The organism is Hydrogenophaga sp. FW305-3-2-15-A-LB1 (assembly GCF_058787875.1).
In genome coordinates, this window is the sequence record NZ_JBYTAE010000021.1 from 19,150 (window position 1) to 66,910 (window position 47,761).

Below are 47,761 nucleotides of genomic sequence, written 5' to 3' on the forward strand. Positions count from 1 at the left end.
CCCCCGCCCCACGCCGCCTGGATGGCGGCGTTGAGGGCCAGCACGTTCGTCTGTTCGGTAATGTCCGAGATCAGTTCGGTGATTTCACCGATCTCCTGCGACGACTCACCGAGCCGCTTGATGCGCTTGGAGGTTTCCTGGATCTGGTCGCGGATGGCGTTCATACCGCCAATGGCGTCCTGCACGGCCTGCAGGCCCGACTCGGCGGCTTGCAGCGACGCGCGGGCCACCGTGGCCGACTCCTGCGCCTGGCCCGACACCTGGTTGATGCGCTGCGCCATATCCAGCACCGACTGGCCGGTTTCGCGGATCTCGCGCAGCTGTTCGGTGGACGCGGCCAGCAGCTCGGTCGAGGTGCTTTCCACCGCCGACGTCGTCTGCGCCACGCGCGTGGCCGTGGCCTGCACGTTGCCCACCAGCGAGCGCAGTTCTTCCACCGTGTAGTTCACCGAGTCGGCGATGGCGCCGGTGATGTCTTCCGTGACGGTGGCTTCCTGCGTCAGATCGCCTTCGGCCACCGTCTGCAGTTCGTTCATCAGGCGAAGAATGGCCGCCTGGTTGGCGTCGTTGACGCGCTTGGCGTCCTGCTCCAGCGATTCGGCAGCAAGCCGCTGCGATTCCGCGACCGACTGGCGCTGGCGGCTGTCGAGCAGCTGCACATAGGCCAGGCCGCCCGCGCACAGCAGGGCAAACAGGGCCGAGAGGGCCAGGGCCGCCAACTGGCCGCCACCGAGGCCCGAGCGCGACGACAGGTCGCCCTGCAGCTTCTCCAGGCTCAGGCGCAAGGGCTCGCTGTCGGCAATGATGCCGGCCTGCGCTTCACGCGCCGAGACCAGGCCCTGCAGGTTGCCCAGAATCGCGCCGGCTTCGACGCGCGTGGCTTCGTACAGCTTGAGCAGGGCGTCCAGGCGCTCGCGAACCTGCGGGTCGCGCGCGGCGGCCAGGCGCAGTTCGTCGCTGCCGTTGAGCAGGCCTTCGGCGATTTCCTTGAAGGTGTTCAAGTCCTTGCCGAGCAGGAACACCGCTTCCGGGCTCACGCCCTCCATCGTCAGGAACTCGTTGGCCGACTTGCCGATGCGCTGGGTCAGCATCACCAGCTGGCCCGAGGCCGAAATCTCGGCGGCCGGCGCGTTCTGCTGCAGCTTCAGCGAGGACACGGTCTCGGCGATCTCCAGCAGGTCCGACGACTGCCGGTTGATGGTGCGCAAGGCGTTGCCCACCTGCGTCAGGATGTTCTGCTGCGCCAGCACCGCCGCCGCATTGCGCTCGGCCTGGTCCACCTTGGGCAGGATCTTGCCGAGGTCTTCCGAATATTCGGCGCCCAGCGCGTCGAGCGACATCTCGCTGTCGCCGCCTTGCAGGCCGCGCAGCGTGCGGGCCATCACGGTCGAGCTGTCGCGCACCTCGGGGAAGGCGGCAGGGCTGCCGATCAGGGCCTGCGACACGCTCTTGGCCAGGCGCTGCGACTGCATCAGAGCCTGGCCGCTGGCGGCCACCTGCTGACCCACCTTTTCGGTCTGGGTCAGGGCATACAGCGTCACGCCACCGAGAACGACCAGGCCGAGCGCCAGCAGGATGGCCAGCGTGCGCTGGTGCTGCTCGGCCGGTTTGCTGCCCAGCAGCGGCAGGGTCACCTGGCCGCTGGCGTCGGGGCTGTCCTCGTCCACCATCGGATTGCCGACGAGGCCTTCCGATGCAAGCGTCGGCGCCAGGCGGGCCGCCGCGAGTTCGGCGACCTCCTGGTCGGTGGCATTGGAAAGGTCGGGTTCGTCGCCGGCTTTTTTCTTGAAGAGACCCTGGAATCGATCAAGCATAGCCATGTAAAAACCTTCCAACTGAAAACAGAATGACGAATGGACCCCATGCGGTCCGCGGGTTCAACCTTCAGGCGGCGATCGCCAGAAACTCGGGCTCGGCCACCAGCATCTGCAGATCCAGCTCCTGCCAGGACTGACCCTGGGCATCGACCAGCGAGCGGGTGAAATACGAAGGCGCGCCCTCGGGATTGGCCCCGAGCGCGGTGAACATGGAGGGGTTGCGCAGACCGAGCAGGCGGTCGATCCAGATCACGGCATTGAAGCCGAGCGCGGTGTGCAGGCTGACCAGGCGCGACTCGGAGGTCACGCGTTCGCTGGTCGGGGAAGGCAGCGCCGAGGCCGCCGAGCCGACCAGGCGGGCCAGGTCGATCACGCCGTGCAGGCCGCCGCGCAGACTGGCGACCCCGGCGTACCAGGGCTTGGTGTAGGGCACGCGCTGCAGCGCGGACCAGGGGAAGATTTCACCGGACTGCACCAGAGGGAGCAGGTAACGCCGGTCGCCGGCTTCGACCGCCAACCAGGTGGCGGTGACGGCTTCGGTCTTGGCGGCCGTCAAACGCTGGGCCAATCGTTCCTGGAGTTCCTTGAGTGATTGACGTTTGGCCATGCTCGGTGCGGTTCAGGTCGGTGGTGCGGTCAACCCAGCGCGCGAATCTTCGACAGCAACTCTTCCGCGTCGACCGGTTTGGTCACGTAGTCGCGTGCGCCCTGGCGCATGCCCCAGACGCGGTCGGTCTCCAGATTTTTGCTCGTACACATGACGATGGGAATGCTCGAATACTGAGGGTCCCGCGTGATGGCACGCGTGAGTTGAAACCCATTCTGACCGGGCATCACCACGTCCATCAGGATCAGATCGGGCTTTTCCTCGCCAAGCCGACGGAAGGCCTCGTCCGCGTTCTCAGCGGTGCTCACGGTGTAGCCGTTTTTTCCCAGCAGATCGGACAGGACCATCAGCTCGGTTTTCGAGTCGTCCACCACGAGGATTTTCCGAATGGGCATCACACTGCTCCTGTCAGGTTGGCGCCGAACTGCTGCACGGCTTGCAGCAGCTGGTCTTTGGTAAAGGGTTTGGTGAGGTAGTCCTGCGAGCCGACCATGCGCCCACGCGCCTTGTCGAACACGCCGTCCTTGGACGACAGCATCACCACGGGGATGCCGGCGAAGCGGGCGTTGCGCTTGATGATGGCGCAGGTCTGGTAACCGTCGAGGCGCGGCATGAGGATGTCGCAGAACACCAGATCGGGCTGGTAGTCGTTGATCTTGGCCAGGGCGTCGAAGCCGTCGTCGGCCAGCAGGACTTCATGCCCGCCCTGCTTGAGGAAAATCTCGGCGCTGCGGCGGATGGTGTTGCTGTCGTCAACCACCAGGACTTTGAGGGCAGGCGTTGTGCTCACGTTTCACTAGCTCCAGAGGGTGGGACAGAACGAGGAAAGCGAGACCGGAGAAATACCCTACCGGGTTCGCCAGGAAACCATCAAGCGCGCAGACCCCGACCTCAGATCTGCACCATTTCAAAATCTTCTTTGCGGGCGCCGCACTCGGGACAGGTCCAGTTCATCGGCACCTCAGCCCAGGGAGTGCCGGCGGCCACGCCATGCTCGGGTGCACCTGCGGCTTCGTCGTAAATCCAGCCGCAGATCAGGCACATCCAAGTCTTGGTTTCGGTCATGGTTATAGGGGGCATTGTCTTAGAATGCAAGCATTGTATCGAGCGACATAAGCCGCTCCGCAAGCCAGTTGGACCGGCTGTCGATCACGTTTGGCGCCCTGCGCAACGCACCCACCCGGGTGACCGCGCCACAACCCTTCCCCCCCTCCGTACCCATGCCCGATACACCCGCAACTTCCGCGCCCGAAACGGTCGAGAAGCCCGGCGAGATTTCCCTGCCGTGCGTGCTGACCTTCAACGCCAGCGATCCCAGCGGCGCGGGCGGCCTGAGCGCGGACATCACCGCCATGTCGAGCGCGTCGACGCACGTGCTGCCCATCGTCACGGGCGCCTACATCCGCGACACCTCCGACATCCACGACCACTACGCCTTCGATGAAGAAGCGGTGGCCGACCAGGCGCGCTGCGCGCTGGAGGACATGCCGGTGCAGGCCTTCAAGGTCGGTTTCGTGGGCAGCCCGGAAAACCTGAGCGTGATCGCGGAGATCACGACCGACTACAGCGAGGTCCCGGTCATCACCTACATGCCCGACCTCTCCTGGTGGGACGAGATGGCGATCGACACCTACCTGGACGCCTGCGCCGAACTGCTGCTGCCGCAGACCACGGTGCTGGTGGGCAACCACAGCACCTTGTGCCGCTGGCTGCTGCCCGAATGGGAAGGCGATCGCCCGCCCACCGCCCGCGAGGTGGCCCGCGCGGCCGCCGTGCACGGCGTGCCCTACACCCTGGTGACCGGGTTCAACGCGGCCGACCAGTACCTGGAAAGCCACCTCGCCACGCCCGAGACGGTGCTGGCCACGGCGCGCTACGAGCGCTTCGAAGCCACCTTCACCGGTGCGGGCGACACCCTGTCGGCCGCGCTGTGCGCGCTCATCGCGGGCGGCAGCGACCTGCAGGCGGCCTGCGCCGAAGCCCTCACCTACCTCGACCAGTGCCTGGACGCGGGCTTCCAGCCCGGCATGGGCCACGCCGTGCCCGACCGCCTGTTCTGGGCCCACGACGACGAGGGCGAGGAAGAAGAAGCCCCCGCCGAAGGCACGCCCGACAGCACACTCGACGCCAACGATTTCCCGCTCGACACCACGAGACATTGACCTTCGCTCCATGACCACCGATCGCAACCAGCAACTGTTCGACCGCGCCAAGGCGCTGATCCCCGGCGGCGTGAACTCGCCCGTGCGCGCCTTCCGCGCGGTGGGCGGCACGCCCCGTTTCGTGCAACGCGCCCAGGGCGCCCACTTCTGGGACGCCAACGGCCAGCGCTACATCGACTACATCGGCTCCTGGGGTCCGATGATCCTGGGCCATGGCCACCCGGCGGTGGTCGAGGCGGTGCAAAAGGCCGTGCTGGAGGGTTTCTCGTTCGGCGCGCCGACCGAGCGCGAGGTCGAGCTGGCCGAAGCCATCGTCGAACTGGTGCCCAGCATCGACATGGTGCGGCTGGTGAGCTCGGGCACCGAGGCCGGCATGAGCACCATCCGCCTGGCGCGCGGCGCGACCGGCCGCAAGAAGATCATCAAGTTCGAGGGCTGCTACCACGGCCATGCCGACGCCCTGCTGGTCAAGGCCGGCTCGGGCCTGGCCACCTTCGGCAACCCCACCAGCTCCGGCGTGCCGCCCGAGGTGGTGCAGCACACCCTCGTGCTCGAATACAACAACCTCGAACAACTCGAGGCCGCGTTCGCCGAGCACGGCCCTGAACTGGCCTGCCTCATCATCGAGCCGATCGCGGGCAACATGAACTTCGTGCGCGCCAGCGTGCCGTTCATGAAGCGCTGCCGCGAGCTGTGCACGCAGCACGGTGCCCTGCTCGCCTTCGACGAGGTCATGACCGGCTTCCGCGTGGCGCTGGGCGGCGCGCAAAGCGTGTACGCCCAACTCATCCCCGGCTTCGAGCCCGACATGACCGTGATGGGCAAGGTGATCGGCGGCGGCATGCCGCTGGCCGCCTTCGGCGCCAAGCGCGCGGTGATGGAACAGCTCGCCCCGCTGGGCGGCGTGTACCAGGCCGGCACGCTCTCGGGCAACCCGGTGGCCACGGCCTGCGGTCTGGCCACGCTCAAGGAAATTCGCCAGCCCGGTTTCTACGACAAACTCGCGGCCACCACGCGTTCGCTGGTTGATGGCCTCAAGGGCGCCGCCGCCGCCGAGGGCGTGGCACTGAGCGGCGACAGCGAGGGTGGCATGTTCGGCTTCTTCCTGTTCGACGAACTGCCGCAGAACTACGCCAAGGTGATGACGACCGACGGCCCGCGCTTCAACACCCTGTTCCACGGCCTGCTCGACCGCGGCGTCTACATCGCGCCGGCCCTGTACGAAGCCGGCTTCGTGAGCGCGGCGCACACGGCCCAGGACATCGAAGACACGGTGGCCGCGGCGCGCGAGGTGTTCAAGCAGCTGGCGCGCTGAGCGCGGGCTTCGGTCAGTACGCCCGAAAAAAACGGGCGTGCTCCCGGTGCATGTGCGAACGCAGCGTCAGCCAGTCCCGCAGCGCGGCCTGCGTCAGCGGCGACGGGTCCTGCGCGCACAGCTCGAAGGCGTCCCCGAGGCGCCTGAACTCGGCATCAAGATCGCGCTGCGGCGCCAGCGCATCCGGCATCGGGCCCATGGCGATGTCGGCATGGCCCCAGACCATGATCTCCGCAACAACGCGCCTTCGCTCCAGCATGAGGCGGCGGTGCATGGCCGAACGCCGGCGCGCACCGAAGCGGCGGAGCACGGGATTCGAGTCACCGGCTTGCACCATCGCCAGGATCACATCGAGCTGCTCGATCAGGTGAATCCAGGGCTCGGGCTGAAAACGCACGGTGGATGCTTCAGGCATCTTCTGCAGAGTGAGCATGCGGGTCTCCTGTTGTTGTTCTGGGTCGGCCGTCTGGATCGCGCCGGCCCAGAGAATAGAGAGCCGCCTTGAAAACAGCCATTTGATTGGCCGCATCCGAAGAATAGAAGTTAACTATTCAAGGTCGGGGACCCCGCAAGAAAAAGGGCCGCGGCAGGTTTCTGCGGCGGCCCGGAGGGCATTCAGGCGCGTGGCGCCGTTCGCTCAATGGCGGAAGTGGCGCACGCCGCTGTAGACCATGACGACACCGCGCTCGTCCGCCGCGTCGATCACTTCCTGATCGCGCATCGAACCACCCGGCTGGATCACGCAGCTCGCGCCCGCGTCCACCACCACGTCCAGGCCGTCGCGGAACGGGAAGAAGGCGTCGCTGGCCACCGCCGTGCCCTGCAGCGAGAGCTTGGCGTGGCCGGCCTTGATGCTGGCGATGCGCGCCGAGTCCAGGCGGCTCATCTGGCCCGCGCCCACGCCCATGGTCATGCCGTCCTTGCAGAACACGATGGCGTTGGACTTCACGAACTTCGCCACCTTCCAGGCGAACAGCAGGTCTTCGATCTGCTGTTCGGTCGGCTGCAGCTGGGTGACCACCTTGAGGTTGCTGCGTTGCAGCACGTGGTTGTCGGCGCTCTGGATCAGCAGGCCCGAGCCCACGCGCTTCACATCGCTGAGGTTCAGGCCCTTGTCCCACGCCGTGGCGCCGCCCGGGGGCAGCGCGATTTCGAGCACGCGCACATTGGCCTTGGCCTTGAAGACCTCCAGCGCCTCGGGCGTGTAGCCGGGCGCCATCAGCACCTCGACGAACTGCTTGCTGATTGCCTGCGCGCCCGCGCCATCGAGCACGCGGTTGAGCGCGATGATGCCGCCGAAGGCGCTGGTGGGGTCGGTCTGGAAAGCCTTGCCGTAGGCCTCCAGCGCGTCCTTGCCCACGGCCACGCCGCAGGGGTTGGCGTGCTTGACGATCACGCAGGCCGGCACCTCGAAGCTCTTGACACATTCCCAGGCCGCGTCGGCGTCGGCGATGTTGTTGTAGCTGAGTTCCTTGCCCTGCAGCTGCTTGGCCGTGACCAGCGAGCCCGGCGCGGGGTGCAGGTCGCGGTAGAAGGCGGCGCTCTGGTGCGGGTTCTCGCCGTAGCGCAGGTCCTGCAGCTTGACGAAGCGGCCGTTGCTCTGGGCCGGGTACTCGCTGCGGCGGGGCACGCTGGCGCCTTCCTCGAACTCGATGGACGAGAGGTAGTCGCTGATGGCCGCGTCGTAGTTGCTGATGCGGTTGAACGCGGCGACCGAGAGCGCGAAGCGAGTCCTGTCGCTGAGCTTGCCGCTGGCCTTGAGTTCGTCGATCACGGCCGGGTACTGGGCCGCGTCGGTCAGCACCGCCACGTCCTTCCAGTTCTTCGCGGCGCTGCGCACCATGGCCGGGCCGCCGATGTCGATGTTCTCGATCGCGTCTTCCAGCGTGCAACCGGCCTTGGCCACGGTGGACTCGAAGGGATAGAGGTTGACGATCAGCAGGTCGATGGTCTCGATGCCATGGGTCTTGAGCGCGGCCATGTGCTCGGGCAGGTCGCGGCGCGCCAGCAGGCCGCCGTGCACCTTGGGGTGCAGCGTCTTCACGCGGCCGTCGAGCATCTCGGGAAAGCCCGTCACCTCGGCCACCTCGGTCACCGGCAGGCCTTTCTCGGCCAGCAGCTTGGCGGTGCCGCCGGTGGAGATCAGGGCCACGCCGAGGCCGTGCAGGGCCTGGGCGAGTTCGACGATGCCGGTCTTGTCGGAGACGGAAATGAGTGCGCGCATGGAAGAGAGGGCTTGGGAGGTTGGGAAATCGGTGGGCTCAGTCGATGAGCTTGTGTTCGAGCAGCTTCTTGCGCAGCGTGTTGCGGTTCAGCCCCAACCATTGCGCGGCGCGCGACTGGTTGTTCTGCGCCTGCTCCATCACCACTTCGAGCAAGGGTTTTTCCACCGCCTTGACCAGCATGTCGTGCAGGTTGGCGGGGTCGGTGCCGTTGAGGTCGCGGAAGAAGTCTTCCATGCTGGCACGCACACAGTCGTGCAATTTGTTCTGTTTCATGCGGCCAGTTTCCAGTTGTCGCTCGGGGTTGTTGTTGTGGTTTCGCCGGACGACCACTCGTCCAGGCTCTCGCTCACGCAGCGCAGCTGCGCCTCCACCGTGGTGACGGCGTTGACGCGCGAACGGAACAGGGCGGCCGCGCCGGGGGGCAGCGGCAGCGATTGCGCGTACCAGCCCAGGTGCTTGCGCGCGCTGCGCACACCGGTGGATTCGCCGTACAGGTCGTAGTGGTCGTGCAGGTGGTCGAGCAGCCAGACCCGCACGTCGGCCAGGTCGGGCGGCGGCAGGTGTTCGCCGGTGGCGAGGAAGTGGGCGATTTCACGGAAGATCCAGGGCCGGCCCTGGGCGGCGCGGCCGACCATGATGGCGTCGGCCCCGGTGCGGCGCAGCACCTCGCGCGCCTGCTCGGGGCTGTCGATGTCGCCGTTGGCCACCACCGGAATGCGCACGCGGCTCTTGATGTGGGCCACGGTGTCGTGCTCGGCCTGGCCCTTGTAGCCCTGCTCGCGCGTGCGGCCGTGCACGGTGAGCATCTGCACACCCGCGGCTTCGGCGGCCAGCGCGAGCGTGGGGGCGTTGCGCACGCTGGCGCACCAGCCGGTGCGCATCTTGAGGGTGACGGGCACGCCGTGCGGCTCGCAGGCGGCCACCACGGCCTGCACGATCTCGATGGCCAGCGCCTCGTCCTGCATCAGCGCCGAGCCGGCCCACTTGTTGCAGACCTTCTTGGCCGGGCAGCCCATGTTGATGTCGATGATCTGCGCGCCCCGGTCGATGTTGTAGCGCGCGGCGTCGGCCATCATCTGCGCGTCGGTGCCGGCGATCTGCACCGAGATCGGCGCGGCCTCGCCTTCGTGGTTGGCGCGGCGCGAGGTCTTGAGGCTGTCCTGCAGATCGGGGCGCGAGGTCACCATCTCGCTCACCGCATAGCCCGCGCCCAGGCGCTTGCACAGCTTGCGGAATGGCCGGTCCGTCACCCCCGCCATGGGCGCGACGAACAGGGCATTGGGCAGGGTGAAAGCCCCGAGTTGCATGGCGGTGGGAGAATCGGTGTCGAGCGGTGGAACTGCCGCGATCCCTGCTAACGCGGGGGGCGAAGGAACGCGATTGTATCTGCCTGTTTTTTCAGCAGGCGATATGTCGGCACCCTTTTTGCCCTCTCCCTCCGACTTCCCGATCGCCGGTCTCTCCCACCCCCGGATTTCGCCGCCCATGCCCGACTGGATCACCTACCTGATAGAGCTGCTGGCCCTGCCCGAATTCGGCCTGAGCACGGTCTTCGTGGTGTCCTTCATATCGGCCACCTTGCTGCCCCTGGGGTCGGAGCCGGCGGTGTTCGGCCTGATCAAGATCAACCCGCATCTCTTCTGGCCCGCCATCCTGGTGGCCACCGCCGGCAACACGGCCGGCGGCGCCGTGAGCTGGCTCATGGGCCTGGGCACGCACAAGGTGGTGGACCGAGCGCGCGGCAACCACGTCGATCTGCGCGCGCTGCAATGGCTGGAGCGCTTCGGCCCCAAGGCCTGCCTCATGTCCTGGCTGCCGGTGGTGGGTGACCCGCTGTGCGCCGTGGCAGGCTGGCTCAAATTTCCGTTCTGGCCCTGCCTGGCCTACATGGCCATCGGCAAGTTCGCCCGCTACCTCACCATGACGGCCGCGCTGTTGTGGTTCTTCCCTGGAACCCTGCATCCATGACCGTTGCCAGCAACCGCCTGCCACGCGCCCTCTGGGCCCTGATGGTGGGCAACTTCGTGATCGGCACCGGTGTGATGGTGGTGCCCGGCACGCTCAACGACATCAGCCACTCGCTGGGCGTGTCGATCCCGCAGGCCGGCCAGCTGATCACGGCCGCGGCCATCCTGATGGGCCTGGGCGCGCCGCTGTTCGCCAGCCTGGTCGCGGGCTGGGACCGGCGCCGCCTGCTCACGATCTCGCTGATCTGGTACGGCGTGCTGCTGCTGGCCTGCGCGCTGGCACCCAACTACGCCAGCCTGATGCCGCTGCGCGTGCTGGCCGTCATCGCGCCGGCCATCTTCACGCCGCAGGCGGCGGCCAGCGTGGGCCTGCTGGTCGGCCCGGCGATGCGCGGGCGCGCCATCACCTTCATCTTCCTGGGCTGGTCGCTGGCCTCGGTGCTGGGCATGCCGCTGTCGGCCTGGATCAGCAGCGAACTCAACTGGCGCTGGGCCTTCGGGCTGGTGGCGCTGACCTCGTTCCTCAGCGGCGCCTGGGTGTGGCGCGAGATGCCCGACGGCATCAAACCGGCCGCGCTGTCGCGCGAGGCCTGGGGCCGCACCCTGGGCTCGGCCCCGCTGATGACCGCCGTGGCCGTGACGCTGCTCTTCTCCTTCGGGCAGTTCACGCTGTTCTCCTACTTCGCCCCCTACTTCGCGCAGACCCTGGGCGCGGGCGGCGGACTGCTGTCGCTGATCTTCCTGTGGTTCGGCGTCTTCGGCCTGGCAGGCAATGTCGCGGTCACGCGCTCCATCGACCGCATCGGCGCGCCCCGGGCCGTGCTGATCACGCTGTGCGCCATCGTGCTGAGCCTGCTGCTCTGGCCGCTGGGCCGCTACGGCGTCTGGGCCCAGGCCTTCGTGCTCATCCCCTGGGCGCTGGGCTGCTTCTCGTGCAACTCGGCGCAGCAGGCGCGGCTGGTGCAGATCTCACCCGAGCTGGCCCCGGCCACCGTGGCGCTCAACACCTCGGCCCTGTATGGCGGGCAGGCCCTGGGCGCGGCGCTGGGCGGCGTGATGATCGCCCAGGGCCGCATGATGAACCTGCACCAGGTCGGCCTGGCCGTGATGCTGGTCGCGATGGCCGTGAGCCTGTGGGCCGCGTGGCTTCAGAAACGCTCGTGCGCGGCGAGGTAGCGCCACTGGCCTGAAGGCAGGCCGTCCAGGCCGATGCGGCCCAGGCGCTGGCGCCGCACCGAGGCCAGGCGCAGGCCGGCACGCTCGGCCAGGTGCGCCACCTGCCCCGGCAGCGTGCCCTTGATCGCCAGCCGCAGTCGCCGCTCGCTCTGCCAGCTCGCGCGCGCCGTGGGCACGGCCCAGCCGTCGAAGAACAGCGCCTTGCCCAGCGACTGCAGCACCGCTTCGCGCCGCGCGTCGTCGTCGAGTTCGGCATCGTCCTGCACCTCCACGAGCCACTCGTGTTCCAGCGGCGAGGAGGCATCGGTGATCTTGCGCGCCACGCCCGGGTTCTGCGTGAACACCATCAGGCCGCTGGCAAGCACCTCCAGCGGCGAGACCGGCAGCAACTTGTGGCCATGCGCCTTGAGCGGGCGCACGCCCGAGCGGTCGCCCTTGAAGCGCGCACCCGGGGCGAACCAGCGCGCGGCCAGCTCGTCGGGCAAGGGCGATTCGTCGGGCAGTGCCTGGCCCGAGGGCTTGTGCCAGACCAGCGTGACCGGCACCAGCGGTTCCAGCCGTGCCTTCGGATCGAGCTCCACGGCCTGCTCGTCGCGCACGCGCGCCATGGGCTCCTCGACCACGGTGCCGTCAACCCGCACCCAACCGCCAGCAATGTAGTGTTCGGCGTCGCGGCGTGAGCACGGCAGTTGGGCCGCGAGCCGTTTGGCCAGGCGCTGGGGTTCGGGACGGATCGGTGCTTCGTTCATGCCGCCGACTCTACCCCCTGTTCGGGCCTGTCCAGGCAGAAGAACGCATCGCAGGCCGCCGCGTGGCACAGGCGGGGCCGACATTGTTCCTGTCGATGTGCAACACCAGCGGGATCAATGGGCCTGCGGGGGGTCGATCCGTATGATCGTCCGAAGGACAAGCCGACAAAAAAACCGCGAGGAGACACCCGCATGCACCGCCCCGATTTTTCTTTCGATCAACCCGCCGGGCCTCGCTGATGTGGTTGCGCATGGAGGATGTGCGAAACGGCGCGCGCCAGCGCCTGCCTCGCTTCGTGTTCGACTATGTGGATGGCGGCGCGGAGGATGAGGCCTGCCTTCATGGCAATGGCAGCGACCTCGCCGCGCTGCGCCTGCTGCCGAACTGCCTGAAGGACACCACCACGATCGACACCCGGGTCGAGGTGTTTGGCCAGACCTGGTCGCGCCCGCTGGGCGTGGCCCCGGTCGGTTTCAACGGGCTGGTGCGCCCTGGTGGCGATGTGCTGCTGGCGCGCGCGGCGGCCTCGCAGGGCATTCCCTTCGTGTTGTCCACCGCCTCGAACGAGCGGCTGGAAGCGGTGCGCGCCGCGGCGCCCGATGCCGTGCAGTGGATGCAGCTGTATGTGATGTCGGACCGCGCCATCGCGGAGCAGATCGTGCGGCGCGCGGCGGCCGCGGGCTATGGCGCGCTGGTGCTCACCGTCGATGTGCCGGTCAGCGGCATGCGCGAGCGCGACCTGCGCAACGGGTTCAAGCTGCCGTTTCGCCCCGGGCTGCGCACGCTGTGGGACCTGGCGAGCCACCCCGCGTGGTCGCTGGGCATGGCGCGCGCCGGCTCGCCCGGCTTTGTGAACCTGTCCGAAAGCACCGACGGCGCCGCGTCGGCCCAGCTGCAGGCCGCGCTGCTGGCGCGCGCCATGGACCGCAGCCTGGTCTGGGACAGCCTGGCCTGGCTGCGCCGGCTGTGGGCGGGCCCGCTGCTGCTCAAGGGCGTGCTGCGCGCGGACGATGCCGCGCGGGCCCTGCGGGCCGGTGTGGACGGTCTCATCGTGTCCAACCACGGCGGGCGCCAGCTGGACGCGGCACCGTCGACGATCTCGGTCTTGCAGGGCATCGTGCAATCCGTTGAAGACCGCGTCCCGGTGTTCATCGACAGCGGGTTCCGGCGCGGCAGCGATGTGGTCAAGGCCTTGTCGCTGGGCGCGCGCGGCGTGTTCGTCGGCCGCCCGGCGGTGTGGGGCCTGGCCGCCAACGGTGAAGCCGGCGCGCGCGAGGCACTGGGCCTGATCGGCACCGAGATCGAACGAACACTCACGCTGATGGGGGCGGCTTGCGTGCGCGACCTCGGCCCGGACCACGTCACCCGTTCATGGACCTTCCAACCACAGGCAAGCACACGATGAATGAGATTCCGACCATCACCGGCGTCAGGGCGCGCGCGGTCAACGTGCCGCTGGAGTACCCGGTGCGCACCAGTGTGGGCGTGGTGGCCACCTCGCCGCTGGTGCTGATCGACATCGAGACCAGCACCCAGGTGGTCGGCCACGCCTACGTGTTCACCTACACGCCCATCGCGCTGGAGGCCACGCGCGTGCTGGTCGAGTCGATCGGCCGGGCATTGGTGGGCGAACGCGTCGTGCCGTTCGAACTGGACCGCTGGTTCTCGCAGCGCTTTCGCCTGCTGGGCCGCACCGGCATCACCACCATGGCGTGCGCGGGCATCGACATGGCGCTGTGGGACATCCTGGCGAAGGCGCAGGGCCTGCCGCTGGTGACGCTGCTGGGCGGCAAACCCAAGCCGGTGCCGGCCTACGACAGCCACAGCATGGATGGCATCGAACTGGGCACCTCGCGCGCCGCGCGCGCCGCCGCGCAAGGGCACCGCGCCATCAAGACCAAGATCGGCTACCCCACGCTGGCCGAAGACCTGCAGGTGGTGCGCGCGCTGCGCCGCGCGGTCGGGCCCGAGGTGGAGATCCTGGTGGACTACAACCAGGGCCTCACCGTGCCCGAGGCGATCCGCCGCATCGGCGCGCTGGAAGGCGAAGGCATCGCCTGGGTGGAGGAGCCCACGCTGCAGGAGGACCTGCGCGGCCACGCCGAGATCCGCCGCCACACGCGCATTCCGGTGCAGATGGGCGAAAACTGGTGCGAGCCGACGGACATGCAGCTCGCGCTGGACGCGGGTGCCTGCGACCTCGCCATGCCCGACGCCATGAAGATCGGCGGCGTGACGGGCTGGCTCAAGGCCTCGGCCCTGGCCCAGGCCCGGGGCATCCCCATGTCCAGCCACATCTTCCAGGAGATCAGCGTGCACCTGCTGGCGGTGACCCCCACGGCGCACTGGCTGGAGCGCATGGACCTGGCCGGGGCCATCCTGCAAAACCCCCTGGTGTTCGTCGACGGCCAGGCTCAGTGCCCGCAGGAACCCGGCGTGGGCCTCTCGTGGAACGAAGCGGCCGTGGCGCGCTTCGCGGTGTGAGCGCTCAGGAACTGCGCCAGCAGCAGATCGAACAGCTCGGCGCGCTCCAGGTGGGCCGCATGCGCCGCGTGGGGCAGGACCGCGAGGCCGGCGCCGGGAATGCGCCGCGCGAGGTCCACGGCGGCCTCCAGGCGCACCGTCTGGTCGCGCTCGCCCACGACGACCAGCACGGGTGAGCGCACACCGCCGAGTTGCGACGCCACGTCGAAACCCCGGCAGGCCACCATGGCGGCCACGGCGGCGTCCAGCGCCATCTGCGAACCCTGCCGCACCGCATCGGCAAAGTCCGGATCGCGCGGGCCGGCCAGGAACCAGGTGGCGACAATGCGCTCCACCGTGCGTTCGATGCCTTCGCGCTGCAGCCGGGCGGCGGTTTCGTCCACCGACTCGAAGCGGCCACCCTCGGCCAGGGAAGAGAAGGTGCCGTACAGGACCGCGCGGCCCACGCGCTGCGGGTGGTGGATCAGCAGGTGCTGCACGACGAAGCCGCTCATGGAATGCCCCACGACGTGGAAGCGGCGCAGGCGGTAGCGGTCGGCCAGGCTCAGCACGTGCCGGGCCATGGCGTCGATGGAGCGCAGCGGCGGCTCGGCGCGCCGTGCGCCGAACCCGGGCCAGTCGGGCGTGAGGACCGTGAAGGCCTCTTGCAGCGAAGCGGCCACGCGGTCCCAGGTGCGTGCGTTGCTGCAGAAGCCGTGCAGCAGGATGACCGCCTCGTGGACAGGCTCGCCGGGTGGCGCGGCGGTGTCGTCGACGCGCATGCTCAGACCGGGCGGATGTTCAGGCGCCGGATCAGGTCGCCCGACAGGTCGTACTCCGCCTTAGCCAGCTGGCGCACCGCGTCCGGCCCGCCCTTGAGGCGGTCGCAGCCCATCTCGATCAGCTGGGCCTGGATGTGGGGTGGCGCCAGGGCCTTGTCCACGGCGCTGGCGACCTGGCGGCAGATCGCGTCGGGCGTGCCGGCCGGTGCCATGAGCGCGAACCAGCCGCCGATGGTCACGCCGGGCACGACCTCGGCCACGGCCGGCACGTTGGGCAAGGCCGCCAGGCGGCTGGTGCCGCAGACCGCGAGCGGCTTCAACTGGCCTGCCTTGATCAGGCCCGAGGCGGGCGTGTAGGCCACGATGCCGATGGCGACCTGGCCCGAGGTCAGGTCCGTCACCATGGCCGAGCCGCCCTTGTAGGGGATGTGGCTCAGGTCGCCCTTGCTGCGTTCGCGCAGCATCTCGCCGATCAGGTGCATGGGCGTGCCCGCGCCGGGCGTGCCGTAGGTCACCCGCCCGCGCCGGCTGGCCTCGAGCACGCCTTCGAGCGTCTGGGCCGGCGCGGCCGGGCCGGCGACGACCACCAGGCCGATGTTGGTGACGGGCGCGATCGGCACGAAGGAATCGAGCTGCACGCCGCTGTTCGGAAAGAGGTGCGGGTTGGTGCCCAGCATCGAGTTGGTGGCCGACAGCAGCGTGTAGCCGTCCGGGCGGGCCTTGGCGACCATGGCCGCGGCGATGTTGCCGGCGGCGCCCTGGATGTTATCGATCACGATGGCCTGGCCCAGCGCCTGGTGGAGCTGTGGCGCCATCAGGCGCGTGACTACGTCGCTGCTGCTGCCCGGCCCGAAGCCGCCGTAGATCTTGATCGACTGGGTCGGGAAGGTTTCGCCCGACGCGCCCAGGGGCAGGCCGGTGGCGGCGGTGGCGGCCAGGCCGGCCATGAAGGTTCTTCTTTGCATGATGTCTCCTCGTTCAGGTGGAAAAGACGCCCGCCGCCGAAGGCACGGGCGCCACGGTGGGGTCAGACCATTCGGTACTTTTCGTGCATCGGCGTGGGGCCCGCGTTGCCGCGGGTCAGGGCCTTGTCGCGCCCGCCGAAGCGGGCGATCAGGTTGTCCTGGTCGCGCTTGGCCTGGCGGTCCACCGCGTCGGGATCGAGCATGGCGCGCAGCGCGGCTTGCAGCGATTCGAGTTCGCCCGCATACCGGGGATCGCCGGCCAGGTTGATGCACTCCTCGGGGTCCGTCTCGAGGTGGAACAGCTCCGACGCGTGGCCGACGTAGTGGTGGTACTTGAAGCCGTTGCGCGCGACCATGTAGGCGGCCGATGCCGAGCCCACGGCGTGGTACTCGCTGAAACCCAGGCGAACGGGATCGTCGGGCTGCGCGGCCAGGGCCACGAGCGACTGGCCGGCCAGGTCCCGCTCTTCTTCCAGCACCGGCACCTGGCAGGCTGCCAGCGCCGTGGGGTAGACATCGACCAGGTTGACGTTGGTCTGCCGCACGCTGGCCTGCGGGATGCCGGGCCCCGCCAGGATCATCGGCACCGAGGTCGACTCGCGGTACAGCGTGGACTTGTTCCAGAGCCCGCGCGCGCCCAGGTTGTCGCCATGGTCGGCGCTGTAGATCACGGTGGTGTTGTCCTCGAAGCCCTGCTCCTTCAAGGCCGACAGCAGCCGGCCGACCTGCGCGTCCATGAACGAGATCAGGCCGAAGTAACACGCGCGGGCGAGCCGCCGGCGGTCGTCGGTGCCCAGGGCGGCGTCGTGGTCCCAGTGCCGCTTGAGCCGCTCCACCCAAGGGTGCCGGACATCGTCCGGACCGCTGAGCTTGGATGCGGGAATGCCATCGAGCGGGTACTTGCTCAGCCACTCGTCCGGCACCACCAGCGGCATGTGGGGGGCGACGAAGCCCACGAACAGGGCCCAGGGGGCATCGCCGCCTTCACGGCCGCTTTCGTGGCCGCGTTCGCGGATCCATTCGCAGGCCAGGTCGGCCACGCGCTGGTCGTAGCGGTTGTAGCTGGACTCGCCGGCCCCGAGCTCATCGAAGATGGGTGAGTGCCCGCGCGTGGCCGGCAGCGGCGAGCGCACGGAGCCCCAGACAAGGCCGATGCCGTCGAGGATGTGCAGGGGCTCGTGCTGCGCGCCGAAGCCGGTGGGGTCGCTGGCCTGCCGGTAGTGCAGCTTGCCGATCGACTCGGTGCGCACGCCGGCCTGCGCGAGGCGATGGTGCCAGCTGGTCCAGCGCCCTTCGTAGGCGATGGCGTTGTCCCAGTAGCCGGTGTGGTGCGTCCAGCGCCCGGTGGCGAGGCCGGCGCGGGCAGGCACGCAGATGGGGCTGGGCGTGTAGGCGTTGGTGAAGCGGGTGCCACGCCGCGCGAGCCGGTCGAGGTTCGGCGTGTACATCCAGTCGGCGCCCGAGCAGCCCATGTAGCGGGGGTCGTGCTCGTCCGAGAGGATGAAGAGCAGGTTGCGCGAGGCGGGTGTTTTTTGTTGTGAAGACAACTTCAGAGCCCTTTCATGCGGGGAAGTGGGTTCATCGAGCCGCGCTCGAGCAGTTCGAGCGTGCCGGCCTGCGGGTCCAGCCGGACGCGGTCGCCGCTGAGCAGCACCGCAGTGGGGTCTTCGTTCAGCCGGTCGATCATGGGCATGCCGGCCAACACCGCGCCCTGCCACACGACGGGGTTGGCGCGCCGGCACACCAGCGCCAGTGGAGCCAGGCCCCGCTCGCGCAGGTCCAGCAGGGCCCAGGAGGTGGCGATGCCGCCTTTGGGGGTGGTGAACACGTAGATGCGCCCGGCGGGGCTTTCGCCGAAGAGATCGTGGCCCGGCCGCGAGAACGTGCCGCGCTCGCGGTCGAGGTCGTAGCGGGCATTGAAGCCGTGGTGGGAGACGATGGCGATGCCCTCCACCGCCGTTCCACAGCCGGCGGGGCCGTGCCATGCCGTAATGGGTGGGCGGCTCATGCGAGGCGCCCCCGGATGGCGGCCTCGACGCACTCGGCGACGCCCGCCAGCGCAATGCCGTAACCGGCGCCGCGCAGGATGTTGGCCAGCTTCGCCGATGGCGTGGCGAGGGTGCGTGCACCCATGGCCTGGCGGACCAGCGCCGGGGCCATGACATAGAAGCAGGTGCCCGTGATGACCTCGCCGCCGGCCGCCGTCAGCCTGTCCAGGAAACCCAGGCGCGAGAGCTCGGCCTCCACCTGGGCGTTGACGGTCATGATCAACCGGGTGCCCTGGGCCACATGCCTTCCGTCCAGCAGCTGCACCACCTGCACCGCTTCCTGGATCGAGAGTTGCGGCGCGCTGAAGACCACCAGGTCCAGCCGCTCCTGCCGGTCGAAGTCCGCCCGGAAGATGCCCTGCAGGTCCGCGCGGTGGACCTGTCGCCGGACCTGCGGCACCGCGCCGCCGCAGGCCTCTTCCAGCGTGGGCGCCTCCGGGGTCGCACCCACCACATGAAACATGGCGACCGAACCGAAGCTGGCGACCGCCGCCGCGAAGTGCTTGAGTTCGTCGATGCCGGGGTCGCTGCCGGGCGCGATCACGGCGGGCACCGTCCAGTAGTCCGCCACCTCGGCGCCCACCAGCGCGCCCAGCGCCGACCAGTCGGCCGTGCCCTGCAGCGGGAAGGTCAGCTCGAACACCCGGGTCGCGAACCGGTTCTGGGGCAGGTGAAAGCCGTATGCCGGCACCAACCCCGTCAGCGCAGCGGCCACCGAGGCCGGTCCGGCCTCGTAGTTGGAGCGCGCGCCCACGACCCCGTTGGCGAAGGCCACGGCGCCGGTGTCACCCCAGGCGAGGTGCTGCCGGAAACGCGGCGGTGTCACGGTCTGGTAGTTGATGCAGGTGGAACTGTCCAGGCAACCCATGCCGCGCAGGGCGGCGTGCAAGCGGGACTCGGCGTCCAGCTGGCTTTGCGGCACCCCATAGGCGCAGGACCGCCCGAAATCGACACTGCAGGCCGCGGTGACGCTGGGCACGCTCACCCGGGCGCCGTCGCGCGCGAGCGACTCCACCAGCCGGATGCCGGCTTCGCCCATGGTGCCGGCCTCGGCGCCGACCTGGGCCGAGGCCACGGGCACGAAACGCTGCGCGCCCAGGATCTTGCCGACCTGCACCTGCTGCCCGATGGCCCAGCGCAGGGGCTCCCCCAGCGCGCCCCGGGCCATGGCCTGTTGGCGTTCGTCCAGTTTCATGCGGCGCTCATTCCAGGCGTTCCGCCGCTTGTTGCAGCCGGTCCAGCAACGACTCCAGTTGGCGGAGGTCCGACCGGCTGAAGGCGGACTCCAGGTGCCGCTGCCGCTGCTGGGACACTCGCGAGCCCTTGAGATGCAAGGTCTGGCCGCGCTGGCTCAGGCTCAACTGGAACTGGCGCCTGTCGGCGGGATCGGCGGTCTTGACGACCATGCCGTCCTTCTCCAGCTGGGCCAGGGTGCGGCTGATCCAGCCCTTGTCGATGTCCAGCGTCTGCACCAGGGCGTTGAACGAGATGCCCGGGCGGCTGCCGATGACCGAGAGCACGCGCCACTCGGCCACCGAGATGCCGACCTCCCTCGGCAAGGCGCGGGCGGCGGACCGGCTCAGGGTGCTGGCCAGCACGACGACGCGGTAGGTCAGGTTCTGCGTGACGTCCACGCCTTGGCTGGTCTGTTCACAGTCCATGGGGTCTCCAGGTGTCAGGAAAGAAGGGGCGAAGCGGGCCCCGCGAGCCGGATCACATCGGACCGGGACGAATGGCCGGCCAGGTCGAAGGCGCGGCGCGCCGCGTGCACGGCCGAGGGAAAGAGGTCCGCCAGCAGAAGCCCTTCGGCCTCGGGCGCCAAGGGTTCGCACAGGGCGTCGCCATTCGGCGCGTAGATCTGCGCGTGGCCGCCGCCCAACCGCAGCTGGTCGGCCTTGGCCGGGGTGTCGCACACCAGCGCGCGCATCTCGTCGTTGACCAGCGCGCAGGGCGCGAGCACGTAACACCCACCCTCGACCGCGTAGGTCCGGCTGATGGCCAGAAAGGTCTGCGGGCTGGACATGTTGGGGATGCCCACCAGCGGAAAACCGGGCCACGAGGCCACATGGAGAAATTCGTGCTGCAGATGCATCGCGTGTTTGAGCAAGGGGTGCCGGTGCTCGGCGCAGGCCAGCGCCCCGATTCGGCCGGCGCTGCTGTCCACCACGGGCAGGTCGTGCGCGCCGCCTTCCGAGAAGATCTGCATTTCCAGCGGCCCCGGCTTGAGCTTGCGCCGCCGGAACAGCGTGCGCCCGGTCTCGTCCACCAGCCACTGCGTGATGAACAGGCGCTCGCCCTCCTGCTCCGCCACCCCCATCAGCACCACGATCCGGTGCTCGGCGGCGGCCTGCGCGATCGCGCCGCACGCCGCGCCGTCGAAGCGCAACGCCTGCGCCCGGTAGCGGGCCGAGAGGCCCGAGCGCTGGGCCCAGGCCGCGCCGTCGAGCCAGATCCACCACGGGTAGCCGGGCAGCCAGACCTCGGGGAAGGCCACCACCCGGGCACCCTGGCGCGCGGCCTGCGCGATCAGGTCCACCGCCTTGTGGACCGAAGCCTCCAGGTTCAGGTAGACCGGCGCGGCCTGCACCACGGCCACACGGACGGGATCGTTGGGCGACATGGAATGCCGGGTCCTATTCTGTTGTCAAGACAACGAAATGATAAGAAACCACGGCGGCAAGTCAACTGCTGCGCCATCGACCTTGGCGCTGTTGCAGATCGATGGCGTGAATGCCGGGGTCAGAGGCCGCTGAGGGCGCGCACCACTTCTTCACGCAGCCAGCGGTGCGCGGGTGCGCCGTCCTGCCGCGTGTGCCAGTGCAGGCGCACCTCGAACGGCGGGATCGGCACCGGCAGATCGACCACCCGCACGCGGTGCTGGCTCGCAAAAAGCCGCGCGACCCGGCTCGGCAGCACGACGACGAGGTCGCTGTCTTCCACCAGGCTGGGCAGCACGGAGAACTGCGGCACCAGGGCCACCACGTTGCGCTGGATGCCCCGCTCGGCCAGCGCGCCGTCGATCAGCGCATGGCCCGAGGACGGGGAGGTCACCATCACGTGACGGGCCCGGCTGAAGGTGTCGAGGTCGATGGCGCCCACTGCGGCAGGGTGCTGGTCGGCCAGCATGCACACGTAGTGCTCGCGGAACAGCAGCTCGTTGCGCGTGTGCGTGTGCAGGTTGGGGAGGTTGCCCAGCGCGAGGTCGAGCGTGCCGCGCGCGAGGTCGTCCAGGATCGTGTCGGAGAGCTGGACGAACTCCACCTGGATCCGGGGCGCCACCACCTGGAACAGCCTGAGCAGGGGCGGTGTGAAGAACAGCGAACCGATGTCGGACAGCGCGATGCGGAACCGCCGGGTGGAGCTGAGCGGCGCGAAGCCGGAACGCGCGTCCACCGTTCCCTCGATCGCGGTGAGCGCCACACGCAGGTGCTCGTACACGCGCTCGGCGATCGCGGTGGGCACCAGCCCCGCGCTGCCCCGGGAAAACAAGCGGTCGTCGTACAGCTCGCGCAGCTTGGACAGCGCATGGCTCATCGTGGGCTGGGTGAGGTTCAGGCGCTCGGCGGCCTGCGTGACGCTCTTGGTCTCGTAGATCGCAACGAAGGCGCGAACCAGGTTCAGGTCAAACCGCGCGGGTGATTCGTTCATGCTGCCCCCTCGATATGCGGCCGGGATTATATCGACCGCATCTATCGAACAGGCCCGCCCCCAGCACGAGGCCTGAGCCGCCTCGGCGCCGCGCCGCATGTTCGCTGGCGAACAGTCGCGAGGCGCCGTTCGGTCTTACCCTGGCGACCTCCTTGTTCGACAGAGGTTTTCGCCATGTCCACTGAGTTCTCTTCCTGGTTCACGATCGAGACCAACGGCAACCCCGCCCGGGAGGGCGTTTACGAGACCACCGCGCTGGGCATTCCTGGCGAGAGCCACAGCGTGCTCCAGCACGGCTTCCGGCACTGGGATGACGGCAGTGGCTGGGGCGACCTGGGCGCCACGCCGGACGCCGCCCTGGCGATGAAGGACCACCGCCCGGTGTTCCCGTTCAACGTTCGCCACTGGCGCGGCCGGGCGCTGCCGCCGGACTGAGGCTCGGCCGCTCAGGACGCGGGCAAGCGCACCCAGGCTGTGACCAGAGCGCCCAGGGCCACCACGATCAGCGTGTCGAGCACGAGCAGGGCCTGTCGATCCGACCGGGCGCGAACGAAGGCACGGGCACCCACGCGCATGCCCAGCACCATCGTGGGCCAGAGCAGCAGGGCCCAGCCCACGGCCTGCGCGCCCAGCAGCGACGGCCCGCCCGCCCAGGCGGCAAGGCCGCTCCACAACAGCGCGTAGGCGCTGATCCAGAGCAGCGCGCTGATCATGGTGGCGCGCAGCAACCGGGGATGCAGGCCGCTGGCGGTCATGAGCAGCGCGGCCACGATGCCGCCCGAGGCGGCGAAGCCGTTGAGCAGACCGGAACCCACCCCGGCGAGGTGGCGCCATCCGGCCGTGGGGGCCAACCGGTGCCCCAGGGTGAACCGCACGCCGGTCGCGCCCGCGAGCACCAGGGCGCTGATCAGCACGCGGACCACGGCCGGGTCCAGCCAGGCCAGCCCAGCCAGCCCCACGGGCACGAACAGCAGGTTGCCGGCCAGCAGCGAGCGGTGCCAGCCGCGGTGCACATCGGGCATCACCTGGCGCACGCTGCCCGCGGAGGCCGCCACCTCCAGCATCAGCACCGCGACCACCAGCGGACCAGGCAGCACGAAGGGCGAGAGGCCGGCCACCACGAGCGCCGAGTAGCCGAAGCCCGAGAAGCCCCGCACCACGCCCGCACCGAACGAGATGGCGATGCCCAGGCACAGCACCCAGGCGGGGCCAGGCCAGAGGGTGGCCGCGAGGGCGGCTGGGGTGTCCACGCGCTCAGCGCTGCAGCACCAGATCCGCGCCCTTTTCCCCGATCATGATCGAGGGCGCATTGGTGTTGGAAGCCGGCATGGTGGGCATGATCGACGAGTCGATCACGCGCAGCGCCTGCAGGCCCCGCACGCGCAGCTGGGGATCGACCACGGCCAGGTCGTCGACGCCCATGCGGCAAGTGCCCACTGGGTGGAACGAGGTGGCCGCGGACTGCTTGACATAGTCGAGCAGTTCGTCGTCGGTGTGCGCCAGAGCGCTGGGCCGGGTCTCGCGCACGATGAAGCTCGCCAGCGCGCCCTGGGCCGCGACTTCGCGCGCCAGCCGCACCGAGGCCACCACGTCTTCCTGGTCCTCCCGTTCCGCGAGGTAACGCGGGTCGATGGCGGGATCGGCCAGGGGGTCGGGGCTGGCGAGGTGCACCTGGCCGCGCGACTGCGGGCGCAGCTGGAAGCAGCCGATCGAGAAACCCGGGTAGGGGTCGAGCATGGCGCCGGGCGTGCCGCCGGTGGTCATCTCGAAGCGCGTGTTGCCGCTGAGCTGGGCGAGCTGGATTTTCACGCTCGGTCGCTGGCGGCCCAGGCGGCGGTCGCGCTCGGTGCGCGCCAGCGCGTGGATGGTGAAGGCGGGCGTGGCCATGAGCCCTTTGCGGGTGGTGAGGTAGCGCAGCCCGAGCAGGGTCTGCCGCCACGGGTGGCCCACCACCTGGTTCAGGCCGAGCGGCCGATTGGCTTCGAAGGTGACGCGGGTCTGGACGTGGTCGATCAGGTTTTCGCCGACGCCGGGCAGGTCTTTCACCACCGGGATGCCCAGGGCCTGCAGGCGCTCGCCCTGGCCGATGCCCGAGAGCTCGAGCAGCTGCGGCGACTTGATCGGACCGGCCGAGAGGATCACCTCGCGCGCGGCCTTGGCGATGCCGCGAACGCCTTCGCGGATGTATTCGATGCCGACCGCACGCGTGCCCTCGAACAGCACGCGCGTGACCTGGATCTCGGTCGCCACGCGCAGGTTGCTGGCGGGGCGACCGCGCAGGTAGGCGGTGGCGGTGTCGCAGCGCTGCCCGTGGCGGGTGTTGAGCTGCAGGTAGCCCACGCCTTCGTACTGGCGGCCGTTGTAGTCCTCGTTGGCGGGAATGCCGGCCGAGACGCAGGCGGCGTGGAAGGCGTCGGACAACGCGTCGGGCATGGCGCCGAGCGAGCTGATCGTCACCGGCCCTTCGCGCCCCCGGCAGACGGCGTCACCCAGGGTGGTGTTTTCGAGGCGCTTGAAGTAGGGCAGCAGTTCGCGGTAACCCCAGCCTGCACAGCCCAGGCCGCGCCAGTGGTCGTATTCCTCGGCTTCGCCGCGCACGTAGATGGTGCCATTCACACCGCTGCTGCCGCCCAGCATGCGGCCACGCGGCCAATAGACCGACTGGCCGACCAGGGCCTGCTGCTCCTGCGTGCGGAACTGCCAGACGTAGCGAGGGTCGCCGACCACCTTGGCGATGCCGATGGGCGCGCGCACCCAGAAATCGCGCTCGCGCGACGCGCCCGCTTCGACAAGCAGCACGCGTCCAGCCTGCCGCTCGGCCAGGCGCGTGGCGAGCGCGGGGCCGGCCGAGCCGGCGCCGACGACGATGTAGTCATAGTGCTCTTCTTGGTTCATGGACATGGCCCCTGCCAGGTTCAGTCGAAGGCGATGACGGCGCCGGGCGCGGGCGTGAAGCCCAGGTCGCCGCGCGCGATGACGGCATCGCGCCCGCCGTTCTGCGCCAGCAGCTCGGCCTGGCGCTGTTTCGCGCGCTGGTCCACCTCGTCGGGGTCGCAGATGCGCTGCAGCCGCTCGCGGCACTCGTCGAGCACGCGGGCGTACTTGGCGTTGGCCGCGAGGTCGGTCAACTCCTCAGGGTCGGTCTCCAGGTCGAACAGCTGCGCGGGGTAGCCGATGTAGTGCACGTACTTGTAGCGGCCGTGGCGGATCATGAAGGCGCCGGTGGTCGAGCCCATGCCGTGGTACTCCACGAGCACGTTGCGGTCGGGCACCTCGCCGGCCGCGAGTTCGAACAGCGTGGTGCCGGGGAAGCCCTCGCGCAGGGCGGTTTCCTGGTTGCCCACGGCGTCGAGGATGAAGGGGTACACGTCCACGTGGCTGACCGGCGTGTCCACCGAACGGCCCTTTGGAATGCCGTCGCCCGCGATGATGAGCGGCACGCCAGCGGTTTCCTCGAACATGGTGGACTTGCCCCACAGGCCGCGCGAGCCCATGTTGTCGCCATGGTCGGAGGTGTACATCACGCGCGTGTCGTCGGCCAGGCCCGCGTCTTCCAGCGTGCGCAGGATCTTGCCGATGTTCTCGTCGAGGAAGCTGCACAGGCCGTAGTAGCCGGCGATGGCGCGCTTGACGGCGTCGCGGCTGAAGTAGTCGTCGTAGTTGAAGCTGCGCGCGTAGTCCACCAGGTAGGGATGCGTGGGCCGCTCGTGCTGCTCGTACAGCTTGGGCATGGGCAGGTTCTGGTTGTAGTAGCGGTAGTAGTGCTCGGGCGGCGCGGTGAGCGGAAAGTGCGGCGCGACCAGCGAGACGAACAGCACCCAGGGCTTGTCGGTCTCGCGCTGGGCGGCCTCGCGCAGCCAGACCTGGGCGCGCGAGGTGATCTCGCGGTCGTAGAAGGTGTACTGGCTCTCGCCGGGGCCGGCGTAGTGCGCCATCTTGTAGGCGCCCTTGCGCACCGGCAGCTCGCTGCGCACCAGGCCCATGAGGTCGCCCTTGCCTTCGATGATGTGCATGGGGATCACCTCGGAGCTGAAGCCGTGGTCTTCGTCGGGCGCGCGGAAATGCAGCTTGCCGATGGAGACCACGTCGTGCCCGCGGTCACGCAGCTTGTGGTGCCAGCTCGGGATCGCGCCGTCGTAGGCATCGGCGTTGTCCCAGTAGCCCATCTGGTGGATGTACTTGCCGACGGCGAACGAGGCGCGTGCCGGGATGCACACCGGGCTGGCACAGTAGGCCGATGAGAAGCGCGTGCCGCGCGCGGCCAGTTGGTCGAGGTTCGGGGTCTGGACGATCTCGCTGCCGTAGCAGCCCAGGGCCTTGGGCGAGTGCTCGTCGGACATGATGACAAGAAGGTTCTTGGCGGGGGTTTTCATGGGATTTCCGTTGGGTGATCGAGGGAGGGAGACGGCGTGCGCGCTCAGACGGCGGACACCGTGGTTTCGGGGAACTTGAGCGAATGCGCGTTGGGTGCCACGGAGAATTCCTGGTAGTACACGCAGCGCTCCTTGCCGGCACAGGCCACGGCGTACATGAACATGCCGCTGGTCCCGGTGGCCAGGCCCATGCGGGTGCAGGCCTCATCGTCGAAGGGCTGCATGCGCACGAAGTGCGTGACCTCGGTGATGGGTAGGCGGCACTGGCGCACGATGACTTTCTTGAAGTTGGCGCCGTTCAGTTCGTCCATGGGCATTTCCCACAGGCGCTTGAGCACCTTGCGGTCGCCGTAGAAGCGGCTGAAGATGCGGAACTCATCGTTGACGATGATCACGCGGTCGAGCCGGATCACGTCGGCCTGCGGGCCGAGGTAGGCGGTCCAGGGGCCGCGCTCGAACACGCTCACGCGGGCGATGGCCTGGGAGTAGATCGGCAACACCACGCCCTCGTCGTTGACGAAGCGGCAGTGCCAGGGGTCCTGCAGCTCGCGCGGCGGATCGGCGACGAAGCTGCCCAGGCCGTGCTGGCGCACCACCAGGCCCTGCTCCGACAGGTCGCGCAGGGCGCGCTGCACCGTGCCCAGGCTGAAGGGCGTGAGCTGCGTGAGTTCCTCTTCGGGCGGCAGCCGGTCGCCCGGGCGCCAGACGCCCTGACGGATGGCTTCCACCAGCGCGTCGGCCAGGCGCTGGTATTTCGGGCGGCCGCTGCGATCGGGCATCTGCAGCACCTGGAACACGTTCTCGGCGGCGTTCACGGCGGCGTTGTTCATGGAGGGGTCCTCACCTGGCGGGTTGTTGTCATGGGCCTGGGGCCTTCAGAGATCGAGCGAGAGCGGCGTGCGGGCGTGCGCGCAGCACAGCAGCACGCTGCGGGCGCGCTCGTCTTCGTTCAGGATCAGGTCGTTGTGGTCGGGCTCGCCGTCGCGGTAGTCCACCTTGCAGGTGCCGCACACGCCGGCCTCGCAGGAGCTTTCGCAGTCCACGCCGGCCTCTCGCAGCGCCTGCAGCAGGGTCTGCACGGGAGAGACCTGCACGGTGCGGTCCGAGCGCAGCAGGCGCACCGGCACGGTGTTGGTCGAGGCGGCGGCCTCGGGACGCGCGGCCTGAGGCTCAGCGCCGAAGTATTCGCAGTGCACGGTGCCGGCAGGCCAGTGGGCCGAGGCGGCCTTCACGGCCTTCATGAAACCGGCCGGACCGCAGTAATACAGGTGCGTGCCCGGCTCGGGATCGCGCAGCAGCTGCGCGATGTCCAGGCCGTTGCGCGGGTCGCCCCGGTCGTGGTGCAGCGTGACCAGGCCTTGCTCGGCCAGCGGCCGCAAGCGGGCGGCGAAGGCGGTGCGTTCGGGCGAAGTGGTGCAGTAGTGCAGCGCGAACGGGCGCCCGTCGGCCCGCAGCCGTTCGAGCATGGCGAGCAGCGGCGTGATGCCGATGCCACCGGCCAAGAGCAGCGAGCGGCCGGCACCCTGGTCCAGCGGGAAGAAGTTGTGCGGCTCGGAAACCTCGATCAGATCGCCGGCGTGCACCCGCTCGTGCATGGCGCGCGAGCCGCCCCGGCTTTCGGGCACGCGCAGCACCGCGATGCGGTAGTGCGTGGTGTCGCCCGGCGCGTTGCACAGTGAGTAGCGGCGCGACAGCCCGCCGGGGATGTGCACATCGAGGTGCGCCCCGGCGTCGAAGGCCGGCAGCGGCTGGCCTTCGGGATGCACGAGTTCGAACGAGAGAACGCCCTCGGCTTCCCAGGTCACGGAGCGAACGCGCAGTTTCATCTTGGTGTCCCGTGGGCGCGCGCTCAGGCCGGCTCGGCGGTCTTCTCCACCGCGACGGTCCGGCCGTCGAGGCGGTCGAGTTCGCGGCGGATGTGGGCGTCGCGCGCGGCGGCATCAAACAGGTCATCGGCCGCGCGGCTGATTTCCATGATCTTCTTGCCCAGGGCGAGGAGTTGCTTGCGGTCCTCGGCGGGCGGCAGCTCGGGAATGTCGAGCACGCTGTCCTGCGAGTACAGCGGCAGCGTGCGGCCCTTGGCCACGAGTTCCTCGTACAGCGGATCGGGCTGGGTCTTGCCACGCAGGATGTCGCGCAGCAGGCGGCGGCAGAGGTAGACGCCCACGTCCGACGAGCCGGGGTGCTCGGAGGCGTGGATCGCCACCTTGCGCTGGCTGACGATGGCTTCCCAGTCGCCCGGCGCGCGCTGGCCTTCCTCGTAACTGCGGTTGCCGGTCTGGCCTTCCAGGAAGTCGATCTTGTCGACACCGCAGTCGGCCTCGCTGCCCAGGCCGTCGGGGTCCACCATGCTGTTGAAGTGGCGGTAGCCGAGGATCATCATGTGGTGGTCGTCGATGGGCACGTTCCAGCGCGTGCAGCCGGAGTTGCCATGGCGCTCGCGCGCGGCCGTGGGCAGCAGCGAGCCGATCTGCAGGTAGTTGGGGAACACCATTTCGGTGATGCGCAACCACACCTTGCTGCCAGGCAGGCGCCGGGCAGCGACGAAGACACAGCCGTTGCCATTGCGCGTGGCCTCCCACTGCATCACCGGCATGTCGCCAAAGCCTTCGAGCGAGAGCCCGGCGGCGGTGCTGTCATCCACGCCTTCGGCGACCATCTTGTTGTGCAGCACGGCCGTGTGCATGTGGTCCATGATGTTCTCGTACACCTGCAACCAGTTGCAGGGGTAGATGTTCGAGAACGGCACCAGCTTGTTGTCGCTCGGGAAGGTGTAGCTGTCGAACTCGGGGAACGGCGGCTGCTGGTCGGGCGGGCCCATGTAGGCGAACACCAGGCCGTTGCGCTCGAATGCCGGGTAGGCGCCCTGGCAGACGGTCTGCTTCAGGCGTGTGTCGTCGTGCTCGCAAGGCGCTTCGATGAGGGTGCCGTCGATGCGGTACGACCAACCGTGGTAGCAGCAGCGGATGCCGTCGTGGGTGATGATGCCGTATTCCAGCGAGGCGCCGCGGTGCGCGCAGTTGCGGTGCATCACGCCGATCTCGCCGCGCTTGGAACGGAAGGCCACGAGGTCTTCGCCCATGATGCGAATCGCCTTGGGCAGGTCCTTGAGTTCTTCGGACAGGCACACCGGTTGCCAGAAGCGGCGCATGTATTCGCCCATGGGCGTGCCGGGATTGGTGCTGGTGAGTTCGCTGTCCGGCCCGGGGATGTCGCGGTTCTTGTAGCCCGAGAATCGGAGCGGGTGCACGTTGTCGGTGGTCATGGGATGGGTCTCCTGGATGCGGATCGTGTGAAAAGGGGGGCCTCAGGTCGCGAGGCTGGACTGGCTGACGAAGCGGCTGTGCAGGTAGGCGTCGAGCCCTTCGGGGCCGCCCTCCATGCCGAGGCCGCTGTCTTTCATGCCGGCGATGGGCGCGTCCGCCAGCGCGGGGGTGAAGTTGTTGATGCCGATCCAGCCGGCCTCGACGCGCTCGGAAAACTCCGCCGCGCGGTCCAGCCGGTTGGTGAAGGCGTAGGCCGCCAGGCCCATGTCGGTGTCGTTGGCCAGGGCAATGGCGTCGTCGAGCGAGGCGAAGGCCATCACGGGCGCGACCGGGCAGAAGGGCTCTTCCTTCAGCAACCGGGCCGAGGTGGGGAGCTGCGTGAGCACCGTGGGCTGGAAAAAGAAGCCCTGGCTGCCGATGCGCGAGCCGCCCGTCAGGATGCGCGCGCCACCGGCACGGGCGTCATCGACGAGGGTTTGCGCGGCCTGCAGGCGGCGCAGGTTGTTCAGCGGTCCCATCTGCACGCCCGGCGCGAGGCCGTCGCCGACCTGAAGAGCCCCTGCCCGCTCGGCAAGCCGAGCGGCGAACTGTTCGGCAATGCTTTCGTGGACGTAGAAACGGCTGGGCGAGAGACAGACCTGACCCGCGTTGCGGAACTTGAACGCGGCGCAGGCGGCGGCCACCTTGTCCACGTCCACGTCGTCGAACACCACGACGGGCGCGTGCCCGCCCAGCTCCATGGTGGCCGGCTTGAGCTGCTGGGCCGCCTGGGTGGCGAGCAGCCGCCCGACCGAGACCGAGCCGGTGAACGAGATCTTGCGGATGATGGGCGATGCAATCAGGCGCTGCGAGATCTGCGCCGGCACGCCGAACAGCAGATTCAACACGCCGCTGGGCAGCCCCGCGTCGACGAAGGCGCGCACGAGTTCGATGCAGCTGGCCGGTGTTTCCTCTGCCGGCTTGAGCACCACCGTGCAGCCGGCGGCGAGCGCCGCCGCCACCTTGCGCGCGGCCAGCACGATGGGGAAGTTCCAGGGCACGAAGGCAGCCACCGGCCCGATAGCGCGTTTGAGCGTGGTCTGCGTCAGGCGGTGCGAACGCGGTGGCATCACGCGGCCGTAGGCCCGTTTGCCTTCTTCCGCGCACCAGGCGATGGTCTCGATCACGCGGTCGATCTCGCCTTGTGAATCCACCAGCGGCTTGCCGTTCTCCAAGGTCAGGTGGTGCGCGATGGCATCGCGCCTTTCATCGACCAAGGCGGCGGCGCGCTTCAGAAGGCGGTCCCGCTCCCACGCGCTGGTCTGCGACCAGCCTGGGAACGCGGCCTGCGCGGCGGCCAGTGCGTCGTCGATGTCGCGCTCGGTGGCCACCGTCAGGCGGCCGATGTCGGCGCCCGTGGCGGGGTTGAGGACCGGCAAGGTGTCGCGGCCTTTCTCGCCGCGCCATTCACCCGCGATGTGCAACGGGAGTTCCGACAGGTACACGTGGGAGCTGGACATGCTCAGCGCCCCTTCCAGTGCACGAGCTTGTCCTCGGCGCCGGTGAGCAGCGCGTTGAGGATCAGGCCGATCACGCCGATGAGGGCGATGCCGATGAAGACCACCGGGATGCGGAAGAGCTGGGCCGCGTCCGAGATCATGAAGCCCAGGCCGGCCTGCGCACCCACCAGTTCGGCGGCCACGACCACCGCCCAGCTCAGCGCCATGGCGACCTTCAGGCCGGTGAATATCTGCGGCACGGCGGCCGGCAGCACGACACGGAAAAAGGTCTGCGAACGGCTCAGGCCGATGGACTGCGCGGCGCGGAAGTAGGCCAGCGGCACACCGGCCGCACCGGCGTGCGCATTCACGAACGCGTAGTTGAAGGCGGTGAAGAGGATCAGCACGATCTTGCCGGTCTCGCCCAGGCCGAAATACAGCACGGCCATGGGGATGAAGGCGATCGGCGGGATGGGTCGAACGAAGGCCATGATGGGCGAGAACATCGCGCCGACCACCTTGCTGTAGCCGCTGAGCAGACCCAGCGGAACGCCGATGGCCACGCCGATCAGGAAGCCGATGATGGTGCGGAACAGGCTGGCCTCGATGTGGGCCCACAGCGACTTGCCCTTGTAGCCGTCCCGCAGCAGCGCGGCGAACTCGGTGGCCATGCCCTGCGGCGTGGGCAGGTAACCCGGGCCGACCAGGCCGGAGACCGTGACGAAGGTCCACAGGAGCAGCAGGCCGAGCACGGCGGCGATGGAGTACACGACCAGGGGCATGGTGCGCGGCATCTTCATGAGGCCGGCGTGGCGCTGGCGCGCGGCGCGTTCCACGCCAGTTTCGGCGGAAGCGGTTCTCGTGCTCACTTGCGCTCACCTTTCATGTAGCGCTGCAGATGGCTGGGGTCGATCGCGTCGGCGATCACCTTGGGCGAGAGCGGCGCGGGAATCGAGCCCGCCGCCGCCAGGGCTTCGCTGGCCACCTGGAACTTGAGTGCCAGGCCCTGACCGGGCGCGGTCATCGAGAACGGTGATTTCGGATCGACCTGCTGCTCCAGACTCGGGATGCGGGAGAACTCGCGCTCATAGGCGGCTTTGGCGACCTGGCGCGAGATGCCCACGTTCTTCACCAGCGCATCGATCGCCAGGTTGGGGTTCTTCGCGATCATGTCCATGGCCTTGGCCTTGACTTGCACGAGGCGAAGGCCCACGTCCGGGTTCTTGGCGAGAAAGGCCGGGCGGGCCGCCGTCATGCCCGGGCACACGCCGCCATGCGGGGTGTAGTCGGTGGCCCAGCCGGCGATCTTGTAGCCCTGCTGCGAGAGGGATTGCGAGAACGGTGACCAGGCGATGCCGGCCTGGATGGCACCGCTGGCGAACGCGTTGCCGTACAGCGGCGGGGCGATGTTGACCACACTGAGGTCACTCACCTTGGTGCCCAGCTTGCGGGCCAACAGCACCAGCGAGACCTGGGCGCAGGTGCCGGAGGGCGCACCGATGGCTTTGGCCTTGGGCAGGTCCTCGGCGCTGTTGATGCCGGCCTTGGGGTCGACCACGAGGGCCTCGGCCGCCGCATGGTCAAGTTCCCAGTAGATCATCTTGAGCGGGATGTTCTGGCCCAGCGCGAAGACCGTGGCCAGGCCGGTGGTGATCACGTCCAGGCTGTCGCTCTTGAGGCCAGCCAGCAGCGGCGCGCCCGAGGCGAAGAAGAAGAACTCGGGCTCCAGCCCCGCCTCCTTGAACAGGCCATGGTCCTTGGCGACGTAGACCGCGTAGTAGTCGGCCGACGGCAGGCCCCATTTGAATTTCAGCGGAGCGGCGGGGCTCTGGGCCATGGCCGAGCCCGCCGCGAAGGCGCAGGTCACGGTGGCCAGGAACTGTCGGATGAAGGTTCTCATGGGTGTCTCCTCGTGGGTGGATGGGGCGATGCGTTGCGACGGATCAGGCGGCCAGGGCCTGACGAGGTGCGGCCTGTTTGCTGGCCTGGACTTCTTCCTGCACGGCCTGCAGCAGCTCGCGTTGCAGGTCGATGAAATACGGCGTGCTCAGGAAGTCGGCGGTGCGCGGCTTGTCGGCCTCTACGCGCACCGACAGCTTCACGCGGCCGGGGCGGCGCGTCATCACGAGCACGCGGTCGGCGACGAAGATGGCTTCGCTGACGTCGTGGGTGATGAAGAAGATGGTCGGGCGGTACTCCTGCCACAGGCGCAACAGCAGTTCCTGCATCTGGATGCGGGTCTGGTAGTCGAGCGCGCCGAAGGGCTCGTCGAGCAGCAGCACCTTGGGCTCGGACACCAGCGCGCGGGCGATCTGCACGCGCTGCTGCATGCCGCCGGAGAGTTGGTACGGGTAGTGGCGCTCGAAGCCGGTGAGACCGACTTCCTGCAGCAGGTGCATCGCGCGCGCCGAGTAGGTCTCGCGCGGCACGCCCCGGCATTTCACGCCAAGGGTCACGTTGTCGAAGACGTTGAGCCAGGGAAAGAGCGAGGGCTGCTGGAACACCACCGCCCGGTCCGGGCCGGGGCCGTCGATCCGCTGGCCATCCAGCGCCAGGGTGCCGGTGCTGGGCTGCTCGAAGCCGGCGATCATGTTCAGCGTGGAGGACTTTCCGCAACCGGTGGGACCGAGCACCGTGACGATCTCGGCTGGTGCGATGTCCAGGTCCAGACTGTCCAGCGCCAGCGTCTGGTTCCTGGCACGGCCGCTGCCGCCGTAGATCTTGCTGGCTCCGCGAAAGGCGATTTTGGGCAGCGCCCGCTGCGCGGAAGCGAGGATTTCAACTCGGGCTGTCATGGGGTTTGTCTCCGTCTCGTCAGGGGTTGAGGCACTGTAGTCCTATGAAGGACTAAAGCTCAACATGACTCGGATCGGGGATTCCCCAAGTCCTATAGGCCGATGACCAGAAAGGATTGAAGGACTCGTACTTTCAGGGGCGCGAGCAGCCCGGTGGCCGGCGATTTCGGCAACAAAAAACCCACCGGGCTTGCGCCGGGTGGGCGTTGTCGAGGGTGAAAAACCGCCTCAGCTGCTGAACAGGAAGTTCATCACGTCGCCGTCCTTGACGACGTAGTCCTTGCCTTCGGCGCGCATCTTGCCCGCGTCCTTGGCGCCCTGCTCGCCCTTGTAGGCGATGTAGTCGTCGAAACCGATGGTCTGGGCGCGGATGTAGCCCTTCTCGAAATCGGTGTGGATCACGCCAGCGGCCTGCGGGCCGGTGTCGCCCACGTGGATGGTCCAGGCGCGCACCTCTTTCACGCCGGCCGTGAAGTAGGTCTGCAGGCCGAGCAGCTGGTAGGCCGCGCGGATCAGGCGGTTCAGGCCCGGCTCGTCCTGCCCAAGTTCCTTGAGGAATTCGAGCCGGTCGGCGTCGTCCATCTCGGAGAGTTCGGCCTCGATCTTGGCGCAGATGGCGACCACGGGCGCGTTCTGCTTCTGCGCGAATTCCTTGAGGCGGTCCAGCAGCGGGTTGTTTTCGAAGCCGTCTTCCGACACGTTGGCCACGAACATCGCGGGTTTGGCGGTGATCAGGAAGAACTGCTTGAGCTGCGCCTGCTCTTCCTTGCTGAAGTCGATGGTGCGCACCGGCTGGGTGTCGTTGAGCGCGGCCTGGCACTTCTCGAGGATGGCGACCTGCTTGATCGACTCCTTGTCGCCCGAGCGCGCGGTCTTGCTCACGCGGTGCAGGGCCTTTTCCACGGCGGCCAGATCGGCCAGGCAGAGCTCGGTCTGGATGACCTCGATGTCGGCGATCGGGTCGACCTTGTTGGCCACGTGGATGACGTTCGGGTCTTCGAAGCAGCGCACCACGTTGACGATGGCGTCGGTCTCGCGGATGTGCGCGAGGAACTTGTTGCCCAGCCCTTCACCAGTGCTCGCGCCCGCCACCAGGCCGGCGATGTCCACGAACTCCACGATGGCCGGCACGATGCGCTCGGGCTTGACGATCTCGGCGAGCTGCTGCAGGCGCGGATCGGGCACTTCCACCACACCGGTGTTGGGCTCGATGGTGCAGAAGGGGTAGTTCTCGGCCGCGATGCCGGCCTTGGTCAGCGCGTTGAAAAGGGTGGACTTGCCGACGTTGGGCAGGCCCACGATGCCGCATTGGAGGCTCATGGAAATTCCTTATGAATCAACCCCTGTGGCACTGTGCAGCGCCTGTCTGGCAGTGCTGCGAACCGAGGTGAGAGGTACCGGGTTCCGTGAGGACGTTGTCCTCGTCTTGCCAAGGGGAAACGGGTGTCGATTGTACTGATGGGTGAATCTCTCGCGCTGAAGCGTCCCGGACGCTCAGCCGCCCGCGCGCCGGGCCTGTTCACGGACCCAGAGCGAGAAGGCCTCCACCGCGCGGGAGCCGGCGGTCGCGCGCGGACGGCACAGGTAGTAGCCCCGCCCGGTGTTGGCGCTGCCGGGCACGGGGGTGACCAGGCGGCCGGTGGCCAGTTCGGCCTGCACCATGCAGCGCTGGACCACCGCCACGCCCATGCCCGCGCGGGCCGCTTCGATCAGGTTCATGACCAGGTCGAAGCCCGTTCCCCGCCAGTGCGGCGGCAGTTGCCCGCCCACGGAATCGGCCCACAGGGCCCAGTTGTCGCGGTAGTTGCTGTGGTACAGCAGGGGCAGGTTCAGCAACGCGTCCACGCCGTCGATGCCTTGCGCCAGCGCGGGCGCGCACACGGCCACGATCTCGCGGCCGATGAGGTACTGCGCCGCCACCTGGCGGGGCCAGTGCTTGCCGGCCCGCGCCTTGAGCGCCACCCACAGATCCACGTCCGCGCGGGTGAAGTCCTCGTCGTGGTGGTACTGGCGGAACTCGATGTCGATCTCGGGGTGGCGGTGCCGGAAATCCTCCAGGCGCGGCATCAGCCAGAGGTTGCCCAGGCTGGGCACCACGGACAGCCGTAGCCGCAGGGCTTCGGGCAGGGCCCTGACCTGGCCCGCCGCGGCCTCCAGCGCGGCCACGGGCCCTTCGACCTGGCGGCGCAAGTCGGCGCCGGCCGGGGTCAGGCGCACGCCGCTGGCCGCGCGGTCCAGCAGCTGGACCCCCAGGTGTTTCTCGAGCCGGGCCACCGCGCGGCTCACCGCCGCCTGGGTCACGCACAGCTCGTCGGCCGCGCGGTGGAAATTGCCATGGCGGGCCACGCCCAGGAAGGCGTGCAGCTCCACCAGAGAAGGGCTTCGGATGCGCATGCGGCTGATTACATCATGTCATCGCACACGGCGAAAATGTCGTTTGCCTGCCTTGGTCGGATTTCCTACCCTTCGGCTCCCATCCCCGAGGAGGAGACCTCACATGACCACCCGAACCCTGCTGCGCACCGCGCTGACCCTGACCACCGCGCTCGTTCTGGGCGCTGCCGCCCAGGCCCAGACCGCCTACCCCAACCGGCCGATCAAGCTGATCGTGCCTTTCGCCCCCGGCGGCTCGACCGACCTGGCCGCGCGCCTGGTGGCCGAATACGGCGGTCGCGAGCTCGGCCAGTCCATCGTGGTGGAGAACAAGGCGGGCGCCGGTGGCTCGACGGGCATGGAATTCGTCGCCCGCGCGCCGGCCGATGGCTACACCCTGGGCATGGCCACCGTCAGCACGCACGGCAGCAACCCGGCGGTCTATGGCAACAAGCTGCGCTACAACCCGGTGAAGGACTTCGCGCCGATCACCAACGTGGCGACCACGCCCAGCGTCTTCGCGGTGCATCCCGCCACACCGGCCAAGGACATGAAGGAGTTCATCGCCCTGGCCCAGGCCAACCCGGGCAAGTACAGCTTCGCCTCGCCGGGCATCGGCTCCCTGGGCCACGCCAACATCGAGCACTTCATGGCCCTGTCCAAGATGAACCTGCTGCACGTGCCGTACAAGGGCGCCGGGCAGGCCATGACCGACGCCATGGCGGGCCAGGTGACCGCCATCACGGACAACCTGCCGTCGGCCCTGCCGAACATCCAGTCCGGCAAGCTGCGCGCGCTGGCGGTGCTGAGCGAGAAGCGCTCGCCCTCGCTGCCGGAGGTGCCCACCTACGGCGAACTCGGTTTCCCCCAGATGGGCGGTGGCGGCTGGTTCGGCGTGGTCGCGCCGGCGGGCACGCCGCCCGAGGTGGTGGCCAGGCTCAACGCTGCCATCCACAAAGGCATGAAGCACCCCGAGTTCATCAAGCAGATGGAAGCCTCGGGCTCCACGCTGATCCCCGGCACGCCCGAGGCGTTCGCCCAGCAGATCCAGCAGGCCATGGAGCGCTACGAGCGCGTGGCCAAGATGGCCAAGATCTCGCTGGACTGAGCCATGCCGATCGACGCACCGCCGTTCACGCTGCACCGCCCCGTCGCCACGCCCGTGCCCCTGGTGTGCGACTCGCCGCACAGCGGCACCGACTACCCGGCGGACTACGACCACGCCGTGCCCCGGGCGCTGCTGCGGCGCGGCGAGGACACGCATGTGGAGGCGCTGTGGGCGGCGGTGCCCTCGGTGGGCGGCAGCCTGCTGGCGGCCCACTTTCCCCGCACCTACGTGGACTGCAACCGCTCGGAGGACGACCTCGACCCGGACCTGCTCGACGGCCCGTGGCCGGCGCCGCTGAACCCGAGCGATAAGACCCGCCTGGGTTTCGGCCTGGTGTGGCGCAACATCGACGCCAGCACGCCGATCTACCACCGTCGGCTCACCGTGGCGGAGGTGCAGGCGCGCATCGCCCGCTGCTACCGCCCGTACCACGCAGCCCTGTCGCGATGCATCGACGAGACCATGGACCGCTTCGGCGCGCTCTGGCACCTGAACCTGCATTCCATGCCCGACAACGCCTACGAGCGGCTCCAGATCCGCAGCACCCGCCCACTCGCGGACTTCGTGCTGGGCGACCGCGACGGCACCACCTGCGACCCGGCGTTTGTCGACCTGGTGGAGCGCGAGCTGCGCTCGCGCGGCTATTCGGTGGCCCGCAACGACCCGTACAAGGGCGTGCAGCTGATCGCTCGCATCGGCCAGCCCGCACAAGGGCGCCACAGCCTGCAGATCGAGATCCGCCGCCCGGTGTACATGGACGAGATCACCCGGGAGCGCAACGCCAGTTTCGCCACGGTGCAGCGCGACCTGGGCGAACTGGCGGCCACGCTGGCGCGCTACGCGAGCGAGCGGGCCAGCCCGCCACGATCAGCCCAGGGCTGAGTTCAGTCGAACTTCCAGTCGGCGCTCACGGGCTGGCCGATCCGCAGCACCTGCCCGTCGCCTTCGAGCACGATGGCATTCATGCCGAAGGTGATGGCGCCGTTGAGGCGCGGGTCCTGCCGGTAGACCTGCAGCGTGTCGTTCACCTCGGGGCTGGAGATGGCGGTGGCCGGGTCGATGTTGGGAATGGGACAGCGGCCGCAGGGCTTGACCGGCTCGATCAGCGCGGACGCGCCGTCCCCGGTGCCAATGCGCATCGCGCCCACGCGGTCTTCGTCGTGCGCTTCCACGCCGGCCAGCACGACGTTGGGCCGGAAACGCAGCATCTCCACCGGCCCGTGGCCGGCCGCACCCAGGCGGGTGTTGAGTTCGTCCAGCGACGCGGTGCTGGTCACCAGCAGGCTGAAACCGTCGGCGAACTGCGTGACGGCCTCGCGGCCCCCGGTCCACTTCAGGCTGCACACGCGCCGCACCTCGGGGTCGAAGCGCGCCAGGCGCAGGGGCTGACCGAGGAAATCGCTGAACCACTGCGCGGCCAGATCGCCCATGTCGTAGGCCTGCACCTCGTCGTCCCACACGCGCACCTGGAGCGGGCCTTCGGCCGCGTCCAGCGCCAGGTGCAGCGCGAGCATGCCGGGGGCGCGCAGCACCAGCTGGCCCATCTTGAAAGCGGTCTGGATGAGCGCCATGCGGGGCAGCTCGCGCTGGGTCACGAACTCGCCGTCCGCGTCCACCACCATCCAGGCGCGGTCGTACAGCAGGCCGGTGTCGGTCAGCTCGACCTCGGTCAGCGAAATGCCGGCGCAGGACTTGACCGGATAGACCCAGAGCTGGGCGATGGTGGCCTGCACGTCGGCGGCAATGGGTTCAGCACTCATGGTGGATGGTCAGGATGGGGGTACCGGGTATCGCCCGGGGGAAGGCCCGGATTGTGCCCTGCTCCTAGAATCCCCCCATGAACTCCCCTGCCCCCCGCACCGGCTCTACCCGGCGTTTCGACGTCGCCATCCGAGGGGCCGGCGTGGTGGGCCAGACCCTGGCCCTGCTGCTGGCCCGCGACCGCCTGCGCGTGGCTCTGGTCGGCGCGCCACGCGGCCCGCAGGACACCCTCGACGTGCGCGCCTACGCGATCAACGCCGCCTCGCGCGACGTGCTGCGCTCGGTGCGCGCCTGGCCCGAGGCCGATCCGCAGGACGACCGCGTGCCCCCCATCACCCCGGTGAGCGCCATGCAGGTGTGGGGCGACGACGGCGGCGAGCTGCAGTTCTCGGCCGACGACCAGGGCGCGGACGCGCTGACCTGGATCGTGGACGTGCCCGCGCTGGAGCAGCGCCTGTCCGACGCGATCGGCTTCCAAGGCGGCATCGAGCGCGTGAGCGAAGCGCCCAACGCCGCCCTGACGGTGGTGTGCGAGGGCAAGCGCAGCCAGACGCGCGCGGAACTGGGCCTGGAATTCGACGTGCGCCCCTACCCACACAAGGCGGTGGCCGCGCGGCTGCATTGCGACCAGCCGCACGGCGGCATCGCCCGGCAGTGGTTTTCCAACGGCGAGGTGATGGCCCTGCTGCCCCTGGGCGGCGCGTTCGGGAACTCCGTGGCGCTGGTGTGGTCTGTCCCTGCACAGCAGGCCGACGCCTGGCTGCAAGCCGACCCGACCACCTTCACCCAGGCCGTGCAGGCGCGCTGCGCCCAGGCCCTGGGCCACATGCACATGGAAAGCCCCGCCCAGGCCTGGCCCCTCGAACTCTCGCGCGCCCAACGCTGGATCGCCCGCACCGCCCAGGGCGGCGTGGCGCTGGCCGGCGACGCGGCGCACGCCATGCACCCGCTGGCGGGCCAGGGCCTGAACGTGGGTCTGGCCGACGCCGCCGAGTTGGCGCGCGTGCTGCAGCAGCGCGAATACTGGCGCGAGCTGGGCGACCTCAAGCTGCTGCGCCGCTACGAACGCGCGCGCGCCGCCGAGGTAGGCGCCATGGGCTGGGTCACCGACGGTCTGTTCGGCCTGTTCGCCCACGGCGACTCGCGCGTGCAGGCGCTGCGCAACTGGGGCCTCAACGGCTTCGACCGCAGCGGCCCGCTCAAGCGCTGGATCGCCCGCCAGGCCATGGGCCAGCCGCACTTCTGAAACCCTCTTTCGAATCCCGCACGCCCTCCAAGGCTCCCACGATGAAACTCTTCAAATCCCTCCTGATCGCGGCCTTGGCTGCCCTGTCGATGGCCGCCATCGCCCAGGAAGCCACCATCCGCAAGAACCTCGCCGAGCGCCTGCCCAACCTGCCGGCCATCGACGAGGTCAGCAAGACGCCCATGCCGGGCATCTACGAGGTGCGCGTCAACCAGAGCGAGCTGTTCTACACCGACGCCGAAGGCAACTACCTGATCCAGGGTTCGATGATCGACACCAAGGCCCGCGTGGACCTGACCGAGCAGCGCATGGACAAGCTCACCGCCATCGCCTTCAAGGACCTGCCGCTGAAAGACGCCTTCACCATCGTGCGCGGCAATGGCAAACGCAAGCTGGCGGTGTTCGAGGACCCCAACTGCGGCTATTGCAAGCGCTTCGAACGCGACCTGATGAAGATCGACAACGTGACGGTGCACGTGTTCCTGTACCCGATCCTGAGCGCCGACTCGGGTGAGAAATCGCGCAACATCTGGTGCGCCAAGGACAAGGGCAAGACCTTCGTCGACTGGATGGTGCGCGACGTGACCCCGCCTTCGGCGACTTGCGACGCGGCCGCCGTGGCGCGCAACTTCGAGTTCGGCAAGAAGGCCCGCATCACTGGCACCCCGACCATCATCTTCGCCAACGGCACGCGCGTGCCCGGCGCCATCGGTGCCGAGCAGATCGAGAAACAGCTCGCGGAAGCCAAGCCTTGAGCACCCGCGCCAGGGCGGCCAAGGCCGCGCGCAACGCAGGCGTGCGCTACACCGTCTCGGTGCTCAGCGCGCACGCCCACCTGTTCGCCGTAACGCTGCGCATCGAGCAGCCCGCGAAGAACCAGCGCGTGGCCCTGCCGGTGTGGATACCGGGCAGCTACCTGGTGCGCGAGTTCTCGCAGAACCTGCAACAACTGCGCGCCTGGCAGAACGGGCAACCCGTCGCCCTCAGGCAGCTCGACAAACACCGCTGGCAGGCCCAGGCCGAGGCCGGCGAGCCGCTGGAGCTGCGGTATGAGGTGTATGCCTTCGACGCCTCGGTGCGCACCGCCTTCCTCGACGCCTCGCGCGGTTTCTTCAACGCCACCAGCCTGTGCCTGCGCGTGCTCGGCCAGGAGGACACGCCGCACGCGCTGGAGCTGTTGAGCGGCGAGGCCACCGCCGGCTGGCAGGTCGCCACCGGCCTGACGCCGCAGACCGTGGACGCCCAGGGCTTCGGCCACTACCTCGCCGAGGGTTACGACGAGCTCGCCGACTGCCCGGTGGAAATGGGCCGCTTCTGGAGCGCCAGCTTCACCGCCGGCGGCGTGGAGCACCGCTTCGTGGTGGCCGGCGCGGGCGAGTGGATGGATGGCGAGCGCCTGATCGAAGACACCCGCAAGATCTGCGAGACGCAGATCGCCTTCTGGCACGGCCAGCAGCCCCCGCCTTTCTCGCGCTACGTGTTCATGCTGTACGCCAGCGCCGACGGCTACGGCGGCCTGGAGCACCGCAACTCCACCGCGCTGATCTGCCAGCGCGCCGACCTGCCGCGCGCCCCCGCGCCGGGCGAAAAGCCCGCCGCCCTCAAGGCCACGGACGGCTACACCACGCTGCTGGGCCTGATCAGCCACGAGTACTTCCACACCTGGAACGTCAAGCGCCTGCGCCCGGCCGAGTTCGCGCGCTACGACTACGACAGCGAGAACCACACCGAGCTGCTCTGGTTCTTCGAAGGCTTCACCAGCTACTACGACGATCTCATGCTGCGCCGCGCCGGGCTGATCGACGACGCGACCTACCTGCAGCTGGTGGCCAAGACCCTCAACCAGGTGCAGCAGACGCCGGGCCGCCTGGTGCAGACCGTCGCCGAGGCCAGCTTCGACGCCTGGGTGAAGTACTACCGCATGAACGAGAACACGCCCAACGCGACGGTGAGCTACTACACCAAGGGCTCGCTGGTGGCGCTGTGCCTGGACCTCACGCTGCGCGCCGAAGGCCACGGTTCGCTCGACGCGGTGATGCGCGAACTCTGGCAGCGCTGCGAAGGCGGCCCGATGCGCGAGGCCGACGTGCTGCGCGCGCTCAAGCGCCTGGGCCAACGCAGCTACGAAGGCGAGATCGCGGCCTGGGTGCACAGCACCGACGAGCTGCCCCTGCCCTCGCTGCTGCAGGACCATGGCGTGAAGGTGGCGCACGACAAGGCGCCGCTGGCGCAGCAACTCGGCCTGCGCGTGAGCGAGACCGGAGGCGGCGTGGTGCTCAAGACCGTGCTGCGCGGTGGCGCGGCCGAGGCCGCCGGCATGGCCGCGAACGACGAGTGGCTGGGCGTGGAGTTCGCGCCCGCGCAGCGCGGCGGCGAGGCCGAGGCCTGGCGCCTCCACAAGCTCGACGAACTGCCGCCCCTGCGCGCGCGACGCGCCAAGCTGACCGCGTTGGTCTCGCGCGACAAGCGCCTGCTGCGCCTGCCGCTGGACTGGCCCACCGAGTCCTTCACCGTGCGGCTGGCGGTGGGCGATGCGCCCAAGCTCGCCAGCTGGCTGAATTAGCGCCCTCGCTGATCCAGAACGCGCTTGGCCTTGCCCTGGCTGCGTTCGACACCGCCCTCGGGCTTCAACTGCACCATCACGCTGCTGCCCACGAACACCTTGATGTCGTGCTGCAGCAGGCGCGCGGCCCCCTGGGCCTCCTCGCTGTCCGGTGACAGGCCCGAGCGCGTCTCCACCACCACGGTGAGGTCGTCCATCGGCCCCTGGCGCGTGAGCACGCACTGGTAGTGCGCGCTGAGTTCGGCGCGCTTGAGGATGAGCTCCTCGATCTGCGTGGGAAACACGTTGACGCCGCGCACGATCATCATGTCGTCGCTGCGGCCGGTGATCTTTTCCATGCGGCGCATGGGGCGCGCCGTGCCGGGCAGCAGGCGCGTGAGGTCGCGCGTGCGGTAGCGGATGATGGGCAGCGCCTCCTTGGTCAGGCTGGTGAACACCAGCTCGCCCAGCTCGCCGTCGGGCACCGGCTCGCCGGTGTCGGGGTCGATGATCTCGGGGTAGAAGTGGTCTTCCCAGATCGTCGGGCCGTCCTTGGTTTCCACGCACTCGTTGGCCACGCCGGGCCCCATCACCTCGGACAGGCCGTAGATGTCCACCGCGTCGATGCCCATGCGCTGCTCGATCGCCAGCCGCATGTCGTTGGTCCAGGGTTCGGCGCCGAAGATGCCCAGGCGCAGGCTGCTCTCGCGCGGGTCCAAGCCCTGGCGTTCGAACTCGTCGGCGATCGCCAGCATGTAGCTCGGCGTGACCATGATGATGTCGGGCCGGAAGTCCTGGATCAGCTGCACCTGCCGCTCGGTCTGGCCGCCGCCGAAAGGCACCACCGTGAGCCCCAGCTTCTCGGCACCGTAGTGCGCGCCCAGGCCGCCGGTGAACAGGCCGTAGCCATAGCTCACGTGCACCAGATCACCCGGGCGGGCGCCACTGGCGCGGATGCTGCGCGCCATCACCGTGGCCCAGGTGTCGATGTCCTTGAGCGTGTAGCCCACCACCGTCGGCTTGCCGGTGGTGCCGCTGCTGGCGTGGATGCGCGCGCACTGCTCGCGCGGCACCGCGAACATGCCGAAGGGGTAGCTGTCGCGCAGGTCCTTCTTGGTCGTGAAAGGGAACTTCGCCAGGTCGGCCAGGCTGCGGCAGTCGTCGGGGTGCACGCCGGCCGCATCGAACTTCGCGCGGTACACCGGCGAGTTCTGGTAGGCGTGGCGCAGCGTGGCCTGCAGGCGCTTGAGCTGCAGCGAACGCAGTTCGTCGATGCCGGCTTTTTCGATCGGTTCGAGGGGAAAGGTCTTCATGGCTGCTCGTCCTCGGGAAACACGGTGCCGGCGATCACGGCGCTCTTGCCGCGGAACATCGCAACCACTTCGCCGCGCTGGTTGCTCACCCGCATGTCGTAGATGCCGTGGCGGCCCGACAGCGTCTGTTCGATGCCTTCGCAGGTGAGCACGTCGCCCGCGTGCGCGGGCCGCAGGAACTCGATGCCGCAGCCCGCGGCCACAGCGTTCTTGTTGTGGCTGTTGCAGGCAAAGGCGAAGGTGGAATCGGCCAGCGTGAAGATGAAGCCGCCATGGCAGATCTGGTGGCCGTTGAGATGCAGCGGGCGCACGGCCATGCGCATCACGGCGCGACCGGGTTCGCAGGCCAGCAGCTCCATGCCCATGGTGTCCTTGCTCGCGGTGTCCACCGCGAACATCGTCTCGCCCACCTTGCGGGCCTTGTCTTCGGGGCTCATCCTCATTCGCCCTTGAACTGCGCCGGACGCTTTTCGCGGAACGCCATCACGCCTTCGATGTAGTCGTGCGTGCGGCCCAGGGCCGACTGGGTGTCGCGCTCCACGTCCAGTTGCTGGTCCAGCGTGCGCGTGCCGGCATCGCGCAGCAGGCCGCGCGTGGCCACCAGGGCCTTGGTGGGCATGGTGGCCAGGCGCGCGGCCAGGGCCAGTGCCGCGCCCACGCAGTCGTCGGACACGTCCCAGACCAGGCCCCATTCCTTGGCCTGCGTGGCCGGCAGCTTGTCGCCCGTCAGGGCCAAGGCCATGGCGCGCGCCAGGCCCAGGCGCTCGACCAGGAACCAACTGCCACCCGCGTCCGGTATCAAGCCGATCTTGCTGAAGGCCTGGATGAAGCTCGCGCCGGTGGCGGCGATGGCGATGTCGCAGGCCATGGCCAGCGAGGCGCCCGCACCCGCCGCGACGCCGTTGACGGCGGCGATGGTGGGCATGCGCAGCCCCTGCAGGCGGCGCGCCGTGGGGTTGAAGGCCTGCTCGATCACCGGGCCGGGGTCGGCGCGCTTCACCAGATCGGGGCCGGGCTCGAAATCGAATTCGGCCAGGTCGGCGCCGGCGCAGAAACCGCGCCCGGCGCCAGTGAGCACCAGCGCGCGCACCGCCGGGTTGGCCTCGGCCTGGTCCAGCGCGGCCCACAGCTCGCGGTGCATCTGGCGGGTGAAACTGTTCAGGGCTTCGGGGCGGTTGAGCGTGACCAGGGCCACGGCCCCGCGCTCTTCGTACACCACGGTGGCGTTGTTGCTCATGTCGGCGGTCTCCTGCTGTTGTCGTTGGGCGTTGGATCGCAATTTACCATTAACCAACCAATCGGTCGGCTAATGTTTTCCCGGAGGGCGGGCCCGATATAGTGGTGGGCTTTCAACCCGACGCCATTGCCCGAGGAGACACCATGACCGCCGCCACCCCACCCGAATGCATCACCGTGCGCACCGAAGGCCGCGTGGGCATCGTCACGCTCAACCGGCCCAAGCAGCTCAACGCGCTCAACAACCAGCTCATGGACGAGCTGGGCGCGGCGCTCAAGGCCTTCGACGCGGACGAGGGCATCGGCTGCATGGTCATCACCGGCAGCGAAAAGGCCTTCGCGGCCGGCGCCGACATCGGCGCCATGGCCACCTACACCTTCGCCGACGTCTACAACGGCGACTACATCACGCGCAACTGGGAAACCATCCGCGGCATCCGCAAGCCGGTGATCGCGGCCGTGAGCGGCTTCGCGCTGGGCGGCGGCTGCGAACTCGCCATGATGTGCGACTTCATCATCGCGGCCGACAACGCCAAGTTCGGCCAGCCCGAGATCAAGCTGGGCATCATCCCCGGCGCGGGTGGCACGCAGCGCCTGCCGCGCGCGGTGGGCAAGGCCAAGACCATGGACATGGTGCTCACCAGCCGCATGATGGACGCCGCCGAGGCCGAGCGCGCCGGCCTTGTCAGCCGCGTCGTGCCGCTGGACAAGCTGATGGACGAGGCCCTGGGCGCCGCGCTGGTGATCTGCGGCCTCTCGCTGCCCAGCGTGATGGCGGCCAAGGAAGCGGTGAACCGCTCGTTCGAAGGCACGCTGTCGGACGGCGTGATGTTCGAGCGCCGCCTGTTCCACGCGATGTTCGCCACCGAAGACCAGAAGGAAGGCATGGACGCCTTCGTCAACAAACGCAAGCCGGCTTTCCAGCACCGCTGAGCCGTCCAAAAAAACTGTCTATAATGCGCGCTTCGCTGGCGATATAGCTCAGTTGGTTAGAGCGCAGCATTCATAATGCTGATGTCGGTGGTTCAAGTCCACCTATCGCCACCAGCATCTCAAAAAGCGGGTTCCGGCAACGGGGCCCGCTTTTTTCATTTCCGGTCCGTCTCGTCATGGCAATCAAGTCCACCATCTTCAAGGCAAACCTGCAGATCGCCGACATCGACCACGGCTACTACGCCGACCACGCGCTCACCCTGGCCCGCCATCCCAGCGAGACCGACGAGCGCATGATGGTCCGGCTGGTGGCGATGGCGCTGCACGCGCACGAGCTGCAGGACACCTGCCGGGGCGACGGCACGCTGGCTTTCGGCGCCGGCCTCTCCGACCCGGACGACCCGGACGTCTCGTTGACCGATTTCACCGGCCGCAAGCGCCTGTGGATCGAGGTCGGCCAGCCGGAAGACAAGCCGCTGGCCAAGGCCTGCAGCAAGGCCGACGCGGTGGTCGTCTACGCATTCGGCAGCGCGGCCGACGTGTGGTGGCGCGGCATCGAGGGCAAACTCACGCGGCTCGACCGCCTGCAGGCCTGGCGCCTGCCGACCGAGGTGGCGCCCGCGCTGGCCCAGCTCGCCGAGCGCAGCATGCAGCTGCAGGCCACGGTGCAGGAAGGCGCGCTCACGCTCTCCAGCGAGCGCGGCAGCGTGCACATCGAGCCGGTGCGCTGGAAGTAGCCGGCCGGCCTTCGCGCCATGCGCTGCCCCGTTTGCGAAGGCCTTGAGGGCCGGGCGTTCCAGGTCGTCGGCGAGCGCGCCTATGGCCGTTGTGGGCGCTGCGAGGCCACCTTTCTGTTCCCCGAACACCGGCCCTCGCCCGAGGCCGAACGCGCCGAGTACGAACTGCACCGCAACACCGGCGACGACGCGGGCTACCGCGCCTTCCTGGCCCAGGTGGCCACACCGCTGCTGCAGCGCCTGGCGCCCGGGTGCAGCGGGCTCGACTACGGCTGCGGCCCCGGCCCGGTGCTGGCCGACCTGCTGCGCGAGGCCGGCCACACGGTGGCCCTGTACGACCCGTTCTTCCACCCCGACACGGGCGCACTGGCCACCCCCCACGACTTCATCACCTGCACCGAGGTGGCCGAGCACTTCCACGACCCCGCCGCCGAGTTCCGCCGCCTGGACGCGCTGCTGCGCCCGGGTGGCTGGCTGGCGCTGATGACGCGCTTCCAGACCGACGACGCGCGCTTCGCGCAGTGGCACTACCGCCGCGACCCGACCCACGTGGTGTTCTACCGCGAGGCCACGCTGCGCTGGCTGGCGCGCCACCATGGCTGGCACTGCGAAGTGCCTGGCGCCAACGTGGTTCTGATGCAGAAGCGCCCCGCCCCCGCGTGAGACAATCGCCCC

General features: G+C 68.9%; 49 protein-coding genes and 1 tRNA gene. 16 read left to right on the forward strand and 34 right to left on the reverse strand.

Annotation, left to right across the window (positions count from 1 at the left end; translation table 11 throughout):
• The 5 genes from AC3WPZ_RS08535 to AC3WPZ_RS08555 form a co-directional block, all read right to left on the reverse strand.
• The coding region (locus AC3WPZ_RS08535) for a methyl-accepting chemotaxis protein (protein WP_492439161.1) at window positions 1-1,820 on the reverse strand (1,820 nt) is incomplete at its 3' end.
• A 64-nt stretch (window positions 1,821-1,884) separates the two neighbouring features.
• Window positions 1,885-2,424 carry a chemotaxis protein CheW gene (locus AC3WPZ_RS08540; RefSeq protein ID WP_382154797.1) on the reverse strand — a complete coding sequence of 180 codons (540 nt, stop codon included), beginning with the start codon at window positions 2,422-2,424 and terminating at the stop codon, window positions 1,885-1,887.
• Window positions 2,425-2,453: 29 nt separating this feature from the next.
• Entirely contained in the window at window positions 2,454-2,819 is a 366-nt protein-coding gene (locus AC3WPZ_RS08545) for a response regulator (protein ID WP_291120771.1), read from the reverse strand.
• Window positions 2,819-3,214 carry a response regulator gene (locus AC3WPZ_RS08550; RefSeq protein ID WP_291125525.1) on the reverse strand — a complete coding sequence of 132 codons (396 nt, stop codon included), beginning with the start codon at window positions 3,212-3,214 and terminating at the stop codon, window positions 2,819-2,821. The genes AC3WPZ_RS08545 and AC3WPZ_RS08550 overlap by 1 nt, the downstream gene beginning before the upstream one ends.
• Window positions 3,215-3,315: 101 nt before the next feature.
• On the reverse strand, window positions 3,316-3,489 hold the full coding sequence (locus AC3WPZ_RS08555) for a rubredoxin (RefSeq protein ID WP_291120767.1): 174 nt from the start codon (window positions 3,487-3,489) through the stop codon (window positions 3,316-3,318).
• Between the two features lie 155 nt (window positions 3,490-3,644).
• On the opposite strand from AC3WPZ_RS08555, the gene thiD reads away from it, so the two are divergent.
• Together thiD and hemL are read left to right on the forward strand one after the other, a co-directional pair.
• Window positions 3,645-4,586: a bifunctional hydroxymethylpyrimidine kinase/phosphomethylpyrimidine kinase gene (gene thiD / locus AC3WPZ_RS08560; protein WP_382321626.1), complete on the forward strand. Its 942-nt coding sequence runs from the start codon at window positions 3,645-3,647 to the stop codon at window positions 4,584-4,586.
• A gap of 10 nt (window positions 4,587-4,596) precedes the next feature.
• The gene (gene hemL, locus AC3WPZ_RS08565) at window positions 4,597-5,901 is read left to right on the forward strand and encodes a glutamate-1-semialdehyde 2,1-aminomutase (RefSeq protein ID WP_492439163.1); all 1,305 of its coding nucleotides are present in this window, start codon (window positions 4,597-4,599) and stop codon (window positions 5,899-5,901) included.
• Window positions 5,902-5,914: 13 nt separating this feature from the next.
• Here hemL and AC3WPZ_RS08570 read toward each other — a convergent pair whose 3' ends face one another.
• The 4 genes from AC3WPZ_RS08570 to dusB all read right to left on the reverse strand — a co-directional run bounded on the left by AC3WPZ_RS08570 (window position 5,915) and on the right by dusB (window position 9,433).
• Entirely contained in the window at window positions 5,915-6,334 is a 420-nt protein-coding gene (locus AC3WPZ_RS08570) for a hypothetical protein (RefSeq protein WP_492434292.1), read from the reverse strand.
• Window positions 6,335-6,538: 204 nt separating this feature from the next.
• Complete coding sequence (gene purH / locus AC3WPZ_RS08575; protein ID WP_444687296.1) at window positions 6,539-8,125, reverse strand: bifunctional phosphoribosylaminoimidazolecarboxamide formyltransferase/IMP cyclohydrolase; 1,587 nt, start codon at window positions 8,123-8,125, stop codon at window positions 6,539-6,541.
• Window positions 8,126-8,162: 37 nt separating this feature from the next.
• The gene (locus AC3WPZ_RS08580; RefSeq protein WP_291120759.1) at window positions 8,163-8,399 is read right to left on the reverse strand and encodes a helix-turn-helix domain-containing protein; all 237 of its coding nucleotides are present in this window, start codon (window positions 8,397-8,399) and stop codon (window positions 8,163-8,165) included.
• The gene (dusB, locus tag AC3WPZ_RS08585) at window positions 8,396-9,433 is read right to left on the reverse strand and encodes a tRNA dihydrouridine synthase DusB (RefSeq protein WP_444687297.1); all 1,038 of its coding nucleotides are present in this window, start codon (window positions 9,431-9,433) and stop codon (window positions 8,396-8,398) included. The genes AC3WPZ_RS08580 and dusB overlap by 4 nt, the downstream gene beginning before the upstream one ends.
• Before the next feature lie 178 nt (window positions 9,434-9,611).
• On the opposite strand from dusB, the gene AC3WPZ_RS08590 reads away from it, so the two are divergent.
• Both AC3WPZ_RS08590 and AC3WPZ_RS08595 read left to right on the forward strand, forming a co-directional pair.
• Complete coding sequence (locus AC3WPZ_RS08590; protein WP_382154781.1) at window positions 9,612-10,094, forward strand: YqaA family protein; 483 nt, start codon at window positions 9,612-9,614, stop codon at window positions 10,092-10,094.
• Window positions 10,091-11,269 (forward strand): MFS transporter, encoded by a 1,179-nt coding sequence (locus AC3WPZ_RS08595; RefSeq protein ID WP_382321635.1) that lies wholly within the window; start codon window positions 10,091-10,093, stop codon window positions 11,267-11,269. The genes AC3WPZ_RS08590 and AC3WPZ_RS08595 overlap by 4 nt, the downstream gene beginning before the upstream one ends.
• Here the strand turns inward: AC3WPZ_RS08595 and AC3WPZ_RS08600 are convergent.
• Complete coding sequence (locus tag AC3WPZ_RS08600) at window positions 11,242-12,018, reverse strand: RNA pseudouridine synthase (protein WP_492439166.1); 777 nt, start codon at window positions 12,016-12,018, stop codon at window positions 11,242-11,244. The two genes, AC3WPZ_RS08595 and AC3WPZ_RS08600, sit on opposite strands and share 28 nt — an antisense overlap.
• A 239-nt stretch (window positions 12,019-12,257) precedes the next feature.
• On the opposite strand from AC3WPZ_RS08600, the gene AC3WPZ_RS08605 reads away from it, so the two are divergent.
• Both AC3WPZ_RS08605 and AC3WPZ_RS08610 read left to right on the forward strand, forming a co-directional pair.
• The gene (locus AC3WPZ_RS08605) at window positions 12,258-13,424 is read left to right on the forward strand and encodes an alpha-hydroxy acid oxidase (RefSeq protein WP_492439168.1); all 1,167 of its coding nucleotides are present in this window, start codon (window positions 12,258-12,260) and stop codon (window positions 13,422-13,424) included.
• Window positions 13,421-14,503 carry an enolase C-terminal domain-like protein gene (locus AC3WPZ_RS08610; protein WP_492439169.1) on the forward strand — a complete coding sequence of 361 codons (1,083 nt, stop codon included), beginning with the start codon at window positions 13,421-13,423 and terminating at the stop codon, window positions 14,501-14,503. The genes AC3WPZ_RS08605 and AC3WPZ_RS08610 overlap by 4 nt, the downstream gene beginning before the upstream one ends.
• Here the strand turns inward: AC3WPZ_RS08610 and AC3WPZ_RS08615 are convergent.
• From AC3WPZ_RS08615 to AC3WPZ_RS08650, 8 genes are all read right to left on the reverse strand, one after another.
• Window positions 14,434-15,264, reverse strand: a complete 831-nt coding sequence (locus AC3WPZ_RS08615) for an alpha/beta fold hydrolase (RefSeq protein WP_492439171.1) — start codon at window positions 15,262-15,264, stop codon at window positions 14,434-14,436. The two genes, AC3WPZ_RS08610 and AC3WPZ_RS08615, sit on opposite strands and share 70 nt — an antisense overlap.
• Before the next feature lie 2 nt (window positions 15,265-15,266).
• Window positions 15,267-16,229, reverse strand: coding sequence for a Bug family tripartite tricarboxylate transporter substrate binding protein (locus AC3WPZ_RS08620; RefSeq protein ID WP_492439173.1), 963 nt, complete (start codon window positions 16,227-16,229; stop codon window positions 15,267-15,269).
• Window positions 16,230-16,291: 62 nt separating this feature from the next.
• Window positions 16,292-17,776: a sulfatase family protein gene (locus tag AC3WPZ_RS08625; protein ID WP_492439175.1), complete on the reverse strand. Its 1,485-nt coding sequence runs from the start codon at window positions 17,774-17,776 to the stop codon at window positions 16,292-16,294.
• A 2-nt stretch (window positions 17,777-17,778) separates the two neighbouring features.
• Window positions 17,779-18,237, reverse strand: coding sequence for an aconitase X swivel domain-containing protein (locus tag AC3WPZ_RS08630; RefSeq protein WP_492439177.1), 459 nt, complete (start codon window positions 18,235-18,237; stop codon window positions 17,779-17,781).
• Complete coding sequence (locus AC3WPZ_RS08635; protein WP_492439179.1) at window positions 18,234-19,472, reverse strand: aconitase X; 1,239 nt, start codon at window positions 19,470-19,472, stop codon at window positions 18,234-18,236. The genes AC3WPZ_RS08630 and AC3WPZ_RS08635 overlap by 4 nt, the downstream gene beginning before the upstream one ends.
• A 7-nt stretch (window positions 19,473-19,479) precedes the next feature.
• Entirely contained in the window at window positions 19,480-19,938 is a 459-nt protein-coding gene (locus tag AC3WPZ_RS08640; RefSeq protein ID WP_382154752.1) for a MarR family winged helix-turn-helix transcriptional regulator, read from the reverse strand.
• Between the two features lie 14 nt (window positions 19,939-19,952).
• Entirely contained in the window at window positions 19,953-20,897 is a 945-nt protein-coding gene (locus tag AC3WPZ_RS08645; RefSeq protein WP_492439182.1) for a carbon-nitrogen hydrolase family protein, read from the reverse strand.
• 119 nt (window positions 20,898-21,016) lie between these two features.
• Window positions 21,017-21,925, reverse strand: a complete 909-nt coding sequence (locus AC3WPZ_RS08650) for a LysR family transcriptional regulator (protein WP_492439184.1) — start codon at window positions 21,923-21,925, stop codon at window positions 21,017-21,019.
• 174 nt (window positions 21,926-22,099) lie between these two features.
• Between AC3WPZ_RS08650 and AC3WPZ_RS08655 the strand changes: the two genes are divergently transcribed.
• Window positions 22,100-22,360 (forward strand): hypothetical protein, encoded by a 261-nt coding sequence (locus AC3WPZ_RS08655; RefSeq protein WP_492439185.1) that lies wholly within the window; start codon window positions 22,100-22,102, stop codon window positions 22,358-22,360.
• Window positions 22,361-22,371: 11 nt separating this feature from the next.
• On the opposite strand, the gene AC3WPZ_RS08660 is transcribed toward AC3WPZ_RS08655, so the two are convergent.
• From AC3WPZ_RS08660 to AC3WPZ_RS08715, 12 genes are all read right to left on the reverse strand, one after another.
• Window positions 22,372-23,175, reverse strand: coding sequence for a TSUP family transporter (locus AC3WPZ_RS08660; protein WP_492439186.1), 804 nt, complete (start codon window positions 23,173-23,175; stop codon window positions 22,372-22,374).
• 4 nt (window positions 23,176-23,179) lie between these two features.
• Window positions 23,180-24,826, reverse strand: coding sequence for a GMC family oxidoreductase (locus AC3WPZ_RS08665; RefSeq protein WP_492439187.1), 1,647 nt, complete (start codon window positions 24,824-24,826; stop codon window positions 23,180-23,182).
• A gap of 14 nt (window positions 24,827-24,840) precedes the next feature.
• Window positions 24,841-26,298, reverse strand: a complete 1,458-nt coding sequence (locus AC3WPZ_RS08670; RefSeq protein ID WP_492439188.1) for a sulfatase family protein — start codon at window positions 26,296-26,298, stop codon at window positions 24,841-24,843.
• A 44-nt stretch (window positions 26,299-26,342) separates the two neighbouring features.
• Window positions 26,343-27,128 carry a GntR family transcriptional regulator gene (locus AC3WPZ_RS08675; RefSeq protein ID WP_492439189.1) on the reverse strand — a complete coding sequence of 262 codons (786 nt, stop codon included), beginning with the start codon at window positions 27,126-27,128 and terminating at the stop codon, window positions 26,343-26,345.
• Between the two features lie 45 nt (window positions 27,129-27,173).
• On the reverse strand, window positions 27,174-28,124 hold the full coding sequence (locus tag AC3WPZ_RS08680; RefSeq protein ID WP_492439191.1) for a PDR/VanB family oxidoreductase: 951 nt from the start codon (window positions 28,122-28,124) through the stop codon (window positions 27,174-27,176).
• 23 nt (window positions 28,125-28,147) lie between these two features.
• Window positions 28,148-29,563 carry a Rieske 2Fe-2S domain-containing protein gene (locus tag AC3WPZ_RS08685; RefSeq protein ID WP_492439193.1) on the reverse strand — a complete coding sequence of 472 codons (1,416 nt, stop codon included), beginning with the start codon at window positions 29,561-29,563 and terminating at the stop codon, window positions 28,148-28,150.
• Window positions 29,564-29,605: 42 nt separating this feature from the next.
• Window positions 29,606-31,063, reverse strand: a complete 1,458-nt coding sequence (locus AC3WPZ_RS08690; RefSeq protein WP_492439195.1) for an NAD-dependent succinate-semialdehyde dehydrogenase — start codon at window positions 31,061-31,063, stop codon at window positions 29,606-29,608.
• A gap of 2 nt (window positions 31,064-31,065) precedes the next feature.
• Window positions 31,066-31,911, reverse strand: coding sequence for an ABC transporter permease (locus tag AC3WPZ_RS08695; protein WP_492439197.1), 846 nt, complete (start codon window positions 31,909-31,911; stop codon window positions 31,066-31,068).
• The gene (locus AC3WPZ_RS08700; protein WP_492439199.1) at window positions 31,908-32,942 is read right to left on the reverse strand and encodes an ABC transporter substrate-binding protein; all 1,035 of its coding nucleotides are present in this window, start codon (window positions 32,940-32,942) and stop codon (window positions 31,908-31,910) included. The genes AC3WPZ_RS08695 and AC3WPZ_RS08700 overlap by 4 nt, the downstream gene beginning before the upstream one ends.
• Before the next feature lie 43 nt (window positions 32,943-32,985).
• Window positions 32,986-33,837, reverse strand: a complete 852-nt coding sequence (locus tag AC3WPZ_RS08705; RefSeq protein WP_492439201.1) for an ABC transporter ATP-binding protein — start codon at window positions 33,835-33,837, stop codon at window positions 32,986-32,988.
• Window positions 33,838-34,065: 228 nt separating this feature from the next.
• Entirely contained in the window at window positions 34,066-35,157 is a 1,092-nt protein-coding gene (gene ychF / locus AC3WPZ_RS08710) for a redox-regulated ATPase YchF (protein ID WP_382154740.1), read from the reverse strand.
• A gap of 174 nt (window positions 35,158-35,331) precedes the next feature.
• On the reverse strand, window positions 35,332-36,231 hold the full coding sequence (locus tag AC3WPZ_RS08715) for a LysR substrate-binding domain-containing protein (protein WP_492439203.1): 900 nt from the start codon (window positions 36,229-36,231) through the stop codon (window positions 35,332-35,334).
• A gap of 103 nt (window positions 36,232-36,334) precedes the next feature.
• On the opposite strand from AC3WPZ_RS08715, the gene AC3WPZ_RS08720 reads away from it, so the two are divergent.
• Window positions 36,335-37,318, forward strand: coding sequence for a tripartite tricarboxylate transporter substrate binding protein BugE (locus tag AC3WPZ_RS08720; protein ID WP_444687299.1), 984 nt, complete (start codon window positions 36,335-36,337; stop codon window positions 37,316-37,318).
• Window positions 37,319-37,321: 3 nt separating this feature from the next.
• Window positions 37,322-38,200, forward strand: a complete 879-nt coding sequence (locus tag AC3WPZ_RS08725) for an N-formylglutamate amidohydrolase (RefSeq protein ID WP_492439205.1) — start codon at window positions 37,322-37,324, stop codon at window positions 38,198-38,200.
• Between the two features lie 2 nt (window positions 38,201-38,202).
• On the opposite strand, the gene AC3WPZ_RS08730 is transcribed toward AC3WPZ_RS08725, so the two are convergent.
• Window positions 38,203-39,078 (reverse strand): MOSC domain-containing protein, encoded by an 876-nt coding sequence (locus AC3WPZ_RS08730; RefSeq protein WP_382321650.1) that lies wholly within the window; start codon window positions 39,076-39,078, stop codon window positions 38,203-38,205.
• 77 nt (window positions 39,079-39,155) lie between these two features.
• On the opposite strand from AC3WPZ_RS08730, the gene AC3WPZ_RS08735 reads away from it, so the two are divergent.
• Genes AC3WPZ_RS08735 through AC3WPZ_RS08745 form a run of 3 tightly spaced genes read left to right on the forward strand, consistent with a single transcriptional unit; the run spans window position 39,156 to window position 42,888 of the window.
• Window positions 39,156-40,325, forward strand: coding sequence for an FAD-dependent monooxygenase (locus AC3WPZ_RS08735; RefSeq protein WP_492439207.1), 1,170 nt, complete (start codon window positions 39,156-39,158; stop codon window positions 40,323-40,325).
• Window positions 40,326-40,366: 41 nt separating this feature from the next.
• Window positions 40,367-41,080, forward strand: coding sequence for a DsbC family protein (locus AC3WPZ_RS08740; protein WP_444687302.1), 714 nt, complete (start codon window positions 40,367-40,369; stop codon window positions 41,078-41,080).
• Window positions 41,077-42,888, forward strand: coding sequence for a M61 family metallopeptidase (locus AC3WPZ_RS08745; RefSeq protein WP_492439209.1), 1,812 nt, complete (start codon window positions 41,077-41,079; stop codon window positions 42,886-42,888). Before AC3WPZ_RS08740 ends, AC3WPZ_RS08745 begins: the two co-directional genes overlap by 4 nt.
• Here AC3WPZ_RS08745 and paaK read toward each other — a convergent pair.
• Genes paaK through AC3WPZ_RS08760 form a run of 3 tightly spaced genes read right to left on the reverse strand, consistent with a single transcriptional unit; the run spans window position 42,885 to window position 45,417 of the window.
• A complete protein-coding gene (gene paaK / locus AC3WPZ_RS08750) occupies window positions 42,885-44,180 on the reverse strand; it encodes a phenylacetate--CoA ligase PaaK (RefSeq protein WP_382328307.1) in 1,296 nt (431 codons plus the stop codon). The genes AC3WPZ_RS08745 and paaK overlap by 4 nt on opposite strands.
• The gene (paaI, locus tag AC3WPZ_RS08755) at window positions 44,177-44,617 is read right to left on the reverse strand and encodes a hydroxyphenylacetyl-CoA thioesterase PaaI (RefSeq protein WP_382328305.1); all 441 of its coding nucleotides are present in this window, start codon (window positions 44,615-44,617) and stop codon (window positions 44,177-44,179) included. Before paaI ends, paaK begins: the two co-directional genes overlap by 4 nt.
• A 2-nt stretch (window positions 44,618-44,619) precedes the next feature.
• The gene (locus AC3WPZ_RS08760) at window positions 44,620-45,417 is read right to left on the reverse strand and encodes an enoyl-CoA hydratase-related protein (protein WP_444687304.1); all 798 of its coding nucleotides are present in this window, start codon (window positions 45,415-45,417) and stop codon (window positions 44,620-44,622) included.
• A 143-nt stretch (window positions 45,418-45,560) separates the two neighbouring features.
• On the opposite strand from AC3WPZ_RS08760, the gene AC3WPZ_RS08765 reads away from it, so the two are divergent.
• The 4 genes from AC3WPZ_RS08765 (at window position 45,561) to AC3WPZ_RS08780 (ending at window position 47,749) form a co-directional block, all read left to right on the forward strand.
• A complete protein-coding gene (locus AC3WPZ_RS08765; RefSeq protein WP_444687305.1) occupies window positions 45,561-46,349 on the forward strand; it encodes an enoyl-CoA hydratase in 789 nt (262 codons plus the stop codon).
• Between the two features lie 37 nt (window positions 46,350-46,386).
• Window positions 46,387-46,463 (forward strand) — tRNA-Met (locus AC3WPZ_RS08770).
• Between the two features lie 62 nt (window positions 46,464-46,525).
• The gene (locus AC3WPZ_RS08775) at window positions 46,526-47,086 is read left to right on the forward strand and encodes a YaeQ family protein (RefSeq protein WP_291120512.1); all 561 of its coding nucleotides are present in this window, start codon (window positions 46,526-46,528) and stop codon (window positions 47,084-47,086) included.
• Between the two features lie 18 nt (window positions 47,087-47,104).
• On the forward strand, window positions 47,105-47,749 hold the full coding sequence (locus tag AC3WPZ_RS08780; protein WP_444687306.1) for a class I SAM-dependent methyltransferase: 645 nt from the start codon (window positions 47,105-47,107) through the stop codon (window positions 47,747-47,749).
• The last annotated feature ends 12 nt before the right edge of the window (window positions 47,750-47,761 follow it).

Excerpts from the sequence above, each read along its gene's own strand:
- AC3WPZ_RS08735 (WP_492439207.1), top strand. The coding sequence starts at position 39,156 with ATGAACTCCCCTGCCCCCCGCACCGGCTCTACCCGGCGTTTCGACGTC.
- AC3WPZ_RS08690 (WP_492439195.1), bottom strand. The coding sequence starts at position 31,063 with ATGTCCAGCTCCCACGTGTACCTGTCGGAACTCCCGTTGCACATCGCG.
- AC3WPZ_RS08720 (WP_444687299.1), top strand. The coding sequence starts at position 36,335 with ATGACCACCCGAACCCTGCTGCGCACCGCGCTGACCCTGACCACCGCG.
- AC3WPZ_RS08740 (WP_444687302.1), top strand. The coding sequence starts at position 40,367 with ATGAAACTCTTCAAATCCCTCCTGATCGCGGCCTTGGCTGCCCTGTCG.
- AC3WPZ_RS08545 (WP_291120771.1), bottom strand. The coding sequence starts at position 2,819 with ATGCCCATTCGGAAAATCCTCGTGGTGGACGACTCGAAAACCGAGCTG.
- AC3WPZ_RS08640 (WP_382154752.1), bottom strand. The coding sequence starts at position 19,938 with ATGGACTGTGAACAGACCAGCCAAGGCGTGGACGTCACGCAGAACCTG.
- AC3WPZ_RS08570 (WP_492434292.1), bottom strand. The coding sequence starts at position 6,334 with ATGCTCACTCTGCAGAAGATGCCTGAAGCATCCACCGTGCGTTTTCAG.
- AC3WPZ_RS08615 (WP_492439171.1), bottom strand. The coding sequence starts at position 15,264 with ATGCGCGTCGACGACACCGCCGCGCCACCCGGCGAGCCTGTCCACGAG.
- AC3WPZ_RS08620 (WP_492439173.1), bottom strand. The coding sequence starts at position 16,229 with ATGCAAAGAAGAACCTTCATGGCCGGCCTGGCCGCCACCGCCGCCACC.
- AC3WPZ_RS08685 (WP_492439193.1), bottom strand. The coding sequence starts at position 29,563 with ATGACCACCGACAACGTGCACCCGCTCCGATTCTCGGGCTACAAGAAC.
- AC3WPZ_RS08760 (WP_444687304.1), bottom strand. The coding sequence starts at position 45,417 with ATGAGCAACAACGCCACCGTGGTGTACGAAGAGCGCGGGGCCGTGGCC.
- purH (WP_444687296.1), bottom strand. The coding sequence starts at position 8,125 with ATGCGCGCACTCATTTCCGTCTCCGACAAGACCGGCATCGTCGAACTC.
- AC3WPZ_RS08765 (WP_444687305.1), top strand. The coding sequence starts at position 45,561 with ATGACCGCCGCCACCCCACCCGAATGCATCACCGTGCGCACCGAAGGC.
- AC3WPZ_RS08675 (WP_492439189.1), bottom strand. The coding sequence starts at position 27,128 with ATGAACAACGCCGCCGTGAACGCCGCCGAGAACGTGTTCCAGGTGCTG.
- AC3WPZ_RS08540 (WP_382154797.1), bottom strand. The coding sequence starts at position 2,424 with ATGGCCAAACGTCAATCACTCAAGGAACTCCAGGAACGATTGGCCCAG.
- AC3WPZ_RS08715 (WP_492439203.1), bottom strand. The coding sequence starts at position 36,231 with ATGCGCATCCGAAGCCCTTCTCTGGTGGAGCTGCACGCCTTCCTGGGC.
- ychF (WP_382154740.1), bottom strand. The coding sequence starts at position 35,157 with ATGAGCCTCCAATGCGGCATCGTGGGCCTGCCCAACGTCGGCAAGTCC.
- paaI (WP_382328305.1), bottom strand. The coding sequence starts at position 44,617 with ATGAGCCCCGAAGACAAGGCCCGCAAGGTGGGCGAGACGATGTTCGCG.
- AC3WPZ_RS08645 (WP_492439182.1), bottom strand. The coding sequence starts at position 20,897 with ATGTCGCCCAACGATCCCGTCCGTGTGGCCGTGGTGCAGGCCGCGCCG.
- AC3WPZ_RS08605 (WP_492439168.1), top strand. The coding sequence starts at position 12,258 with ATGTGGTTGCGCATGGAGGATGTGCGAAACGGCGCGCGCCAGCGCCTG.
- AC3WPZ_RS08595 (WP_382321635.1), top strand. The coding sequence starts at position 10,091 with ATGACCGTTGCCAGCAACCGCCTGCCACGCGCCCTCTGGGCCCTGATG.
- AC3WPZ_RS08780 (WP_444687306.1), top strand. The coding sequence starts at position 47,105 with ATGCGCTGCCCCGTTTGCGAAGGCCTTGAGGGCCGGGCGTTCCAGGTC.
- hemL (WP_492439163.1), top strand. The coding sequence starts at position 4,597 with ATGACCACCGATCGCAACCAGCAACTGTTCGACCGCGCCAAGGCGCTG.
- AC3WPZ_RS08700 (WP_492439199.1), bottom strand. The coding sequence starts at position 32,942 with ATGAGAACCTTCATCCGACAGTTCCTGGCCACCGTGACCTGCGCCTTC.
- AC3WPZ_RS08650 (WP_492439184.1), bottom strand. The coding sequence starts at position 21,925 with ATGAACGAATCACCCGCGCGGTTTGACCTGAACCTGGTTCGCGCCTTC.
- AC3WPZ_RS08630 (WP_492439177.1), bottom strand. The coding sequence starts at position 18,237 with ATGAGCCGCCCACCCATTACGGCATGGCACGGCCCCGCCGGCTGTGGA.
- AC3WPZ_RS08730 (WP_382321650.1), bottom strand. The coding sequence starts at position 39,078 with ATGAGTGCTGAACCCATTGCCGCCGACGTGCAGGCCACCATCGCCCAG.
- paaK (WP_382328307.1), bottom strand. The coding sequence starts at position 44,180 with ATGAAGACCTTTCCCCTCGAACCGATCGAAAAAGCCGGCATCGACGAA.
- AC3WPZ_RS08590 (WP_382154781.1), top strand. The coding sequence starts at position 9,612 with ATGCCCGACTGGATCACCTACCTGATAGAGCTGCTGGCCCTGCCCGAA.
- AC3WPZ_RS08705 (WP_492439201.1), bottom strand. The coding sequence starts at position 33,837 with ATGACAGCCCGAGTTGAAATCCTCGCTTCCGCGCAGCGGGCGCTGCCC.
- AC3WPZ_RS08725 (WP_492439205.1), top strand. The coding sequence starts at position 37,322 with ATGCCGATCGACGCACCGCCGTTCACGCTGCACCGCCCCGTCGCCACG.
- AC3WPZ_RS08610 (WP_492439169.1), top strand. The coding sequence starts at position 13,421 with ATGAATGAGATTCCGACCATCACCGGCGTCAGGGCGCGCGCGGTCAAC.
- AC3WPZ_RS08635 (WP_492439179.1), bottom strand. The coding sequence starts at position 19,472 with ATGAAACTGGACGAACGCCAACAGGCCATGGCCCGGGGCGCGCTGGGG.
- AC3WPZ_RS08775 (WP_291120512.1), top strand. The coding sequence starts at position 46,526 with ATGGCAATCAAGTCCACCATCTTCAAGGCAAACCTGCAGATCGCCGAC.
- AC3WPZ_RS08680 (WP_492439191.1), bottom strand. The coding sequence starts at position 28,124 with ATGAAACTGCGCGTTCGCTCCGTGACCTGGGAAGCCGAGGGCGTTCTC.
- AC3WPZ_RS08555 (WP_291120767.1), bottom strand. The coding sequence starts at position 3,489 with ATGACCGAAACCAAGACTTGGATGTGCCTGATCTGCGGCTGGATTTAC.
- dusB (WP_444687297.1), bottom strand. The coding sequence starts at position 9,433 with ATGCAACTCGGGGCTTTCACCCTGCCCAATGCCCTGTTCGTCGCGCCC.
- AC3WPZ_RS08655 (WP_492439185.1), top strand. The coding sequence starts at position 22,100 with ATGTCCACTGAGTTCTCTTCCTGGTTCACGATCGAGACCAACGGCAAC.
- AC3WPZ_RS08670 (WP_492439188.1), bottom strand. The coding sequence starts at position 26,298 with ATGAAAACCCCCGCCAAGAACCTTCTTGTCATCATGTCCGACGAGCAC.
- AC3WPZ_RS08665 (WP_492439187.1), bottom strand. The coding sequence starts at position 24,826 with ATGTCCATGAACCAAGAAGAGCACTATGACTACATCGTCGTCGGCGCC.
- AC3WPZ_RS08600 (WP_492439166.1), bottom strand. The coding sequence starts at position 12,018 with ATGAACGAAGCACCGATCCGTCCCGAACCCCAGCGCCTGGCCAAACGG.
- AC3WPZ_RS08580 (WP_291120759.1), bottom strand. The coding sequence starts at position 8,399 with ATGAAACAGAACAAATTGCACGACTGTGTGCGTGCCAGCATGGAAGAC.
- thiD (WP_382321626.1), top strand. The coding sequence starts at position 3,645 with ATGCCCGATACACCCGCAACTTCCGCGCCCGAAACGGTCGAGAAGCCC.